52 protein-coding genes, 2 tRNA genes and 1 rRNA gene (1 of these 55 running past the window's edge) are annotated in these 57,671 nt (G+C 39.6%); 34 read left to right on the top strand and 21 right to left on the bottom strand.

Annotation, left to right across the window (positions count from 1 at the left end; translation table 11 throughout):
• From map to rplQ, 8 genes are all read left to right on the top strand, one after another.
• Positions 1-73, top strand: partial view of a type I methionyl aminopeptidase gene (map, locus tag CTY47_RS04230; RefSeq protein ID WP_099463557.1) — the 3' end only. Its footprint begins 713 nt before the window's first position; the window shows 73 of its 786 coding nt (coding positions 714-786); its start codon lies off the left edge, out of view; it ends in the stop codon at positions 71-73.
• Positions 74-89: 16 nt separating this feature from the next.
• A complete protein-coding gene (gene infA / locus CTY47_RS04225; protein ID WP_005634776.1) occupies positions 90-308 on the top strand; it encodes a translation initiation factor IF-1 in 219 nt (72 codons plus the stop codon).
• A gap of 13 nt (positions 309-321) precedes the next feature.
• Positions 322-438: a type B 50S ribosomal protein L36 gene (gene ykgO / locus CTY47_RS04220; RefSeq protein WP_005645768.1), complete on the top strand. Its 117-nt coding sequence runs from the start codon at positions 322-324 to the stop codon at positions 436-438.
• Positions 439-474: 36 nt separating this feature from the next.
• Entirely contained in the window at positions 475-855 is a 381-nt protein-coding gene (rpsM, locus tag CTY47_RS04215; protein WP_099463556.1) for a 30S ribosomal protein S13, read from the top strand.
• A gap of 11 nt (positions 856-866) precedes the next feature.
• Positions 867-1,256 (top strand): 30S ribosomal protein S11, encoded by a 390-nt coding sequence (gene rpsK / locus CTY47_RS04210; protein WP_005634781.1) that lies wholly within the window; start codon positions 867-869, stop codon positions 1,254-1,256.
• A gap of 121 nt (positions 1,257-1,377) precedes the next feature.
• Positions 1,378-1,983 (top strand): 30S ribosomal protein S4, encoded by a 606-nt coding sequence (rpsD, locus tag CTY47_RS04205; RefSeq protein WP_099463555.1) that lies wholly within the window; start codon positions 1,378-1,380, stop codon positions 1,981-1,983.
• A gap of 11 nt (positions 1,984-1,994) precedes the next feature.
• On the top strand, positions 1,995-2,987 hold the full coding sequence (locus tag CTY47_RS04200) for a DNA-directed RNA polymerase subunit alpha (RefSeq protein ID WP_099463554.1): 993 nt from the start codon (positions 1,995-1,997) through the stop codon (positions 2,985-2,987).
• Positions 2,988-2,995: 8 nt separating this feature from the next.
• Positions 2,996-3,484, top strand: a complete 489-nt coding sequence (rplQ, locus tag CTY47_RS04195; protein WP_099463553.1) for a 50S ribosomal protein L17 — start codon at positions 2,996-2,998, stop codon at positions 3,482-3,484.
• A 1,137-nt stretch (positions 3,485-4,621) separates the two neighbouring features.
• Here the strand turns inward: rplQ and CTY47_RS04190 are convergent.
• The 7 genes from CTY47_RS04190 to CTY47_RS04160 form a co-directional block, all read right to left on the bottom strand.
• Positions 4,622-6,205: a tetratricopeptide repeat protein gene (locus tag CTY47_RS04190; RefSeq protein ID WP_099464071.1), complete on the bottom strand. Its 1,584-nt coding sequence runs from the start codon at positions 6,203-6,205 to the stop codon at positions 4,622-4,624.
• Between the two features lie 19 nt (positions 6,206-6,224).
• On the bottom strand, positions 6,225-7,166 hold the full coding sequence (locus CTY47_RS04185; RefSeq protein ID WP_099463552.1) for a PstS family phosphate ABC transporter substrate-binding protein: 942 nt from the start codon (positions 7,164-7,166) through the stop codon (positions 6,225-6,227).
• A gap of 228 nt (positions 7,167-7,394) precedes the next feature.
• Positions 7,395-8,210 carry an energy transducer TonB gene (locus CTY47_RS04180; protein ID WP_199163401.1) on the bottom strand — a complete coding sequence of 272 codons (816 nt, stop codon included), beginning with the start codon at positions 8,208-8,210 and terminating at the stop codon, positions 7,395-7,397.
• Positions 8,211-8,241: 31 nt separating this feature from the next.
• Positions 8,242-8,904, bottom strand: coding sequence for an ExbD/TolR family protein (locus CTY47_RS04175; RefSeq protein ID WP_099463550.1), 663 nt, complete (start codon positions 8,902-8,904; stop codon positions 8,242-8,244).
• 12 nt (positions 8,905-8,916) lie between these two features.
• On the bottom strand, positions 8,917-9,525 hold the full coding sequence (locus tag CTY47_RS04170; RefSeq protein WP_099463549.1) for an ExbD/TolR family protein: 609 nt from the start codon (positions 9,523-9,525) through the stop codon (positions 8,917-8,919).
• 6 nt (positions 9,526-9,531) lie between these two features.
• Positions 9,532-10,341, bottom strand: a complete 810-nt coding sequence (locus CTY47_RS04165) for a MotA/TolQ/ExbB proton channel family protein (RefSeq protein WP_099464070.1) — start codon at positions 10,339-10,341, stop codon at positions 9,532-9,534.
• A gap of 119 nt (positions 10,342-10,460) precedes the next feature.
• The gene (locus CTY47_RS04160; protein WP_099463548.1) at positions 10,461-10,859 is read right to left on the bottom strand and encodes a hypothetical protein; all 399 of its coding nucleotides are present in this window, start codon (positions 10,857-10,859) and stop codon (positions 10,461-10,463) included.
• Between the two features lie 234 nt (positions 10,860-11,093).
• Between CTY47_RS04160 and eno the strand changes: the two genes are divergently transcribed.
• A complete protein-coding gene (eno, locus tag CTY47_RS04155; RefSeq protein ID WP_099463547.1) occupies positions 11,094-12,389 on the top strand; it encodes a phosphopyruvate hydratase in 1,296 nt (431 codons plus the stop codon).
• A gap of 81 nt (positions 12,390-12,470) precedes the next feature.
• Here the strand turns inward: eno and CTY47_RS04150 are convergent, their stop codons facing one another.
• Both CTY47_RS04150 and CTY47_RS04145 read right to left on the bottom strand, forming a co-directional pair.
• Positions 12,471-12,824, bottom strand: a complete 354-nt coding sequence (locus tag CTY47_RS04150) for a DUF4907 domain-containing protein (protein ID WP_233202084.1) — start codon at positions 12,822-12,824, stop codon at positions 12,471-12,473.
• The gene (locus CTY47_RS04145; RefSeq protein WP_099463545.1) at positions 12,805-13,806 is read right to left on the bottom strand and encodes a Kelch repeat-containing protein; all 1,002 of its coding nucleotides are present in this window, start codon (positions 13,804-13,806) and stop codon (positions 12,805-12,807) included. The genes CTY47_RS04150 and CTY47_RS04145 overlap by 20 nt, the downstream gene beginning before the upstream one ends.
• A 240-nt stretch (positions 13,807-14,046) precedes the next feature.
• Here CTY47_RS04145 and CTY47_RS04140 point away from each other — a divergent pair, with 240 nt between their 5' ends.
• Positions 14,047-15,363 (top strand): DUF4270 family protein, encoded by a 1,317-nt coding sequence (locus CTY47_RS04140; RefSeq protein ID WP_099464069.1) that lies wholly within the window; start codon positions 14,047-14,049, stop codon positions 15,361-15,363.
• Entirely contained in the window at positions 15,350-16,558 is a 1,209-nt protein-coding gene (locus CTY47_RS04135; RefSeq protein ID WP_099463544.1) for a PorV/PorQ family protein, read from the top strand. The genes CTY47_RS04140 and CTY47_RS04135 overlap by 14 nt, the downstream gene beginning before the upstream one ends.
• A 103-nt stretch (positions 16,559-16,661) precedes the next feature.
• Here CTY47_RS04135 and CTY47_RS04130 read toward each other — a convergent pair whose 3' ends face one another.
• The 4 genes from CTY47_RS04130 to rplS all read right to left on the bottom strand — a co-directional run bounded on the left by CTY47_RS04130 (position 16,662) and on the right by rplS (position 19,714).
• Positions 16,662-17,102, bottom strand: a complete 441-nt coding sequence (locus CTY47_RS04130; RefSeq protein WP_099463543.1) for a LytR/AlgR family response regulator transcription factor — start codon at positions 17,100-17,102, stop codon at positions 16,662-16,664.
• Between the two features lie 133 nt (positions 17,103-17,235).
• Complete coding sequence (locus CTY47_RS04125; protein WP_099463542.1) at positions 17,236-17,997, bottom strand: LytR/AlgR family response regulator transcription factor; 762 nt, start codon at positions 17,995-17,997, stop codon at positions 17,236-17,238.
• Entirely contained in the window at positions 17,994-19,202 is a 1,209-nt protein-coding gene (locus CTY47_RS04120) for a sensor histidine kinase (RefSeq protein ID WP_099463541.1), read from the bottom strand. Before CTY47_RS04120 ends, CTY47_RS04125 begins: the two co-directional genes overlap by 4 nt.
• Positions 19,203-19,366: 164 nt before the next feature.
• Positions 19,367-19,714 carry a 50S ribosomal protein L19 gene (rplS, locus tag CTY47_RS04115; RefSeq protein ID WP_099464068.1) on the bottom strand — a complete coding sequence of 116 codons (348 nt, stop codon included), beginning with the start codon at positions 19,712-19,714 and terminating at the stop codon, positions 19,367-19,369.
• A gap of 399 nt (positions 19,715-20,113) precedes the next feature.
• Here rplS and CTY47_RS04110 point away from each other — a divergent pair, with 399 nt between their 5' ends.
• Both CTY47_RS04110 and CTY47_RS04105 read left to right on the top strand, forming a co-directional pair.
• Positions 20,114-23,095: a glycoside hydrolase family 3 N-terminal domain-containing protein gene (locus CTY47_RS04110; protein WP_099463540.1), complete on the top strand. Its 2,982-nt coding sequence runs from the start codon at positions 20,114-20,116 to the stop codon at positions 23,093-23,095.
• Positions 23,096-23,190: 95 nt separating this feature from the next.
• Positions 23,191-24,219, top strand: a complete 1,029-nt coding sequence (locus tag CTY47_RS04105) for a threonine-phosphate decarboxylase (protein ID WP_099464067.1) — start codon at positions 23,191-23,193, stop codon at positions 24,217-24,219.
• Positions 24,220-24,286: 67 nt separating this feature from the next.
• On the opposite strand, the gene CTY47_RS17060 is transcribed toward CTY47_RS04105, so the two are convergent.
• Positions 24,287-24,457 carry a hypothetical protein gene (locus tag CTY47_RS17060; RefSeq protein ID WP_199163391.1) on the bottom strand — a complete coding sequence of 57 codons (171 nt, stop codon included), beginning with the start codon at positions 24,455-24,457 and terminating at the stop codon, positions 24,287-24,289.
• A 137-nt stretch (positions 24,458-24,594) separates the two neighbouring features.
• Here CTY47_RS17060 and CTY47_RS04100 point away from each other — a divergent pair, with 137 nt between their 5' ends.
• Positions 24,595-25,332: a lysophospholipid acyltransferase family protein gene (locus CTY47_RS04100; RefSeq protein ID WP_099464066.1), complete on the top strand. Its 738-nt coding sequence runs from the start codon at positions 24,595-24,597 to the stop codon at positions 25,330-25,332.
• A gap of 10 nt (positions 25,333-25,342) precedes the next feature.
• Here CTY47_RS04100 and CTY47_RS04095 read toward each other — a convergent pair whose 3' ends face one another.
• Positions 25,343-26,854, bottom strand: a complete 1,512-nt coding sequence (locus CTY47_RS04095) for a capsule assembly Wzi family protein (protein WP_099464065.1) — start codon at positions 26,852-26,854, stop codon at positions 25,343-25,345.
• Between the two features lie 144 nt (positions 26,855-26,998).
• Here CTY47_RS04095 and CTY47_RS04090 point away from each other — a divergent pair, with 144 nt between their 5' ends.
• Positions 26,999-28,378 carry a protein kinase domain-containing protein gene (locus CTY47_RS04090; protein WP_099463539.1) on the top strand — a complete coding sequence of 460 codons (1,380 nt, stop codon included), beginning with the start codon at positions 26,999-27,001 and terminating at the stop codon, positions 28,376-28,378.
• A 15-nt stretch (positions 28,379-28,393) separates the two neighbouring features.
• Here CTY47_RS04090 and CTY47_RS04085 read toward each other — a convergent pair whose 3' ends face one another.
• A complete protein-coding gene (locus CTY47_RS04085) occupies positions 28,394-29,395 on the bottom strand; it encodes an alpha/beta hydrolase (RefSeq protein WP_099464064.1) in 1,002 nt (333 codons plus the stop codon).
• Between the two features lie 230 nt (positions 29,396-29,625).
• Here CTY47_RS04085 and rpsF point away from each other — a divergent pair, with 230 nt between their 5' ends.
• The 8 genes from rpsF (at position 29,626) to CTY47_RS04045 (ending at position 40,411) form a co-directional block, all read left to right on the top strand.
• Positions 29,626-29,979 (top strand): 30S ribosomal protein S6, encoded by a 354-nt coding sequence (gene rpsF / locus CTY47_RS04080; RefSeq protein ID WP_099463538.1) that lies wholly within the window; start codon positions 29,626-29,628, stop codon positions 29,977-29,979.
• 2 nt (positions 29,980-29,981) lie between these two features.
• Positions 29,982-30,251 (top strand): 30S ribosomal protein S18, encoded by a 270-nt coding sequence (gene rpsR / locus CTY47_RS04075; protein ID WP_005637107.1) that lies wholly within the window; start codon positions 29,982-29,984, stop codon positions 30,249-30,251.
• A gap of 21 nt (positions 30,252-30,272) precedes the next feature.
• Entirely contained in the window at positions 30,273-30,716 is a 444-nt protein-coding gene (rplI, locus tag CTY47_RS04070; protein ID WP_099463537.1) for a 50S ribosomal protein L9, read from the top strand.
• Between the two features lie 180 nt (positions 30,717-30,896).
• The gene (locus CTY47_RS04065; RefSeq protein ID WP_099463536.1) at positions 30,897-32,144 is read left to right on the top strand and encodes an N-acetylmuramoyl-L-alanine amidase family protein; all 1,248 of its coding nucleotides are present in this window, start codon (positions 30,897-30,899) and stop codon (positions 32,142-32,144) included.
• A 45-nt stretch (positions 32,145-32,189) separates the two neighbouring features.
• On the top strand, positions 32,190-33,074 hold the full coding sequence (locus CTY47_RS04060; protein ID WP_099463535.1) for an MlaD family protein: 885 nt from the start codon (positions 32,190-32,192) through the stop codon (positions 33,072-33,074).
• Between the two features lie 369 nt (positions 33,075-33,443).
• Positions 33,444-34,841 carry a chromosomal replication initiator protein DnaA gene (gene dnaA, locus CTY47_RS04055; protein WP_099464063.1) on the top strand — a complete coding sequence of 466 codons (1,398 nt, stop codon included), beginning with the start codon at positions 33,444-33,446 and terminating at the stop codon, positions 34,839-34,841.
• A 255-nt stretch (positions 34,842-35,096) separates the two neighbouring features.
• The gene (locus CTY47_RS04050; protein WP_099463534.1) at positions 35,097-37,637 is read left to right on the top strand and encodes an adenosylcobalamin-dependent ribonucleoside-diphosphate reductase; all 2,541 of its coding nucleotides are present in this window, start codon (positions 35,097-35,099) and stop codon (positions 37,635-37,637) included.
• Positions 37,638-37,723: 86 nt separating this feature from the next.
• Positions 37,724-40,411 (top strand): 4-alpha-glucanotransferase, encoded by a 2,688-nt coding sequence (locus CTY47_RS04045; protein ID WP_099463533.1) that lies wholly within the window; start codon positions 37,724-37,726, stop codon positions 40,409-40,411.
• 83 nt (positions 40,412-40,494) lie between these two features.
• Here CTY47_RS04045 and CTY47_RS04040 read toward each other — a convergent pair whose 3' ends face one another.
• Positions 40,495-40,872, bottom strand: coding sequence for a bactofilin family protein (locus CTY47_RS04040; RefSeq protein ID WP_099464062.1), 378 nt, complete (start codon positions 40,870-40,872; stop codon positions 40,495-40,497).
• Positions 40,873-40,963: 91 nt separating this feature from the next.
• Between CTY47_RS04040 and folB the strand changes: the two genes are divergently transcribed.
• The 4 genes from folB to CTY47_RS04020 all read left to right on the top strand — a co-directional run bounded on the left by folB (position 40,964) and on the right by CTY47_RS04020 (position 44,978).
• Positions 40,964-41,323 (top strand): dihydroneopterin aldolase, encoded by a 360-nt coding sequence (folB, locus tag CTY47_RS04035; RefSeq protein WP_099463532.1) that lies wholly within the window; start codon positions 40,964-40,966, stop codon positions 41,321-41,323.
• 197 nt (positions 41,324-41,520) lie between these two features.
• Complete coding sequence (locus CTY47_RS04030; RefSeq protein ID WP_099463531.1) at positions 41,521-42,957, top strand: monomeric [FeFe] hydrogenase; 1,437 nt, start codon at positions 41,521-41,523, stop codon at positions 42,955-42,957.
• An 8-nt stretch (positions 42,958-42,965) separates the two neighbouring features.
• Positions 42,966-44,216 carry a PNGase F N-terminal domain-containing protein gene (locus CTY47_RS04025; protein WP_199163390.1) on the top strand — a complete coding sequence of 417 codons (1,251 nt, stop codon included), beginning with the start codon at positions 42,966-42,968 and terminating at the stop codon, positions 44,214-44,216.
• Between the two features lie 117 nt (positions 44,217-44,333).
• A complete protein-coding gene (locus CTY47_RS04020; protein WP_099463530.1) occupies positions 44,334-44,978 on the top strand; it encodes a MarC family protein in 645 nt (214 codons plus the stop codon).
• A 10-nt stretch (positions 44,979-44,988) separates the two neighbouring features.
• Here CTY47_RS04020 and CTY47_RS04015 read toward each other — a convergent pair whose 3' ends face one another.
• The 3 genes from CTY47_RS04015 to mtaB are packed head-to-tail and all read right to left on the bottom strand — an operon-like array spanning position 44,989 to position 48,298.
• A complete protein-coding gene (locus tag CTY47_RS04015) occupies positions 44,989-46,038 on the bottom strand; it encodes a glycosyltransferase family 2 protein (protein WP_099463529.1) in 1,050 nt (349 codons plus the stop codon).
• Entirely contained in the window at positions 46,035-46,961 is a 927-nt protein-coding gene (locus CTY47_RS04010; RefSeq protein ID WP_099463528.1) for a lysophospholipid acyltransferase family protein, read from the bottom strand. Before CTY47_RS04010 ends, CTY47_RS04015 begins: the two co-directional genes overlap by 4 nt.
• Positions 46,962-46,981: 20 nt before the next feature.
• The gene (mtaB, locus tag CTY47_RS04005) at positions 46,982-48,298 is read right to left on the bottom strand and encodes a tRNA (N(6)-L-threonylcarbamoyladenosine(37)-C(2))-methylthiotransferase MtaB (RefSeq protein WP_099463527.1); all 1,317 of its coding nucleotides are present in this window, start codon (positions 48,296-48,298) and stop codon (positions 46,982-46,984) included.
• A 191-nt stretch (positions 48,299-48,489) separates the two neighbouring features.
• Between mtaB and CTY47_RS04000 the strand changes: the two genes are divergently transcribed.
• From CTY47_RS04000 to CTY47_RS03990, 3 genes are all read left to right on the top strand, one after another.
• On the top strand, positions 48,490-50,154 hold the full coding sequence (locus CTY47_RS04000) for an AMP-binding protein (protein WP_099463526.1): 1,665 nt from the start codon (positions 48,490-48,492) through the stop codon (positions 50,152-50,154).
• 155 nt (positions 50,155-50,309) lie between these two features.
• Positions 50,310-50,513 carry a hypothetical protein gene (locus CTY47_RS03995; RefSeq protein WP_099463525.1) on the top strand — a complete coding sequence of 68 codons (204 nt, stop codon included), beginning with the start codon at positions 50,310-50,312 and terminating at the stop codon, positions 50,511-50,513.
• An 83-nt stretch (positions 50,514-50,596) separates the two neighbouring features.
• A complete protein-coding gene (locus tag CTY47_RS03990; RefSeq protein WP_099463524.1) occupies positions 50,597-52,702 on the top strand; it encodes an outer membrane beta-barrel family protein in 2,106 nt (701 codons plus the stop codon).
• 18 nt (positions 52,703-52,720) lie between these two features.
• On the opposite strand, the gene CTY47_RS03985 is transcribed toward CTY47_RS03990, so the two are convergent.
• Positions 52,721-54,007, bottom strand: coding sequence for an NAD(P)/FAD-dependent oxidoreductase (locus CTY47_RS03985; RefSeq protein ID WP_099463523.1), 1,287 nt, complete (start codon positions 54,005-54,007; stop codon positions 52,721-52,723).
• A 128-nt stretch (positions 54,008-54,135) separates the two neighbouring features.
• Between CTY47_RS03985 and CTY47_RS03980 the strand changes: the two genes are divergently transcribed.
• From CTY47_RS03980 to CTY47_RS03965, 4 genes are all read left to right on the top strand, one after another.
• On the top strand, positions 54,136-55,044 hold the full coding sequence (locus tag CTY47_RS03980; RefSeq protein ID WP_099463522.1) for a DMT family transporter: 909 nt from the start codon (positions 54,136-54,138) through the stop codon (positions 55,042-55,044).
• Between the two features lie 566 nt (positions 55,045-55,610).
• Positions 55,611-57,138 (top strand): 16S ribosomal RNA (locus CTY47_RS03975).
• A gap of 190 nt (positions 57,139-57,328) precedes the next feature.
• Positions 57,329-57,402, top strand: a tRNA-Ile gene (locus CTY47_RS03970).
• Positions 57,403-57,426: 24 nt separating this feature from the next.
• Positions 57,427-57,503 (top strand) — tRNA-Ala (locus CTY47_RS03965).
• The last annotated feature ends 168 nt before the right edge of the window (positions 57,504-57,671 follow it).

The raw sequence follows: 57,671 nt of genomic DNA, 5'->3' as shown, positions 1-57,671 counted from the left end.
TCGTCCTGATGGACCTCAGATTTTATCCTCATTTGAGTTTTTAGAAGAAGTTTTAGGTAATAACGCAATTTAATTTGAATTGATTTTATATGGCTAAACAGTCAGCAATTGAACAAGATGGAGTTATTGTAGAAGCATTGTCAAATGCAATGTTTCGTGTAGAATTAGAGAACGGACATGAAATTACTGCTCATATCTCGGGGAAGATGCGTATGCATTATATCAAAATTCTTCCTGGAGATAAAGTAAGAGTTGAGATGTCTCCGTATGATCTATCGAAAGGTAGAATTGCTTTTAGATATAAATAAAAAATAATAAGATATGAAAGTAAGAGCATCTTTAAAAAAGCGTACTCCTGAATGTAAAATAGTAAGAAGGAAGGGACGCTTGTACGTAATTAACAAGAAAAATCCTAAGTATAAACAACGTCAAGGATAATTTATTATTTTTGCAAAGTAAATATTAGTAAGTAATATGGCTATAAGAATAGTTGGTGTAGACTTGCCACAAAATAAAAGAGGAGAAATTGCCTTGACTTATATCTATGGTATTGGTCGTAGTGCAGCAAACTCAATTTTGACAAAAGCAGAAATTGATCGTGATATCAAAGTTAAAGACTGGACAGATGATCAGGCTGCAAAAGTACGTGAAATCATTGGCGCTGAATATAAGGTGGAAGGTGATCTTCGTTCTGAAGTTCAATTGAACATTAAGCGTTTAATGGATATAGGTTGCTACAGAGGTGTACGTCATCGTATTGGTTTGCCTTTGAGAGGACAGAGTACAAAGAATAATGCTCGTACTCGTAAGGGTAAGAAGAAAACTGTTGCAAATAAGAAAAAAGCTACTAAATAATAAGAGTTAATATGGCAAAAAAAACAGTCGCAGCAAAGAAGAGAAACGTAAAAGTTGACGCTTACGGTCAAGCTCATATTCATTCTTCTTTTAATAACATTATTGTGTCTCTTGCCAATAGCGAAGGTCAGGTTATCAGCTGGTCTTCTGCAGGTAAGATGGGATTCAGAAGTTCTAAAAAGAATACCCCTTATGCCGCTCAGATGGCAGCACAAGATTGTGCTAAAGTAGCTTATGATCTTGGTTTGAGAAAGGTGAAAGTATTCGTGAAAGGACCGGGTAACGGACGTGAGTCTGCTATCAGAACTATTCATGGTGCAGGTATTGAAGTAACTGAAATTGTTGATGTTACTCCGCTTCCTCACAATGGTTGTCGTCCTCCTAAAAAGAGAAGAGTATAATTAATTAGTTTCTTGAACATTGAATCCGGAATTGTGAATAGATTGCATATTGACCTTATCCTCTCTGTAATCGCGGCTGCACGGTTCCAGATTCACACAGAACATTTAAAACAATAAAAAAATGGCAAGATATACTGGACCAAAAACAAGAATTGCCCGTAAATTTGGTGAGGCTATATTCGGACCGGATAAAGTTCTTTCTAAGAAGAATTATCCTCCGGGACAGCACGGAAATTTGAGAAAAAGAAAAACTTCTGAGTACGGCATTCAGCTTCGTGAGAAACAAAAAGCAAAATACACTTATGGTGTATTGGAAAAACAATTTAGAAACCTGTTTGATAAGGCTTCTCGTTCAAAGGGTATTACCGGTGAAGTGTTACTTCAATTACTGGAAGCTCGTTTGGATAATGTTGTTTATCGTTTGGGTATTGCACCGACAAGAGCTGCTGCACGCCAGTTAGTTTCTCACCGCCACATAACAGTGGATGGTAAGGTTGTAAATATCCCTTCTTATACTCTTAAAGCCGGTCAGGTTATTGGTGTTAGAGAAAAATCTAAATCTATGGAAGTTGTAGTTGATGCTTTATCTGGTTTCAATCACAGCAAATACCCATGGATTGAGTGGGATCAGTCATCTTTAAGCGGAAAATTACTGCATCTGCCTGAAAGAACTGATATTCCTGAAAACATTAAAGAGCAGTTGATCGTAGAATTGTATTCTAAATAATAATTGATTCCATGGCGATATTAGCATTTCAAAAACCCGATAAAGTATTAATGTTGGAAGCGGACAATTTCTTCGGAAAGTTTGAATTTCGTCCGTTGGAACCCGGCTATGGTATTACTATTGGTAATGCCTTGCGCCGCATTCTCCTATCGTCACTTGAAGGTTTTGCTATTACATCCATAAAAATCGACGGTGTTGATCATGAATTTGCGACGATACCGGGTGTAATAGAGGATGTAACTAACATTATCTTGAATCTGAAGCAAGTTCGATTCAAGCATATCGTAGACGATATTGAGAGTGAGAAAGTAAGTATTACTGTTTCGGGTTCGGAAGTGTTCAAAGCTGGTGATATAAGTAAGCAACTGACAGGATTTGAAGTTTTGAATCCGGATTTGGTTATTTGCCACTTAGATCCGAACGCAAGTTTTCAAATTGAACTGACGATCAATAAAGGTCGTGGCTACGTTCCGGCTGATGAAAACAGAGATCCGAATGCCGACATTCATGTTATAGCAATCGACTCTATTTATACACCTATCCGTAACGTTAAGTATTCAATTGAGAACTTCCGTGTTGAGCAAAAGACGGACTACGAAAAATTGGTTCTTGAAATAGCCACAGATGGTTCTATTCATCCGAAAGAAGCATTGAAAGAAGCTGCTAAGATTCTGATTCATCATTTTATGTTGTTCTCAGATGAAAAGATTGCAATTGAGACAGTAGATACTGATGGTAATGAAGAATTCGATGAAGAAGTACTTCATATGCGTCAGTTGTTGAAGAGCAAATTGGCAGATATGGATCTTTCTGTTCGTGCATTGAATTGCTTAAAAGCTGCAGATGTTGAAACATTAGGTGAGTTAGTGAAATTCAATAAGAATGATTTACTGAAGTTCCGTAACTTTGGAAAGAAGTCACTCACTGAACTTGATGAACTGCTTGAGAGCTTGAACCTTTCATTCGGTATGGATATCACAAAATATAAATTAGATAAAGAGTAAGTAAAGCGATGAGACATAATAAAAAAATAAATCATTTAGGTCGTACAAACACTCACCGTGACGCGATGCTTTCGAATATGGCTTCTTCTTTGATTAAGCATAAGAGAATCTTTACGACAACAGCAAAAGCAAAAGCGCTTCGTAAGTTTGTAGAACCACTTATTACCAAGTCTAAGGAGGATACAACTCACTCAAGACGTATGGTATTTAGTACTTTGCAGGATAAATATGCTGTAACGGAATTGTTCAAAGAAATTGCACAGAAGATCGGAGATCGCCCAGGTGGTTACACCAGAATTATCAAGACAGGTAATCGTTTAGGTGATAATGCGGCTATGTGCTTCATTGAATTTGTAGATTATAACGAAAACATGTTGAAGGATTCTGCTGCTAAGAAAGCGCCTAAAACAAGACGTTCTCGTAAAAAGTCAACTGCTGCTGTTGAAACAGAAGTGGCTGCTCCTACAGCTGAAACAGAAGAAAAAGCTGCAGAATAAGAAGATTCATTCTTTTGAAGTAAAATACGAAAAGGGACTGTCTAACAATAAAAGGTTAGATAGTCTCTTTTTTTTGTAAATTAGGCAGATATAACTTGTAAAAATACTACGCTTAGATTATGAGTAAGCACCTTAATTCAAACTCTCACCGGCTCTTTTTAGTTGCTTACTCTTTGTTTACAGGTTGCCTATCTTATTCAATTTAGTTGCTTACCTAAAAAGTACAGAATCAGAGTCTCAAGAAAAGGTCATTTAAGGGTTCACTTTGTCACCTTCTGTCACCATATTCGGGGCTTCCCAAAAATCCGAAAAATTGTCTTCGATCATTCCACACAATCATACAACCTGCTATTATAGATAATATTACATCATACTGCCGCGTTTTTCAAACTCATAAAAACGATCAATACGGATTTCATTTTAACACTTCCGCGACCACTTTTCCCCAATGTCTTCAGCTTAAGTTTAGTTGCCGTCGGTTTTAACCGACGGATAGTAGAGCCTTCTTCTTTCAAGGGCTTCAGCCCAATAAGAATGAGATAATCAAAAAGAGCTTTCCGATAAGAAATTTGGCTAAAGCCAATACAGATAGATATTCCTTTAATCCGTCAGCTGAAGCAGACGGCAATTGAAACCAGGCTAAAGCCATATCGAAGAAAGGTAACCGAAAACAGATGTATTGAAAACAAGCTCGTCAAGAGCAGGCTCTATCGGTCATCCATAGAGGGAGCGTTGCTCCCTTGTTAGCGGCATCAGCGGCCGGGCTGTTAAACGCAGGTAAAAGATGCAGCGACGAAACCAGCGGCTGTCTGATCGAAGCGAGTTCCGCTGGTTCAGCGAAGTCTTTTGCCGGAGTAGTCCAGACCGTATAGCCTTGACCTTTTGGTTACTTTTGGGTCAAGCCAAAAGTAATAAAAAAGTGTTCGCCGGAAGCACTGAAGCGTCACAAGTATGATTTCGGGATAATGGTGTAATGATATGTAAAACAATAATATATAACCAGATTTAGATCATTTTGCAATTTAGGAATAAGCCCCGGAGATGGTGACAGAAGGTGACAAAGTGTGGCTCTATTTAAAGTCCCTATTTGTGGAACGCCGCACTCTATGACCTTTACAAATAAGCAGCGTTAATATTTTATTTTATATTTTTGAGTGCTTCTTGTGCTACTGTGTTGGTAGGATCCAATTCTAGAATTTTGTTCCAGTAAGGTTTAGAATTAGTTGCATCCTTTTGCAAGAAATAGTAATAGCCTAAGTAACGGTAACATTCGATTAACTCATCGGGATATTTTTGTTTATTCTTTTCCAGCTTTAAGAGGCAGGATTCATAATATGGCTTCGCTAGTCCTTGTTCTGTTTCAGGGTCGCGTAAAGAATTAGTACGAGCTTGCCAAAAGTTACCGAGATAACTATCCGGTGCCTTTTGAGTAACTATGTTGAACAAACTATCGGCTTTTTGAATGTAAGCCATTCGGTTAATGCTGTCATTTGTTGCTGCAGTGTAATAATATCTGCCGAGTTGGAAATAATCAGCCACATCAACTGTTGCGTTTGGAGCCATCATATAATCAGTGTATAGTTCTATTGCTTGTGGAGCATTGCCAAGGCTATTATAAATATCAGCAATCTCTTTATAAATTTCTACGTGTGAAGTGCTTTGCTCAATGGCTTTTTGCATGGCTTCTAAAGCCTTATCGTATTGGCCAGATGCTTTTAGCAGTTTGCCATAGTAAAGGTAATCTTGCCAGATAAACTTTCCATTGGGTATGGCAAAAAAAGATTGAGCAAGCTCAAGGCCTTTATCGTAAGCCTTAGTTTCATAACTATTGTAGATGTTGAGACGTTTTGCCAGAAAATTATCAGGATCAGAGACAAGGCTTTTCTCAACAATTTTGCCAGCATCCGCAAATTTGCCACTAAAGAACAGGGCAGAAGCGTAATGAATCAAGTCGTCAACAGAATAGATATTACCTGATATGTATTTTTGATATGCTTCTATCGCTTTTGTGTAAGAACCCTGAGATGCATAGATGTTTCCCAGATTCCGATATGCCAATAGATTGTCCGGCCGTTTCTCAATTAATTTTTGCAGCATGCCGATTGATAAAGCAGGATTGACAAATTGATATACGTCTGCGTATTTCAGATAAGCTTCTATACATTCCGGATCAAAATAAATGGCCTGTTCATACTTACCTGCCGCATCACCAAATTTTTTGTTTGCAAATAAAATATCTCCTTCATATAGATAGATACCGGGTTCTTTTGCATTATATTTCATCACATTTTCTATTGCCTTATCAGCATCCGGTTTCATATTATTGACCAGGTATGAAGAAGCAATTGCCACATAGACAGCCGCATCCTTCTTATTTATCTTCAAAGCTGTGTCAAATGCTTTTTCTGCAGCGTTTTTGTCGGAAGACAGAAGGATTTTCCCTTCACCTACTTTATTGTATGGATATATTTGCGAGCATTCCCAGCCTTTTTGGTAATCGGCCAGAGCCTCTTGCTTTCGTTTCATGTTGTAAGCAATTTCTCCAAGATAATAGTAAGCTTCAGCCTGTTCTTGCGGACTATCGCTTTTAAGGGTTTTCTCAAACATTTGTTTAGCAGTGGATACCCCAGCCTTGTAATACTCGATTGCCTGTTTATTATCGGCATACGCTACGGATGTCAACAGGCAGATAACGATGATACATATATTTTTCTTTTTCATTTTATTTGATATTAAATGTTTATAATTCATCTCTAACATTTACCATTCGTACAGGTTGAGTTGCCGGAAGCAGTCCGGATTTAAGAATGATACGCTGCCCTTTATCACTTGTGAGGAAAGAAGTAAACCCTGAAGCCAATCCATTTCGTGGTTCCGATAAAATGATATAGACAGGTCTTGTCATTGGATAGTCGTTCAATGCCATATATGCCTGATAAGGCTTGAAACTATTGGCGTTTGTTGCCTTCCGGTAACGACTGACAGACATGACTGTAATATCTTCTTTGAAGCTTAATCCGGTGCTGTCTGCAGGATTACCTATCCAATTTACGCCAATGATACCTAATGCTCCCGGATGGTCGGCCACATAGCGAATGACGGTTTTGTTGCTGTTCGCTGCATGTAGTTTTCCGCTTAATTGTTTTCCCTGACAAATAGAATCTATGGCATACCTTACTGTACTTGAATTAGGATTGTCAAAAACGACTTCAATATGCCCGGTTTTATTTCCTGTTCCTATTTCATTCCAATTACTTATTTTCCCGGTAAATATATCCTTCAGAACAGGTAACCCTATCAAAGAGTCCGGGTTCTGACGGTTTACAATTAGTGCTATGGCATCATAGGCAACTGTTATTGTGCGAGGAAAAAGTTTCTTGTTGTTCATATAATTTGTTTCCTGGTCTGTTAGCGGACGAGAGGTGATAGCCATCCATACACTGTCGTTTAACAGGAGATTGATTGCTTCAGTTTCCCCTGAATAATGTGGTATAATTCCAGCTTCTTTATAAAGGCTTTCAAAAACGGCAATTTCTTCGTCTATGATTGGAGAAAAGCATTCGTCTGCCGCAATTTCTACAGTGCCGCTTGTCGGCGTATTCTCTGCTTCATCGTTTCTTTTATTGCTGCACGATACCAGCAATAAAGTACATAACATATAATAGACTATGACCTGTTTCATTGTTTTATGTTTTTGGGGGTTGCCAATCTATTTACGGTACTTTATTAATCTGTAACTTCAGAAAAGGGCATAGCAGAAAAATAAGATACCACACACTATGCGCATGGTAAATGACATCGTGTCGTTAAACAGATTTGTGAATATTAGTAAGAACGACATGCCGAGGTATATCAGTATCATTAATATACCCCAGATTATTCGTCCGTTTAATTTTTGCGTCTTCATATCTTATTCCAGTTTAAATCGTACGGGAACTGTATAATATACGGGAACTGTTTTCCCGTTTTGCTTGCCGGGTACCCAATCGGGCATTGAAGATATTACCCGTAAAGCCTCTTTGTCGCATGAAGGGTCAAGAGGTCTCAGTATAGTTACCTGGCTCACTTTTCCCGTTGCACTTACAACAAAACGAATGACAACTGTTCCTTGAATACCATTTTCGGCAGCTACTACCGGAAAATGCAGGTTTGAACTGATATACTTTAGTAATTCGGTATTACCTCCCGGATATTGCGGCATCTGTTCTACCACAGTATACGGTGTTGATACTTCTTCAATAACTTCTTTATTGTCTTTTAAATCTGCAATATCGATAGCATCTTTACTGTCGGAACCTTGTACATCAGCAACAGAGATAGACAGTTTTGACTGGGTTAGCTCTTGTTGTGTTTTCAGTTCTTCGTTATCATTTACTTCTTTATCGGCCTTAATGACCGGAGGTGTAAATTTGATGGTGCTTTTCAAAACCGGAGGCGGAGGTGTTTCCTGCGGATGAACAATGTTTTCTTCCGGCACTTTTGTTTCCATATTCAGATTGGAAAGTGTTGTAACCTCCACTACCTGTTCTCTGGTTTTCTGTGGAATCACCGATTTTATAATGGCAGGAAGAACCATTAACAGCAAGGCTCCGGCAGCGATGATGAGCAAGGCCCGGATATGCCTGAGGGAGGAGTTTTTTCGCAACTCGTAGGCTCCGAACTCCTTATTCTTCCCTTCAAAGATAAATTCGCACCATTCCGGTGAGTTTAAATTTATATTTTTGATCATAATGAATCGTTTTATGTGTCCATACGTATTATCTCTTTTTGTCAGGGGCAAGTTTTTTGCTTAACTCTCCTCCGCTTTTAAGATTGTTTACCAGGAATTTATCTCCTTCCGTAATGTCTACAATTGCGTATTTCCCAATGTTACAGATTTGCATTTCGTCTAGCGCATCTACCAGGTTTTTGTATGACGCATCATCTGTTGCTTTTATCAATACAACAGGAGAATCTTTGGAACCTTTGATCTCGGCAGCTTGTTTTTTAAATTCATCTTCTGTAACTTCTTTATTCAGCTTCTTTACTTTGAGCTCTTTTATTTTTCGGATAATGTCTGCATTACGTTCCAGTAATAGATCGCGCAATCCAACGGGCGAATAATCTGTTTTCTGTAATGATTCCGCATGCTTGTAATCCGGTTCGCCGAAATAGTAATAAACCAGATCATCTTCTCCCAGAATCAATGTAATAGCTTTAGAGGCCTTAACCTTGGTTTGTTCGGCTTCCGTTACTTTATCTTTGGATGGCATGCTGATCTCCATCGTCTGCGGTTTGCTTAGCGATGTACAAAGCATAAAAAAGGTGATGAGCAACATATTCATGTCCACCATCGGAGTGAAGTCTACGCGGACATTAATCTTTTTCTGTTTCCCTTTTTTATTTTCGTTTTTTCCTTTATCTGTATTTACTTCTGCCATAACCTGAATGAATTAAGCATTGTCGGGTATCTGTTTGAGGGTCGTTATCAGATTATAACGGTTCTCGCGCAGGTCTTGCAATGTGTTCATAATATTTTTAATTTTAGGATATGGGGTATTCTGGTCGGCTTTAATAGCAATAACCAGGTCGGGATTGACTTCGCGGGCGTGCCGTACCCATTGTTTAAACTGGTTATTGATACTATCTGTAGGAATGCCGTAGTCTTTTAATACCCTGTCTTGATCGTCAGGAGCCAGATTCAGGAATTGTTGCATTGTTTCCACAGGAACGCCGAAAGACGGCAGCAAACTGAAACTGTACATCTCTTTATCTGTGAACCTGATTCCGTAATCTTCTCCCAGTAATTTCAACACGTTGGCTTTATCTTCTTGCTTATCCAGGCTCATGAATACTTTACCGTCCGGATCTACCAGGATAGAGAGGATATTTGTTTCCGGTATTTTAATTTCAGATACAGATCCCGGTGTCGAGACCATTACCGGTTCCTTCTTGATAAAAGTAGACGTAAGCATAAAAAAGGTAAGCAGCAGAACAGTGACATCGCTCATCGCCGTCATGTCGATAAACGTGCTTTTTCGTTTTATTTGTAGCTTAGCCATAGTACGTTAATGTTTGGCGGCGAATGTTTGTACGATAGAAAAACCTATTTCATCTATAGCATAAGTGATATTGTCGATTTTGCTGGTGAAGTAGTTGTATGAGATGATAGCCAATGCACCAGTAGCTATACCAAGTGCCGTATTGACCAGAGCTTCGGAAATACCGGTGGATAATGCTACTGAGTCAGGTGCTCCTGCGTTTGCTAATGCGGCAAAAGACCGTATCATTCCCAGAACTGTTCCGAGTAGTCCGAATAGCGTACCTAAAGTAGAAATCGTTGCAATTACCGGTAAATTCTGCTCCATGGAGGGTAGTTCCAATGCTGTACTTTCTTCTATCTCCTTTTGTATAATTACCATTTTTTGCTCTTTGGTTTGTTCCGGATTTTTCTCTACGTCTGCATAACGAAGTAGGGCTGCATTTACAACATTGGCTATAGAACCTTTTTGAGCATTACACAGTAGGCGTGCTTCTTCGATATTGCCTGCTTCCAATTGCTTTTTTATAGTCTGGACGAAACCAAACAGGTTACCTTTCCCTTTGGATTTACTTATAGCAAAGAGTCGTTCGACACTTAACGTAAGGACAGTAAGGAATAAGGTAATAACTATAGGAACAACAAATCCGCCTTTATAGATTGTTCCGAAATAGTTGCCCGGCAATGGATGGTTGGCCGGGTTATTGTCCATGAAGTTAGCCGGATTACCTAATACAAATTTATAAAAGCAGATGGCTATGATTAAACAGGATAATATGACGATACTTGCCGAAACTCCGTTGGCGGTTTTTTTTATTAATTTATTATTTGTATCCATGATGATGTTTATTTGATTGATTATTAAATAGATGAAAGCGTTATGTGTGCCAAAGGCATACATAGTCCTATCCCTTCTCTCCGTGATGTACGGTAAGGGTTCATTCTATTTATTTTCAATCAAATAAGGAGTTTTCGTAAAGCGTACACCAAATAACCTGCACGATAACGAAGCGAATGGTAGTTTAAAAGATGGGAAGCGGTTACATTTTCGGAAATATGTTGAAGTGTATTGCTTTCTTTTAACAGGCATAGCTCAAGTAATCTGCTTGCCATCTTGACAAAACGCTCATTACCGTCATTTGAATTCTGGCTGTTACGTAGGGTAATGAGAATACTGGTATTTGTTGTAGATATTGATGTATAATCAACAGGGGTTAGGGAATAAATGTCATTGGAAGTGTTTATTGCGCATTGCATTTCTTCCGAAGATATATCGGATACCTTGTTCTGCAATATTCCTCCACTTAACAGGTACAGACAAAGCAGGCTTACTATGGCGAGTAATTTCTTCATCATGGTACGCAATTTTATTTATTAAACAATTCCATCTGTTAAATTGTTTTGGTAAATGTAGTAAATAGAATGATTCGGTGGCTCAATCTTTTTATTTTTAATATCTTCTAACAGATCAATAAACGTATATCTATTAAAAGATAAAGAAACTCGATGAGGATTTGCCAACAATCTGCACCTTCCTTTTGTTATATTTATACAGGACATGAAAAATAGAACTATTAATAATTAGTAAATATGGAAATTGTAAAAGTAGTAGGTAGAGAGATTTTGGATTCCCGTGGTAACCCAACTGTAGAGGTAGATGTACATTTGGCTTCCGGCGCTTTTGGCCGTGCGGCTGTTCCTTCCGGCGCTTCTACGGGTGAAAACGAGGCGATTGAATTGCGTGATGGTGATAAAAAACGTTATGGTGGCAAAGGTGTATTGCGTGCCGTAGAGAACGTAAACAAAGTGATTGCTCCTGCTATTCTCGGCATGAGCGCTTTAAACCAAAGAGAAATAGATAAGAAATTGTTAGAGCTTGATGGCACGAAAACCAAATCCAATTTGGGTGCTAATGCAATGCTTGGTGTTTCGCTTGCTGTAGCTAAAGCTGCTGCAAATTATCTGGATTTACCGCTTTATCGATATATAGGGGGTACAAATGCTTATGTGATGCCTGTTCCGATGATGAATATCATTAATGGAGGTTCACATTCTGATGCTCCTATCGCTTTCCAGGAATTTATGATACGCCCGGTAGGTGCAAGCAGTTTCCGCGAAGGCTTGCGTATGGGGGCTGAAGTCTTTCACGCTCTGAAGAAAGTGCTGCATGATCGTGGATTAAGTACTGCCGTAGGTGATGAAGGTGGTTTTGCTCCCGCATTGGAAGGAACGGAAGACGCCTTAAATTCTATTATGGCTGCTATCAAAGCTGCAGGTTATGAACCGGGCAAGGATGTCACTATTGCAATGGACTGTGCATCGTCTGAATTTTATCATGACGGTGTTTACGACTATACTAAATTTGAAGGAACTAAAGGTGCAAAGCGTACCGCTCAGCAGCAGGTTACTTACCTTGCTGAATTAGTGAGCAAATACCCGATTGATTCTATTGAAGATGGTATGGATGAAAATGACTGGAACGGTTGGCAGATGCTTACTTCTACACTGGGCTCAAGATGCCAGTTGGTAGGAGACGATCTGTTTGTTACGAATGTGGAATTCCTGAAGAAAGGTATTGAAAATGGTTGTGCTAATTCCATCTTGATTAAAGTAAACCAGATTGGTACTCTGACTGAAACGCTGGATGCTATCGAGATGGCTCACCGTAATGGTTATACATCTGTTACATCTCATCGTTCAGGTGAAACGGAAGATGCTACAATTGCTGATATTTCAGTAGCTACCAATGCCGGACAGATTAAGACCGGTTCTTTAAGCCGTTCTGACCGTATGGCTAAGTATAATCAGTTGCTTCGCATTGAAGAAGAATTGGGCAGCCTTGCCACCTATGGATATAAAACATATAAGAAGTGCAAGAACTGCTGATTTTGTAATTACGATAACTATTGTTAAAGAAAAGGCCGGCTATCACTAGTCGGCCTTTTTCATGAGTGTGTTTTACCTATATTAATGTTTATGAGAGAGCGCTTTTATATCTCCTTTTGTAATTGAAAAGTCCCGGTTGGCATTAAGCCTTTCTAAAACAATCGAACCGATTGCGTGTGCGCTGGCCTGATCGGGAAAAGGCATCAATGTATCAATTGCAGGGATGGTGGGTTGGTATATCAACATCTTCCGGTTCATCATAATCCGGTAACCCCATCCATCCCTCAATTGAAAAGTTTGCAACTCCAGTTGCCGTTTGTCCGGAGACCCCATTTCTCCGGAACGGAAATAATAAAGAGTGAACAGTATCGGCAAAAGCAACATACAGGCTGTAAGCAGCCGTGTTTTCCTACTTCTAATAATCTTCATCATCATATTCATAAGGGTGAAGTTCCCAAATATCATCAAATTGAAGAGTGCTGCTTTTGCCCGATACTATGAATCCCCGTTCACCTGACGAGAAAGAAGCTGTTGCTGTCCGGGGTGTTCCTTTAAACTTGGCAACGTTTTCCCACAAGTCGGTCTGAGGATTATATTTCCACGTGTCGCTACGTAAACTTCCGCTTTCTCCACAGCTTATATAGGCAGAGCCATCTATTACGAAAGAAACTCCGTTGGTGCGTACAATGTTATAGTCGTCATCATAATCATCATCCGAGGTGTCGGCAATGTCGCGTAACTGCGACCATGTACCGCTGGATGGATTGAACTTCCAGAAATCTTTTACATAGTCTCCATTATTTTGCCCACAGCAAACATAGGCTTCATCATTAATAACGAAGCAGGTTGCGCCGGTACGCTTGCTTCCTCCGATACTGATTATCTGCTCCCAACTGTTAGACAAGGGATTGAAGCTGTAGAAGTCTTTCAGGTAGTTGCCGTCAAAGCCGCTACCAATATATCCTTTACCGCCTAAACCAAAACTTATGGCTCCACGGCGGGCCGATCCGGGAAAAGGAGCTTTCTGTTCCCACGTATTGTTTGTAGAATCATATTCCCAGAAGTCGTTGTAGTAGCTTTCGTTGTCGAAACCGGTTCCCAGGTAACCTTTGTTGCCAATATTAAAAGCTGTGGCGAGGTAGCGGGCAGTTCCGGGAAAGCTGGCTTTTTGTGTCCAACTATCTGTTTCCATATCGTAGGCCCATAAGTCGGAGAGACATTTCTTTCCCGTCCACCCGCAAACCAGATAGCCTTTATTACCTATAGTAAAAGACGAGGCATCGCTGCGTGCTAATCCGTCAAAGTCGGAGACACGATACCATTTACCTATTAAATCATCATCATCGTCGCTTGAGCAAGCCGTAAAAATGGCTGGCAGCATAATGAGTAAGAGTGTGAATAATCTTTTGTGTGTCATTCTATAAACATGTTACGATTTCTTTTACAGACGCAAATGAACGAGGCTTTTGCGGGTTATACAACTAAAATCGACCAATAGCCATATCCGTTCGGTGAACGGGCAAGGAAAGGAGATAAACCATTTGACAGAATAATAGAGCATGTTCGTCGATTATTCTTGTTTGGGAGATGCATTAACATGTCCTTTGCAGAAAAATCAGGTACAATAATCCGAAGGCAAATTAATAAGTATAATTCTATGTATAGACAATCGCTGTTTTTTATCCCTTTGCTCTTTCTGCTGGGAGTCTCGTCATGCTATGATGATGCAAATACATTTGGGAGCGGATTGGTAGAATCTTCTTTCAGGAATGTGGTAATAGATACTTGCACGGTAAATATAACTTCCGTGTTGATCGACTCTTTGGAGACTTCCGGCAAAGAGGTTGCGTTGATAGGACAGTATACGCATCCGTTTTGGGGAACTGTCTCTTCTTCTTCTTTTATTGCATACAAGCATCCAAGCTATGAGACGGATATAGCAGAGTCTGTAGTCTTGGATTCTTTGATGCTGTCTTTGTCATACAATGGCCACTTTATAGGCGATACCGCACTGGTACAACGATTCAGTATTCATAAGCTGACAGAGAAAATCGTACTGAACGATAACGATTACCTGTATAATAACTCCTCGGTGCAGTATGATACCGATCCGCTGGCTGTCGTTGCTTTCAAGCCAAAGCCGGGCAGTGGCGACCGGTTGGAAGTGCGTCTTTCGGATGCTATCGGACAAGACTTGCTCACCCGGCTGCATAATCGGGACGATTTGGTATCGGACGACCGTTTTGAAGATTATTTCAAGGGGATCGTTATTATTCCTGAGAAAACGGAAAGCCAATCTCTCCTTTCGTTCAATGTCTCCGATTCTTCGGCTTTACTGAACCTGCATTATCATGTTATAGGAGAGGTAGGAACGGAAAGGACGCTGTCTATACAACCTAATACAGACACTCAGTTTAACCATATAGACCATGACCGTACAGGAACTTTGCTGGAGGGTTATCCGTCTAAGCAAGTAGAGATATCTTCGTCGTTACTCGATGATAAGGGATTCCTTTTCTGTGGACTGGGTTGGTACACACGTCTGGAATTCCCTTTTCTGAATAACATTATGCAGCATGGCGAGCAGGTGCATATAGATCAGGCTTTGCTGAAGATCTATCCAGATCCGTCAACCTATTCCGACTTTAATCCGCTGCCGGACAGTATCTATCTTTATATTGCGGACGAGAATAATGTGGTGACCGATGCAGTAAAAGACTATCTTGGCTCTGAGGTGCAAAGCGGTGTGCTGGAACGGAATGATGCGGATAAGGGGAATACGTATTACTATTTCGATGTAAGCGATTTTATGCAGGAAGAACTGGGTACAATAGGCATGTATAAACACAATCTGCAATTTGTATTCAGTTCCGACGATTATACTGGCACTTTCCGAAATCTTACTTTCAGCGACCAGAATGGCCGTTCTCCTATTGTATTACAACTAACCTATAAGATTTATGAAAGCTATTAAGCGAAGCACTGCATTTGTTTTCCTGATGATGGCAACTTCGGCCGTTGCCCAGAATGTAATGACTTCATCGCCATATTCTATGTTTGGAGTGGGCGAGATTGCCTCCGGATTGTACGGACAGAATGTGGGTATGGGAAATGTAGCGTATGGCATGCGTGGTTCTTTTCTTATTAACAGTGATAATCCGGCGGGTTTGACCGCTCTGGATAGTTGTTCCTTGATGGCCGAAGCATCTGTATTCCTGAAAAGTGAATCTTATAAATCGGGCGGCAATTCTAACCATGCCGTATCGGGCAATATGTCGGCCTTCTCGCTGGGTGGACGGATTATGCCGCGATGGTATATGGCTGCAGGAGTTACTCCATATAGTTTTGTGGGGTATTATTTCCAGAGTTCGCAACCGCTGGAAGGTTCTGCCAATACGTATTACCAGAGTACTTTTGAGGGTGATGGAGGGCTTTCTAAAGCGCATCTTACGCAGGCTTTTATGCTGACGCGGAATTTGTCGGTTGGCGTAAACCTGAACTATTTATTCGGCAATATTACGCAGACGGAAAAACAGAGTACGATGTCGATAGACCAAACCTCGTTTGCACAGGCTTTCCTGGCCGATTTCGGACTTCAGTATCATCGTTCCATAGGGAAGGAAAGTGCCCTGACGCTGGGTGCTGTTTACGGGTACCGTCAGCGAATCAGTATGAGTAACTCTATTACCATTACAAATGGCGAAGCTGTAACCGAACAGAAGCAGAAGAAGCAAAAACAATATCTTCCTCAGTTTATCGGTTTGGGCGGCGCATGGCAATATAAAAAGATGACGTATGCGCTCGATTATACGTTTCGGGAATATAGTTCTCTGGTGTCGGACGATAATTTGGTGAAATTTAAGGATACACACGAATTGCGTGCCGGAGTCTGTTATTCTCCGAATGGCTTTCTGTCCGAAAGCGTATGGAGGCGTTTCTCTTATAAAGCCGGAATAAATCTTTCTACTCCGTATATGCGGATTCGCGGAAAATCGGGAAATGCTTACCGTGTAAGTGCCGGTTTGGGAATGCCGGTACTGGGCGGACAGGTAAATGCAGCGGTCTTCTATGAACGGTCTTTGTGGAAGGGTAATGTGCTGGATAGAAGGATTATAGGTGCTACGGTGACCTACACATTAGGCGAGCGTTTGTATAAAGTGAAGCTCTGAAAGAAAGACTGTTTTTCGTGATAGTGTATCACCCTATAAGGTGACAGACTCCCACGGCATAAGGTGACAGACTCTCACGGCATAAGGTGACAGACTTCCACCATTAGCAGGTTAGCAGAGCCAGCCTGTTCATCAGTTCCGGCAGGTAAGAATCGCTGATCGGGATCAGCTCTTGTCCGATACGGATCCGTTTCCGTTCGATATAGTTTATTTGGGCAAGGGCAATGATATAGGAACGGTGTACGCGGCAGAAACTTTGCGTGTCGAGATATTCTTCAAAACGTTTCAGGCTGACTTGCGAGAGCAGAGGCTTGCCTGTTGTGCGGTGAACCTTGACGTAGTCGCCATATCCTTCCAGAAAAAGAATCTCGTCACGGTGCAGACGAATGATCCGGCTGCCTTCGCGCACAAAGATTGGTTGCTCGGTTTGCTCTTTGTTCAGTACTTCGTGTACATCGGCCAGAGCTTTGTCCAACTTCTCGAAATAGCCCATCAGGGTGTTTAATGTGGAGGCATCTCCATCAAAGGTTATACATTTCAACATAGCGTTTCTTCCTTTCTTGTTTTATCACCGGCAAATTAACCTGAAACTTCGGTGAACAAAGGTTAAGGCCGGATAAGTGGTATAACTTTGGCGGTGAAACGCCCGCCCTGGAGGGGTGAAAAGACTTCCGCTTCTATCCTTCTTCCAGAAGAATCCATTTCTTAAATACCGGCGTTTTGGTTTTGCTGATGATAATACGTTCCGGTACGGGAAGGGTCAGGTTGACAGACAAACGGCTGCCAAACCATAGATCGATGTCTTTTATTGCTTTACGCGAGATGATGAACTGGCGGTTGGCCCGGAAGAATATCTTTTCGTCCAGTTGTTCATTCAAGGTATCCAGGGTGCGGTCTACAGGATGAGTCTTTCCGTCGGAAGTATAAGCCGTTACTTTTTCATTGGAAGTGTAGAAATAAAGAATGTCTTCCACCGGTAACGGATAGAATTTATCGGCCAGCATAATGAGAAGGCTTTTTACCGTATGGCGGTTCTGGATTGTACTGTTTGTGTTTTGTATGTGGGCTTTCCGCTCTTCGGGATCAAAAAGGCGGAGTTTGTTCAATGCACGCTCCAAAGATGTTTGCGTAACGGGTTTCAGTAGATAGTCGATACTGCTTACCTGGAAGGCTTGCAGTGCATATTCGTCGTATGCCGTAGTAAATACAACCGGCGAACCTATTTCCACCTGCTCGAATATCTTAAAAGCTGATCCGTCCGCCAGGTGTATGTCCATGAAGATGATGTCCGGATGAGGGTGCGACTTGAACCAACTGACGCTTTCTTCGATACTTTCGAGCTCTGCTATAACGCTAATATCGATCACGTTGTTGTGTTCCAGTATGGCTTTCAGACTGCTTACGGCAGCCGTTTCGTCTTCTATGATAATTGCATTCATGATCGTACGGGTGAGTTAAGTAAAGGAAGTGATACTTTGAAATATTCTTTCCGGTTCGAGATTTGGATGTCTTTGCCTGTCAGCATGCGATAACGCCCCCACAGGTTTTTAAGCCCGATGCCGCTGCCCGAGCTTTCTTCGGCTTTGGGTTGTATCTTGTTGGAGATAACTAATAAATTATCAGACGTTGTGTATATATCTATCTGCAACGGATATTGCTTGCTTATTACGTTGTGCTTTACAGCATTCTCTATTAAAGGCAGAATGCTCAGTATAGGCAGATACCATAGTAGAAGAGGCGTATCGGTCTGGAAAGAGAAAAAGAGCTTCCCTTCGTACCGCACACTAAGCAGATAAGTATAAGCCTTGACAAATTGGAGTTCTTCCGCCAGGGTAACCAGCCCTTTCTTGTTGCTTTGCAGAATATAACGGAATACATTCGATAATTCACCAAGATAGGTTAGGGTCTTCTCTTTCTCTTCGCTTTGGATGAGGGAATTTAACCCATTCAGGGAATTGAAAAAGAAGTGCGGGTTGATTTGTCCCATTAAGGCATTATAGGTATTCTGTAGCTTTTCGGTTTTAAGTTTCTCATATTCCAGCATCATCTCTTGCCGGCTGTTTAGTAGCCGGAATAGCAATGCTGTCAGCATAATGGTAAGCAATACAAACAGGTGTTCTGTCACCAACGGGTGTGGAAATGGTTTTATAGGAGTTATGTCCGGTGCCTCTGTTTTGAACTCATAGTGGGTGCCTAATATGTCATCTATGCTGAAAGAATGTATGGTAGTTTGTGTGGCTTGTACGGTAGTTGCATTGAAGAAGGCGCTTTTTTTATCCAGTATGTCTACCATTATGAAATCGTTGATGATAGGGTATAGATTGAATATAACGAAAGCCGTGACGAAACTAACAGCTATTACCAGCAGTATTGTCTTATATTCGGTCTTTTTGAACAGTTTGTCACCTAACTGGTATAACTGATCGTTTACAATGAATAACAGGAAGGCGTAGCTGAAAAACCAGATCAGGGAGAAGTATAAAAAATAATTATCCTGTGGAGGTATGGGGAATATGTTAGGCATATTTGCCAATTCATTCTCTTTGTTGTAGCTACGCATTAACATCGAGAAATTTACAAATAGCGAGATCAAAACAGAAACAGTAAATCCGATAAGCAGATCATTCTTTTTGGATTGTTGCATGGCAGTCTCTTTGTTTACGGGAAACAAAGATAAATAATCTGTTTGCTTGCAGGAAGGAGAATCGATGAAATGGCAAAAAGTGTCGGTGAATCGCCTGTTATATAACAAAAAGGCCGTTCGATTTTATTCGGACGGCCTTTTGTATGCAATAGAACCGGAGGGTATTAAACTCTCTTTTCTTTGATTCTTGCTTTCTTACCGGTAAGAGCACGCAGATAATACAATTTAGCGCGACGAACTTTACCAACTTTGTTAACGGTGATGTTTTCGATGAACGGTGATTCGATCGGGAAGATTCTTTCTACACCTACATTTTCTGACATCTTACGAACAGTGAAACGTTTTTTGTCTCCGTGTCCTGAGATACGGATTACAACGCCTCTGTACTGCTGAATACGTTCTTTGTTACCTTCTTTGATACGGTAAGCTACTGTAATAGTGTCGCCACTTTTGAATGAAGGAAGCTCCTTCTTGGTAGCAAACGCTTCTTCTGCAATTTTAATTAAATCCATTGTTTTATAGCTTTTTAATTGTAATTTATGAATGAAACGCAATATAACGGGCTACTATGTCCCGACAGAGATTACGCAAAGCGGATGCAAAGTAACGAAAGATTTATTTGATACGCAATAAATTATTGATGTTTTTTAGAAAAGACATCCGGATAGGGCTATCACTATACGTTTTAAAATCATCGGGATGTTTTTGAAAAATGATCCCGATGGTTTTAGAAAAACATCCCGATGATTTTTTTATGGCATTTGAACCGGTTTGGCTGCTTACCTTTTCAGGTTTGATAGCCTACCCTGTTCTGTTTAGTTGCTGACCCAAATACCGCTAAATGTAGGATGCGTAATCGAAAAGTCGAATTTATTTTGTATGTTTGAAGGGTTAATGTGTATCGAAGAGTGATGAGGAAAGTTATATATACAGCCTGTTTGTGTTGGTTTGCAATAAGTTGTTTTGCGCAGGCAGAGCCTGATTTGATGGCGAAAGTTGATAAAGTGAAAATGAACCAATGGGTGGATTCTGTTTTTGATGCAATGAGTTATGAAGAGCGCATCGGGCAGTTGTTCATGGTTGTGGTGGATCCCAAGTCTGATGCGAGGAATATACAGAAGATGATGCGCTACATAAATGAAATACATATTGGCGGTATTTTATTTCAAAAAGGTAATCCGGTTACACAGGCGGAAGTTTGCAATCGTGCACAAAAAGCGTCTCGCGTACCTTTGTTTATCTCTTTGGATGGAGAATGGGGCTTGTCTATGCGCCTGAACGGTACTACCCGTTTCCCGAAAAATATGATGCTGGGAGCAATAGAAGACAATAATCTGATTACAGAGTATGGGAAGGAAGTTGCCCGTCAATGTAAAGAACTGGGTATTCAGATTAACTTTGCACCCGATGTGGATGTAAATAGTAATGTGGAAAACCCGGTAATAGGGCTCCGTTCTTTCGGCGAAGATCCAAATGCGGTAGCAGACAAGGGCATTGCTTATGCTAAAGGACTGGAGGGAATGGGAGTGATTTCTGTTTCGAAACATTTTCCCGGGCACGGAGATACGTCGGATGATTCACATAAAACATTACCTTCTGTTTTTCATTCGCAAGCCCGCTTGGACAGTGTGGAACTGTTGCCTTTTAAAAGATATGTCGATAATGGATTTGCGGGCGTAATGACCGGGCATTTATATGTACCTTCGCTTGATAATACTCCGAATCTGCCGGCGTCGTTATCATATAAGATAATAACGGGGTTACTGAAGGATAAGTGGGGATTTAAGGGATTGTGCTTTACCGACGCATTAGCTATGAAAGGCGCTACGACTAAAAAGACCGATAATCCTTCCGTAAAAGCGCTTCTGGCTGGTAATGACGTCTTGCTGGCACCGGCAACTCCTATAAATGATTTTTCGGCTGTAAAAGAAGCTATAGACGAAGGTATTCTGTCTCTTGAAGAAGTAGAAGCCAAATGTCTTAAGATATTACGGTATAAATATATTACGGGATTGAATCGATATAGTCCGGTAAAAGTACAGGGGCTATCCAAACGGCTTAATTCTCCGCATGCTGCCTGGCTGGCGGCTAAACTTAATGCCGAGGCAATTACGGTATTGAAAAATGAATCGGACGTTCTTCCTCTGAAACAGCTGGGAAAGAAGAAGATTGCTGCTTTGGCTATTGGCGGAGACGTTGGAAATGAGTTCCAAGCGATGTTGAACCGTTATGATACTGTGGCTTGTTTTAGCATCGGACGCAATTCTACGGCTGCATATATACAAAACGTATATAACCGGCTTGCCGGTTATGATATAATTATCTGTAGTGTACATACGGTTCGTATTCCGGAAAGCCTTGCTTTAAAGCAATTAGCTGCAAAGAAAGAACTGATCTATGCGTTCTTTACGCTTCCTTATTTTTGTAAAGATTATAAAAACTCTGCGACGAAGGCCAAAGCGTTGGTAATAGGATATGAAAATACACCTTTGGCACAGGAATATGCCGCCCAAGTTATATTTGGAGGTATAGGAGCTAAAGGTAAGCTGCCGGTTTCCATTCCGGGTTTGTATTATTCGGGGACAGGTATATTTACGGAAAAGACACGTCTTGGCTACCATGAACCGGAAGAAGTGGGAGCGGATGCCGGTCGTTTGGATGAGATAGACCTGATAGTATCGGAAGGATTGTCGAAAAAGGCTTTTCCCGGTTGTCAGGTATTGGTTGCTAAGGATGGTATGGTGATTTATGATAAATCGTTTGGCCGTTATGAGTTTAGCGGGACCCAGGATGTGGTTGATAACTCGGTTTATGATTTGGCTTCTGCATCGAAGGCCGCCGGTACATTGTTGGCCGTGATGAAAGCTTATGATGAAAAAAAGTTTACATTAAATAGCAAGATAGGCGATTTTGTCCCGGAGTTGAAAGGTTCCAATAAACAGAATTTGCCGGTTAAAGATTTACTTTATCACCAATCGGGACTAACTCCTTCCATCAATTTTTATCTTGACGCAATCGATAGGAATAGCTATAAAGGAAGTCTGTACAGTAACACAAAGAATACAAGCCATCCTGTACGGTTTGATTCCAATACGTATGTACGCAATGACTTTAGATATTATCCGGATTTGGTTTCGGATAAGAAAAAGCCGGGATTTACAACCGAAGTTGCCCGTAATTTCTATATCAGCGATTCGTTTAAAGACTCTATAATTCAGGATATAAAGAGTTCCCGTTTAGGAACGCGTGGCAAATATGTCTATAGTTGTATTAACTTTATTTTGCTGAAGATGATGGTTGAAAACCAGATGAAGAAACCGATGGATCGTTTGCTTCATGATGATTTTTATGCAGGGTTAGGAGCATGGCATACAACTTATAATCCGTTAAGGGTGATGGATACGTTGCAAATAGTTCCAACGGAAAACGATCTGTTTGTGCGCCGGCAGTTACTGAGAGGTTATGTACATGATGAGGCGGCGGCATTTCAAGGTGGTGTTTCCGGTAATGCAGGCTTGTTTTCTAATGCGAACGACCTGGCCAAAGTGATGCAACTATTTTTGAACCAGGGTGTATACGGAGGCGAACGGTATTTGTCGGAAGAGACATGCCGTTTGTTTACGCAAAGCAAAAGCCCTACATGCCGCAGAGGATTAGGATTTGATAAACCGGTGGTTGGTAATGTGAAAGCATCTCCCTGCTCTCCTCAAACGCCGGTTTCGGTATATGGACATACCGGATTTACAGGAACTTGTTTTTGGGTGGATCCTGATAATCAGATGATTTATATATTTCTGAGTAATAGGGTGAATCCTTCGCGGGCAAATAATAAATTGAGTTCATTAGATATTCGCACAAGAATACAGGACGCTATATATAAAGCGATAAAGTAAAGTGTCTGTTTGTTTAACGTAGAGTAAACACGAAATAATTAGTATATTTGCGAATCTTTAAATGAATGATTAATTACTATAAAAACTACTGGAGTATGCTATTCGGACACGGTGATGATTTCTACAATTCTCAGAGTGAAATAAAGATAAATTTTAGTTCAAATGTATGGCACGGAGCTAATTTGGACAAACTGAAAGTAAACCTGATTGAGCAATTCGATAAGTTGACACGCTATCCGGAACCGGATGCAGCCCAACTGAAGCGTCTTCTGGCCCGCCGATATGAAATAAAAGAAAATAACTTGGTAGTAACGAATGGTTCCATTACTGCATTTTATTTGCTGGCTCAGGCATGGAAAGGGGCTAAGTCGATGATCGCGGTTCCTTCTTTTGCTGAATATGAAGATGCCTGCCGTTTGCATGGGCATGAGGTAAGTTTCTTTTCTACTTCTGATGACTTGGCCGAATTATCGTTGGAAGGACAGGATTTCTGTTGGATATGTAATCCGAATAATCCGGATGGCAGACTGATTCACCGTACTGAATTATTGTCTCTGATTGCTGCAAACCGTCAGACTAAGTTTATTGTGGATCAGGCTTATGTTGCGTTTACAACGGAAGACATGTTGAAGCCGACGGATGTCTATAATCATGAAAATCTGATTATTGTTCAGTCTATATCCAAAGCTTATAATATACCGGGATTGCGTATTGGCTATCTGATTGCATCTCCTGCTATTATTGAAGAGGTTAATAAGTATATTATCCCCTGGTCGGTTAATGCGGTGGCTATAGAGGCCAGCAAGTATATCCTGATACATCCGGCTCAGTTTACTTTGCCTATTCGTAAATGGCAGCGTGAAACGGCCGAATTCATTTATCAGCTCAGTAAATTGGATGGCCTGGAAGTCATACCTACTGCTACGACTTTCTTTTTGGTACGCTTGAAGAAAGGTACGGCAGCCGATCTGAAACAGTATTTGCTGAGTAAATATGGAATATTAATCCGGGATGCTTCAAACTTCCGCGGGCTGGATGAAACTTACATTCGTCTGTCTACGCAGAAATCCGACGAAAACCAGGAACTTGTAAATGCCATGAAAGAATGGCTGGAACAACAATAAATAAAAAAGGACGATCCTATATAAGGATCGTCCTTTTTTATTTTTAATCTCTCGGAGTTTGTGTGTCTTAATCAACTCTTTTGTTGATAACGATATGACCGACGTAGCCCAGAATAATAACTCCAAGGCCTGTAAGAAGAATACTGTTTGAAATACCTCCGGTTAATGCAGGTACAGCCAGAATGATCACACCGATTAGGAGTACGATAACCCCAAGATTTTTAATTAACTCGTTCATGGTTATAGATGTTTTATAATTATTTTCTTTTCTACCGCAAATAAAGTAATAATAACCCGATTGCAAAAATATTTTGGAATAAAAATAACAATTCCTTTCAATTTAGCTTTTATATTTGTAGAATAATAAGTATGCGTATGGTACGGATTCTTTACATGATTTATTTATGGTTGTTTTTTGTACCTGTATTTTTGGTACTGACAATACTTACAGCTTTGACGGTAATTATAGGGTGCCTGCTCGGAGGCGAGAAAATCTTTGCTTATTATCCCGGCATGATTTGGTCCAGGCTTACCTGTTATCTGGCTCTTTGTCCGGTAAAAGTGAGAGGGCGTGAAAATATTAACCACAAACAATCTTATGTGTTTGTTTCTAATCACCAGGGGGCTTTTGATATATTCTTGATTTATGGTTTTCTGGGAGTTCCTGTCAAATGGGTAATGAAAGCCGGTATAGCTAAAATTCCGTTTGTGGGCGCAGCTTGCCGTGCTGCAGGTTTTATTTTTGTAGATAACTCTACACCTAAAGCGGCTGCACGTAGTGTTTTAGAAGCTGAACGATGTTTAAAGAACGGGGCTTCTGTAGTTGTCTTTCCAGAAGGTTCCCGTACTTATACCGGAAAGATGATACGTTTTAAAAAAGGTGCTTACCAAATGGCGGCCGATCAGCATTTGCCTATTGTCCCTATTACATTGAATGGGCCGTTTGACGTGTTGCCGATCGGATCAATTAATGTTTGTCGGCACCGGATGGAGATGGTTATTCATCCGGCACTATTTACTGATGGGATGGATATTTCCCATAAAGGATTACAGGAAATGGCTGATAAGACGCAAGCTATTATAGCTTCTTCTCTTTGGGATAAATATAAATAAAGCATGGATTTTATTTCCATGCTTTTATTATTCCTCTTTTGGCTACACGTAGGCTGAAACCGGCATTTTTGCCGACCATTGTTCCTGTATCGGCTGCAACAGATCCGGTAAATGTCCATCCGTTCAGACGGGGATGGGTGTAAGTTATGTCGATAAGGCTGGATGTCCCTTCTTTCTTGTTGCGGAAAGGATGATAGGATGTTCCCCAACCATTCATCCATGTAAAAAGAACCCGGTAAGATATTTGTGGAGAAATATCACCTTCTGCCCCTATGTGCCAGTCTTTGATGCGATTATTTGTAAACCCCAGTTTCCCGTTCTGATTATATTCGGGTGAAATGATTAATGGAGAACCTAATCCTCTGTTGAAGTAGGAGAGTCCGGTCTTATATTCCAAGTTGTTGTAATAGTCGTCATTACCACCTCCTATTCCCGGATGTTTGTCGTGATCGAAATCAATAAAGTGCATTGGACCTGTTTGATTACGGGTCAGAACATATTCGGTAACAACTTTGCGTAGCCAGGGAAGTTTAGGGAGATCTACTTGTATGCCATATAATCCGTCTGTGCCGTTATTGAATATCATGCCGGATTTGTCGTTGAAATAATGCTGGTGATAGGCATGTACGGCCCAATCCTTTTTGGTGAAGCTAAGCTTGAAGTTGTAAGAACCGTAATGGCTGCCCAGTACATTTATCTGATCCGAAACAGTGGCGTTATCCCCACCTTTACTGCCACATACAACACGGATAAAATCTTTGAAAGAATGAGGTTGGGCGCCTATTTTAGGATCGGTGGATGTTCCGCCCCATTGTGCATAATCCTGTACGCCGATTGTTCCAGATAGGGGAAAATCATTCCGGGTATCTTTTATTTGTACATAAAATGATTTATGATGCCATAATACATTCTTGATGTATACTTGCTTTTTTGTTGTGCCTGTTTCTTGCTGTTTATTTGTGAAATTTGCTAGATAATCCGTGTCAAAGGAACGGCCAGCGGCAAAATCTCCTTTTACCTGCATCCATCCTTTTGTTCCCGGAACAACGGTGAATTGAGGCATGCTTAATTTTATTTCCGGTATAGGGCGCGCATTGGAAGAATGTACCAAATCACCGGAACTTAAATTTTTGTCCCATAAAGATGAATAATCCTCTTTACTTCCAATGCTTAATAACAGGCTTTTGTATCCTATTTCGGCGAAAGCTTGCTGTATGAATATGTTATGATAACGCGGAGCGGTTGCCACTACCTCCAGTCCGGCGCCCCAGCGAAATCCTTTACCGAATCGTTGGTTGTGATAAACACCTGCATTTAGAAAGCCATTGTTCGCATCCAGAGGTACTATTCCATATCGGTTGCTAAGCATCCAGAAAGGCGTGTTGTCTCCACTGCCAACAGATCCGAAGGCTTCGGCTTTATATGTAGTAGCATCTTCTGTATTGTTCTCGCTTTGGGCGAAAGTGGCGGTTGTTAATCTGGAAAAAGCAAAACCTATGAATATCAATCGCATTAATTTCATTGTCTTCATTTTATTGTTTTGCAAAGATACGTATTTATCTATTTTCGCTGTCATGCGTTTTAAAAAAGAGTATTAACCTTTATAAAAATACAAAATATTAGTTGTATCTTTGTCTTAAAGGCTTGATTTAAAATAGAGTATAGTATGCTTGATAAGTACACTTTTGAGGAATTTGTGAAAGTTGAAAGGTATAGATTATCATTGGGTTTGGGCGATTGTGTATTAGAGCCGATGCCTCTTGGACGTGGTGAGAACGGCATTGTTTATAAAGCCCGGATTAATGATACGGTGGTTGCTTTAAAGTTTTTTATTGGCGATGATGAGGCAAATCGGAAAGCTTATCTGAATGATTTTAGAAAAGAATATATCAATATATCATTATTAGAAACGCGCCGGAATATTGTTCAGTACATTGATTTTGACTTACTGCCTGTAAATAGTGAAGAAATTCCGGTATTGGTGATGAAATTGTATAAATGTTCTTTGAAAGAATACCGTTCGTCGTTGTCTCCTGAAATATTTGTGAAATTGTTTCATTTCCTGACTGATACGGTTCAGTTTTTGCATAGTATGGGAGTGGAGCACCGGAATATAAAACCTCAGAATATATTAATAGATAACCATAATGAGTTTGTGCTGACAGATATCGCTTTTGGCGATAGCAGAACACAAACCAACAATGATATTTACACTATCGGGTCTGTTTTGAAATGGTATGCTTTGGGAGAAGTGAACGTGGACGCATCGGTTAGCAGTGTTTTTCCCGGATTGAAAATGTATGACGAGGTAGTCAGACGTTGTTTGTCGTCCGATTTAAAAGACTGTTTTCATACTGTGGATGAAATCCTGGCTTATGTGGAAATCCAGAAAGAGCGAAATCCGAAAGAGTTGATGCAGGAATTTAGTTTGATTTGCAGAAAAAACTTTCCGAAGGAACTGCCTGAATTTGTACATTGCACGGATCATAAAAAAATAAGTAAACTGATGTCGGATTTCATATCGAAGATGGATTTCTTCGGGAATCACATTGTTTATTTTACCGATGTGGAACGTAATGTGTTTTCTCCGCATGTGGGAAAGAATGGCTTCTATAAATTTGATAACTCCACAGAGTTTAAGGTGCTGGATATTTGGATCCATTGCGATGACACGATGCAGAATGATTATATTTTAGTACATCATTCCAATACATTGCCGGAAAAAGTGAACGGCAAAGATTCTTATAAATGGGCTGTTTATGATAAAAAAATGTTGATTTCATGGCCGGAAGCCATGAATGGTTATGCTGAGATAGAGGGCGATATTATACCTCTGGATAAGACTAAGATAGAATTGTTTAACCGTGCACCGCGTGAAGGATATATTTTCATAGCATTGAACCAGTTGCACAGTTTGACATTCCCAGCTAATATCGGAACTTTGAGAGATTACTTTTTCCGGTTTAGTTTTAGTTATGTTAATCGTCTTATCCTTGAAGACATGAATAATCTGGCGCGTCAGCATTTGGCTGCAGTGAGAGGGTAACAGGAAAAGATTATTTTATAATCCTTTTATCCAGTTGAATACAATATGGTAAACATGATCTCTGTATGGCTTTTCCGAAAGAATTAAATCGTGAATGCCGTTTTGGATCGTGTCGCGTGTGACATAGTTCCCGAGTTTACTTCCATATTGTTGTATGTCGTGTACATTCAATACTATATCGGATGTCATATATTCGTTATGCCATTCTTTGCTTTCCGGAAAAGATTTATTGGAAGACATTACCAGAATTGGGCAATCCAGTTTCAGCCCTTTTTGTACTGTTTGTTGTGCTTCTTGGATCGCGTGGATCCATCCGGCCTTTTTAGGATGTCCGAAAATCATCTTCCAATTTGTGTCATATTCCCATTCTCCTTTATACTGCTTCAATAAACTATATGAATAATTAGGATCGCCGTATCCCTGCACTGTCAGATTTGGAAAAAACTTTCCGATAAATGAAACAGCAGGGATGACAATCTTCTCCATAAACCAACCAAAATTCCAGTCCAAAAAAGGACTGTTCAGTATTAACCCGTCTACTGCCAAGTTCCCTTTTTTGCTATTTAGATAATAAGGGGTGATAAGCCCTCCTGTGGAATGCGCCATTAACAAAATCCGATTGTTTCCTTCGGCGCGGATGGTTGCTAATGCTGTGTCGATATCAGCAAAATATTCTTTCAGGCTTTTGCAGAAAAAAGGATTCTGGTTGGGGAGGATAGAGCGCCCGTACTTTCTAAGATCCATTGCATAGAAATTATAACCATGTGCATTTACGCTGTCTCCCAGTTGTTTCTGAAAAAAGTAGTCGTTGTAACCGTGTATATATAATACGGCTTGCTTTACGTCGGATAGTTGCGGCTTTTTTACTAATGTGCATACAACTTTTCCTTCGTAATCGTCCGGCATTTGGAAAGTACGGCGCAAGTAATCGTCTCCCAATACGTCAGGAACGTATTGAGCATGTATGTTTATAATGAATAAGGTAAACAAAAGAGTAAAGAATAAACGTTGCTTCATCTTATTTATATTTTGATTAACGGATGATCTTATCTTTATGAAAAACAAAAGTGGTTGATAAATGTTGGTTGCAAAAGTAGATCATTTTCTTTAAGCAGCTGTTTTCTTCTTGTATGAATTAATGGATCATTCTGTGCCTGAAAAAATATAATTGTCGAAATGTTTGCGGTTTAAGATATTATCGTTACCTTTGCCCCGCAAAATTTTATTAATCATATAACGTAAATTTTATGAACAATTACGAAACCGTTTTCATTTTGACTCCCGTTTTGTCTGATGCACAGATGAAGGAAGCGGTAGAGAAATTCACATCTCTTCTGAAAGCAGAAGGCGCTGAAATTGTGAATGAAGAAAATTGGGGCTTGCGCAAGTTGGCTTATCCTATTGACAAGAAGACAACAGGCTTCTACCAGTTGGTTGAATTCAAAGCAAATCCGGAAACAATCGCAACTTTGGAAGTAAACTTCCGTCGTGACGAACGTATTATCCGTTTCTTGACTTTCCGTCAGGATAAATATGCAGCAGAATATGCAGCTAAGAGAAGAAATTTGAAATCATCTAAAGAAACAGTAAAGGAGAATTAATCATGGCAGCAACTCAATCAGAAATCAGATATTTGACTCCGCCTTCAGTAGACGTTAAAAAGAAAAAGTATTGCCGTTTCAAAAAGAACGGTATTAAGTATATCGATTACAAAGATCCAGAATTCTTGAAGAAATTCCTGAATGAACAAGGAAAGATTCTTCCACGCCGTATCACAGGTACTTCGTTGAAGTTTCAGCGTCGTGTGGCTCAGGCTGTAAAGCGTGCTCGTCATTTGGCTTTGCTTCCTTACGTAACCGATTTAATGAAATAATAAAAAAAGAGGAGACAGAATATGCAAGTTATTTTGAAAGAAGATGTAATCAATTTAGGTTACAAAGACGATATCGTAACAGTAAAAGACGGTTACGGACGTAACTTTCTAATCCCCCAGGGTAAGGCAGTGATTGCTTCTGAATCTGCCAGGAAAGTATTGGCTGAAAATATGAGACAGCGCGCTCATAAATTAGCTAAAATTAAAGACGATGCTCTGGCTTTGGCAGCTAAGTTGGAGGGTGTATCTTTGACTATCGGTGCTAAGACCAGTTCAACAGGTACTATCTTTGGTTCTGTAACAAATATTCAGGTTGCAGAAGCTTTGGCAAAGGCTGGTTACGATGTAGATCGTAAAATTATCTATATCAAGGAAGCCGTTAAGGAAGTTGGACAATACAAAGCTATTGCTAAACTTCACAAGGAAGTTTCTGTAGAAATTCCTTTCGAAGTAGTTTCTGAATAATATAAGAATATCTTATATAAGGAAGAGGACAGTTTTAAAAGGCTGTCCTTTTTTTTATGTGTATAGCAGGGAAAATAACCACTTTATGGTTAAAACGGACTAACTTAATTATCGTAAAAGGCTCCTGTTAATCGGTAAAAAATATTACATTTGTCACCAATTTGTAAGAGCTTTTTTGGTGTGGATAGGAAATATCTTCTATATATAAATTTACTGATCGTTTTGTTTTGTTTTTTGCCTTCATTGCAAGCAAAAGAGAAAACATTTACTCTTGTTATAGACGCCGGTCATGGAGGAAAAGATCCGGGTGCGAGAGGGGCTGTTATAAATGAAAAGGAAATCAATCTGGCAGTAGCCCTTAAGTTGGGACAGCTGGTTGAGGATAATAATGATGATGTTCGTGTTGTTTATACAAGAAAGACCGATCGTTTCATTGAACTGGATGAGCGTGCTAACATAGCCAATCGAAATAAAGCCGATTTGTTTATTTCTATTCATACGAATTCTGTTAAAAAGGGCAGTTCTGCAGCCGGAACCGAAACTTATACTTTGGGATTAGCCCGGAGTGATGAAAATCTTGAAGTTGCAATGCGCGAAAATTCGGCTATTCTTTTGGAAGATAATTATCTGCAAAAGTATGAAGGTTTTGATCCCAATTCTTCTGAGTCATATATTATTTTTGAGTTTATGCAAAATAAACATATGGAGCAGAGCATTAGTTTGGCATCGGAAATACAAAAAGCCTTTGTGACTGCCAAGCGTACAAATAGAGGAGTCAGGCAAGCAGGCTTTCTGGTACTTCGCAAGACGAGTATGCCTAGTGTGCTCATTGAATTAGGGTATATATCTAATCGGGAAGAAGAACGCTTTTTGAAGTCAGCTGATGGACAGAATAAATTGGCGATGGCAATTTATATTGCATTTAATCAGTATAAACGTGATTATGATAAAAGAAGAGGAGCGTTAGCCGGAAGAAGTGTGGCGATGTCAACAACGGGTTCTTCTTCTGAACCGCAAGCTGTTATTGAATCACAAACAAATCAGTTGCCTCCGCCGGGGAGTGAAGAGGATATTCGTCGTAAACACAGGCAGGAATCTCAGTCTCAAAAAACTTCTCAGTCAAATAAATCAACAAAACAGGCACAGGCTGCATCTGTATCTTCAACAGGCCGTGTGAACTCTGATACCTCCGGGAAGGTTATATATAAAATTCAAATCTTCACCTCAGATAAAAAGTTACCCGGAAATTCAAAACAGTTTAAAGGGTATAAAAATGTGGATTTTTATAAAGAGAAGGGTATATATAAATATACTTATGGGGAGACGACAGACTTTAATGCAATACGGAAGATGCGCAGAAATGTGGCTAAAGATTTTAAGGATGCTTTCATTGTTGCATTTAAAGATGGCATAAAGGTAGATTATTGATAATGTAGTAAAGAAACAAGATTATATATTTTATAAATTAAAAAAATGAAAAGTGTATTCACTAAAGAGGCTAAAATCGGATTGGTAACAATAGTAAGTCTGGCATTGCTGTATTTCGGGATTAATTATCTGAAAGGGATAAATTTATTTCAACCGGTTAATCATTATTTTGTGACATTCAATAATGTAAAAGATGTTACAATTTCGAGCCCGGTCTTTGTGGATGGATTTAAAGTTGGTTTGGTTAGAGACATCATATATGATTATAATACTACCGGAAAGATAACCGTAGAAATTAATCTGGAAGAAAATATGAAAATTAATAAAGGTAGTTATATCGTAATAACCAAGAGCTTTTTGGGTGGTGCGGAGTTGCAGATTCATCTGAATACATATGTTGATGATTATCTGAAACCGGGATCAACGATAGAAGGACGCATGGGAGAAGATATGATGCAAGCGGTACAGGAAAATATTCTTCCCCAGATAGAACAAATTCTTCCAAAGGTGGATTCTATTTTAGCCGGTTTACAGACGCTTGTTAATCATCCGGCTCTTTCGCAATCATTTGATCATATTGAGAGAACAACGGGAAATTTGGAGGTCTCTACGCGTAAATTGAATTCGTTATTGGACAAAGACGTTCCTGTCATTGTTGGTAATTTGAAAACAATGACCGACAATTTCTCTCAGGTAAGTGCAAATTTGAAAGAACTGGACTTGGCAACTACTGTTAATTCTATTAATGCGACATTGAATAACTTGAAACTGACTACGGAGAAACTGAATTCGAGTGATAATACTATGGGACTATTGCTTAATGATAAAGCTTTGTACGAAAATTTAAATGGCGCGACGGAGAATGCTTCTAAGCTGTTATTGGATTTGCGTCAGAACCCGAAACGCTATGTTCATTTCTCAGTATTTTAAGAAGTATTGAAAATCTTATATATTGAAGAATTATTTAGAATCATTCTAATTAATAAGAGACAATAAATTTACTTCTTAAAATTGGCTGTAAGGCCTTCAAATAAACACATATAATTGTTTTTGAAGGTCTTTTTTTATCGAAATCGGAGGTGTTCTGATTATTCGGTAAACATGCTAGAATAAAGGCTTTTTGAAAAGGGTGTGGTTTTAATGGTCTAATTGTCAGATAGATATTACTAACTACCTGAGATTAAATGTAATATTAAACAATCAAAATAAGCAAGTAAATTAATACTTTTTTTTTCAGAATTAATTTCTAAACTTTGTAGTCATAAAGAATAAAAGTTATAGTTGGGAGATAAAATAAAAATGCAGACTGATTATCAAACATTGTGGAATAAATGCCTCACAGTTATTAGAGATATTGTGCCTGAGGCCGCTTTTAACACATGGTTTATGCCTATTGTTCCTTTATCGTATGAGGATAACAAGTTTACTATTCAGGTTCCTAGTCAGTTCTTCTATGAATATTTGGAAGAAAAATATGTGAATGTTCTGAAAGTAACGTTGTATCGTGTTTTTGGACAAGGAACAATTCTTAACTACCGTATTATGGTGGATAAGACGACTGGAGGTACGGTTGATTATCCTGCCGAAAACGGATCGATTGCCGTAAAAAAGATAACTCCCAAAGATGCAAATAAGGCTCCGAATCCATTTATTCAGGCTGCACCTCAGGATTTGGATTCACAATTAAATCCTAAATATAGCTTTGATAATTATTTTGAAGGAACCAGTAATCGTTTGGTGCGTGCTGCAGGTGAAGCTATTGCCCAGAATCCTGGTAAAACCACTTATAATCCATTGTTTATTTTTGGTCCTTCCGGTGTAGGCAAAACCCATTTATGTCATGCTATAGGAGCCCGTATACGTGAATTGCATCCAGAAAAGAAAGTGCTTTATGTATCTTCACATCTTTTCCGTGTCCAGTTTACAGATGCTATTCGTAAAAACACGACAAATGACTTTTTGAATTTCTATCAAAATATAGATGTCCTTTTGTTGGATGATATACAGGAATTGATAGGAATGGATAAAACGCAAAATACATTCTTCCATATATTTAACCATTTACACCAATTGGGTAAGCAATTAATCCTGACTTCGGATAAAGCTCCTGTTGATTTGCAGGGTATGGAAGAGCGTTTGATTACGCGTTTGAAATGGGGATTGACTGCAGAACTGTTCCGCCCGGATCTTGATTTACGCAAGAAGATATTGAAGAATAAAATTAATCACGACGGTATTGTTATTCCTGATGAAGTATTTAATTTCATCGCAAATAATGTTACGGAAAATGTTCGTGATCTTGAGGGAATTCTTGTTTCATTAATGGCGAATGCTGTTATTAATAATAAAGAAATAGATTTGTCGTTGACGAAGCGAGTGGTAAGTCAGGCGGTTCGTTTGGAAAAGAAACAAATGTCCGTACAATCTATTCAGGAAATTGTTTGTAAATATTTTAATCTGGATCAGTCAACAATCCAAACTAATTCCAGAAAACGTGAAATTGTACAGGCCAGACAAATTACAATGTATCTGGCTAAGAAATATACCGATTGCTCTTTTTCTCATATTGGTAAAATAGTGGGTAAAAAAGACCATGCGACTGTATTGCATGCTTGCAAAACAATTAAAGACCAAATAGAGACAAATAAGTCTTTTTGTTCGTCGGTGGAGGAGATTGAGGTGCTCTTGAAGAATTAATAAGAATTTTATATATGGTGGAAAGGATACTTCCGAAAGGAAGTGTCCTTTTTTTTCTTTTGGGAAAACATGGAATATTTTGAGTTTTCTTTTTGGGAAAACTTTTGGATGCATATAAAAATATAACATGTTGATTTTATGTGTATATTTTTGTGGTTTTGGAAAACTTTTCAACATATTTGTTTTTTAATATATAATAATTTGGATAGTAGCTAAAGTATTTATAAACTTGCAATCTTTAATAATTAAAACACCGTGGATCAGAAAATTTATACATTTGATGAAGCATTTAAAGCTTCGCTAGCCTATTTTACCGGTGATGAGTTGGCCGCTAAAGTATGGGTGAACAAGTATGCCTTAAAGGATGCTTTTGGTAATATTTATGAGCAGTCTCCGGTAGACATGCATCATCGTTTGGCACGGGAAATTGCCCGTGTGGAAAAAAAATATCCGAATCCATTGTCTGAAAAGGAACTATTCGATCTTTTTGACCATTTTCGTTATATTGTTCCGCAAGGGAGCCCGATGACAGGAATTGGAAATGACTATCAAATAGCTTCTCTCTCTAATTGTTTCGTGATTGGACTGGATGGTCAGGCGGATTCTTATGGGGCAATTATCCGCATTGATGAAGAGCAAGTACAGTTAATGAAACGCCGTGGAGGTGTAGGGCATGATTTATCTCATGTTCGCCCAAAAGGTTCTCCTGTGAAAAACTCGGCTTTAACATCTACCGGCCTTGTTCCGTTTATGGAACGATATTCCAATTCTACGCGTGAAGTTGCCCAGGATGGACGTCGTGGCGCATTGATGCTGAGTGTTTCAATTAAGCATCCGGACTCGGAATCTTTCATAGATGCAAAAATGGTAGAGGGGAAGGTGACAGGTGCAAATGTTTCTGTAAAAATCGATGATGATTTTATGAATGCTGTCGTAAACGGTTCTGTTTACAAACAGCAATACCCGGTCGATTCTCCAAACCCTGTTACAGTTAAGGAGATAGATGCTTCTGCTTTATGGCAGAAAATTATACATAATGCATGGAAATCTGCAGAACCGGGTGTTTTGTTTTGGGATACTATTTTAAAAGAATCTGTTCCGGATTCGTATGCTGATCTCGGGTTCCGCACTGTTTCAACCAATCCTTGTGGTGAAATACCTTTGTGTCCTTATGACAGCTGCCGATTGCTGGCTATTAATTTGTACTCATATGTTGTGAATCCGTTTACTAAAGATGCTTATTTTGATTATGATTTGTTTAATAAGCATGTAGGATTGGCACAACGGATTATGGATGATATTATCGATTTGGAATCGGAAAAGATCGAAAAAATATTAGAAAAGATAGATTCTGATCCGGAATTATTGGAGGTAAAACAATCGGAACGCCATCTGTGGGAAAAGATCCAAAGAAAAACTTTGATGGGACGTCGTACAGGTGTCGGTATTACAGCAGAAGGAGATATGATAGCTGCTCTTGGATTGCGTTATGGAACTGAAGAAGCTACCGAATGTGCTGAGAATATCCAGAAAATGTTGGCATTGGCTGCTTACCGTTCTTCTGTAATGCTCGCAAAAGAACGTGGCGCATTTGAAATATATGATGCAAAACGTGAAGAAAAGAATCCGTTTATCAATCGTTTGCGCGAAGCTGATCCCTCACTGTATGAGGATATGGTTAAATACGGCCGTAGAAATATAGCATGTTTAACGATTGCTCCAACCGGAACAACTAGTTTAATGACACAAACAACTTCTGGTATAGAACCTGTATTCTTACCGGTATATAAACGTCGCCGTAAAGTGAATCCGAACGATACAGACGCACGCGTCGATTTTGTTGATGAAACGGGTGATGCTTTTGAAGAGTATATTGTATTCCATCATAAATTTGTTACTTGGATGCAGGCAAATGGTTATTCCGTAACGAAAAAATATACACAGGAGGAAGTGGATGAGCTGGTGGCTAAATCTCCTTATTACAAGGCTACTTCCAATGATGTGGATTGGTTGCAGAAAGTTCGTATGCAGGGACGTATTCAGAAATGGGTAGATCATTCTATTAGTGTAACGATTAACCTGCCGGCTGATGTGTCTGAAGATCTTGTTAATAGTTTGTACGTCGAGGCTTGGAAGTGTGGCTGTAAAGGATGTACGGTTTATAGAGACGGTTCCCGTTCTGGTGTTTTGTTGGCGACGGACAGTAAAAAGAAGAAGGATGATTGTAATTGTATGCAACCTCCGGTTATTGTGTCTACCCGTCCCCGGGAGTTGGAAGCAGATGTCGTGAAATTCCAGAATAATAGAGAAAAATGGATCGCATTTGTGGGGTTGCTGAATGGACGTCCTTATGAAATCTTTACCGGTCTTGCTGATGATGATGAAGGTATTATGTTGCCTAAAAATGTATCGAAAGGTACCATTATAAAAAGCTATGATGAAGACGGTGATAAACATTATGACTTCCAGTTCAAAAATAAACGTGGATATAAAATGACAATTGAAGGGTTGGATGGTAAGTTTGATCCTGAATATTGGAACTATGCAAAACTGATTTCCGGCGTATTGCGTTATGGTATGCCTATAGACCAGGTTATTAAATTGGTACAAGGGATGGAACTTAACAATGAATCTATTAATACCTGGAAAAATGGTGTTGAGCGTGCATTGAAGAAGTATCTTCCGAATGGAACTGAAGCAAAGGGGCAGACATGTCCTAATTGTGGATTAGAAACATTGATCTATCAGGAAGGCTGTTTGATTTGTACCAATTGCGGTGCATCCAAATGCGGATAAGCGGCATGTTTAAATATATTGGAAATGCGGAGAGGTAATCTCCGCATTTTTTATATCTTCGTGTCCAAACTAAATTTAGATTTACCATGAAAATTACCTTTAATATTAACTTCCATACCGTTTGGGGACAGAAGTTATGTGTGGTAGGCTCAATTCCGGAGTTAGGCTCTTGGGAGCCGGCATTGGCTAAAGAAATGAATTATACGGGGGAAGGAAACTGGCAGCTTGAACTGGAGCTTTCTTCAGACCTGCAAATGATAGAATACCGATATATCTTAAGTGTAAACGACCGGCAAATATTTGAAGAATGGGAGAAAAACCATCAACTTATTTTTGACGGTTATACAGATAAATATACGCTTTATGATTATTGGCAGGTTCGTCCGGATGATCTGGCATTTTACTCTTCGGCTTTCACAAAAAGCTTGTTTGCCCATCCTTGTGATAAATACGAGAGAACCGTTAGAAGTGGACGGAAGTTGGTAATTAAAATTTCTGCACCTAGGGTTGAGAAGAACCAGAGTATTGCGATTACCGGGAATCAGGCGTGTTTGGGTAATTGGCATCCTGATAAAGCGTTGATCCTTGGTTGTGATACTTTTCCCGAATGGCATATTGATTTGGATGCAAATGAAATAAGTTATCCATTGGAATATAAGTTTTTGGTTTGGGATAATGATAAGCACCAGCCTTTATACTGGGAAACAGATGAAAATAGACAATTAAACCTTCTGGAACAAGAGAAAGGAGAAACTGTAACTGTTTCAGGATTATATTTTCGTGACAATCAGGAATTCTGGCGTTGTGCAGGCTCTGTTATTCCTGTATTTTCTTTACGCTCGGACAGTAGTTTCGGGGTTGGAGATTTAGGGGATTTGCATAAGTTGGTGGAATGGGTGAAGAAGACGCATCAGCGTATTATTCAGGTATTACCAATGAATGACACAACCATGTCGCATACGTGGGCAGATTCTTATCCATATAGTGCGATTTCCATATATGCTTTACATCCTATGTATATCAGTTTACCTTGGTTGGGAAAATTGAATGATACGGCAAAAGCCGCTTTTTTTGCAGATAAACAGAAAGAATTGAATGCGAAAGACTCTGTGGACTATGAGAATGTCGTAAAGTATAAAGTGGAGTTTTGCCGTGCTTATTTTGAACAGGAACGGGAGAATATTCTTAAAAGTATTGAGTTTAAAGAATTTGTATTTCGGAATGAATCGTGGCTGATGCCTTATGCCGCCTATTGCTATTTTCGTGATTTATATAATACATCCGATTTTACAAAATGGGGGACAAATGCAACTTATAACGAATCGGTTATAAAGCACTTATGTGCTAAAAACAGTGACGCGTATTCCGAAATATCGTTTACTTATTTCTTACAGTATATATTGGATGCTCAATTTAAAGCTGTATCCGATTATGCCCGGAAGAATGGTATTGTGTTGAAGGGGGATTTGCCTATAGGTGTGAATCGTACGAGCGTAGAGGCTTGGACGGAGCCTAAGTATTTTAACATGAATGGCCAGGCTGGTGCACCTCCTGACGATTTTTCCGCTAATGGCCAAAACTGGTCCTTCCCAACGTATAATTGGGATATAATGGAAAAAGATAATTTCTCTTGGTGGAAGAAGCGCTTTCATAAGTTGAGCGATTATTTTGGCTGTTTCCGCATAGATCATATATTAGGTTTTTTCCGAATTTGGGAAATTCCTCTAAGCTATGTGCAAGGATTGTGTGGACATTTTAATCCGGCTTTGCCTTTTACTAAAATAGAAATAGAACAGTTCGGACTTCATTTTAATGAAGCTCGTTTTACTACACCGCATATCAATGAAGAGTTTTTGCCGGAATTATTCGGACAGTTGGCGGAAGAGATGAAAAGCACATACTTAGCTCAGTCATCATCTCATCATTTTGTATTGAAACCTTTCTGTAATACTCAGAGAAAAATAGAGCAATTATTTGACGGAAAGAATGACGAAGTGTCATTGTGTATAAAAAACGGTTTGTTTGCTATAGCTAATGAAGTGTTGTTTCTAGAAGATCCTCGTGAGAAAGGTAAATTTCATCCCCGCATATCTGCTGGCCAATCTTATATTTACAAAGAGTTGAGTGTAGAAGACCGGTATGCTTTCGACCAACTCTATTGGAACTTCTATTATCATCGCCATAATGATTTTTGGAAAGCCCAGGCATTTAAACGTCTTACCCCACTAGTGAATAGTACTGAAATGCTCGTTTGTGGTGAGGATCTGGGAATGATTCCTGAATCTGTTCCCGACGTGATGAATAAATTGCAAATATTAAGTCTGGAGATAGAACGTATGCCGAAGTCTCCACAAAGAGAATTTACGGATATGTATAATCTTCCGTATCACTCGGTATGCACTACTTCAACTCATGATATGTCGCCGCTTCGTAGTTGGTGGAAAGAAGATCGGAAAAAGACACAGCGCTATTATAATAATGTATTGTTGCGCGAAGGGAATGCTCCTGAAGAACTGACTTCTGAGTTAGCGTCTCAAATTGTGGCAAACCATTTAGGGACGCGTTCTATGTTGGCTATTATCCCGTTGCAAGATTGGTTTGCGATGGATGACGCAGTCAAACGTCTGGATTATGAAGCTGAGCGGATAAATATACCAGCAAATCCATTCCATTATTGGCGTTATCGTATGCATATTTCTTTAGAAAAACTTATGCAGGCGGACGGACTAAATCAGAAAATAATTTCTTTGATAAAAAACTCCGGTAGGAAATGATAAGTTTTCGAAGGTCGGATTTTTGAGGATAATAACAATAAAAGGATATGCTATTCTAATTTTAGCATATCCTTTTATTGTTATTACTTCTTTGATATATTTTCTTTGTTTTCTCCGGACATGGAACAAGCTCCGTTGAATCTGGCATTTGGTTCAATTTCTAATACCTGAGCATAAATGTCTCCTTTTATAATGGCAGACCCTTTTAGTATCAATTTGGCATTAACTTTTATTGAGCCTTCTACTTCACCAAGTATTTCCGCATTGACGGAATTAATATTTCCGGTTACGCTTCCTTTTGGACCTACCACTATTTTTCCACTACAATTAACATCTCCTTCCACTTTCCCGTCAAGCCGGAAGTCTGTTTCTGTTATAATATTGCCTTTTACGGTCGTTCCTGCAGCCAGAGTGTTGTGTAAGCCGCTACCGGAACTTTCCTCTTTTTGTTTAATTCCCATCATATGTACTTTATTGCTTCACGCAAATATAAACTATTTTTTTTGCAGATAGGCTCTATTTTATATACATTTACATATAAATTGATATAATATGGTATCTCAAATAGAGCTGAAAGATATGAAATTTTATGCCTATCATGGTGTTTCCCCCCAGGAAACAAAGGTAGGTAATACATTCGTTGTGAACCTGATTTTGACGGCTCCTTTGGAGAAAGCTGTTATAAGCGACGATTTGCATGATACAATTAATTATGCAGAGATATTTGGAGCTGTTAAGCAGGAAATGGATATTCCTTCAAAGTTATTAGAGCATGTGGCGGGGCGTATAATGAATGCCTTGAAAGTAAAATTTCCTCAATTGCAGGAAATTAAATTAAAATTGTCGAAATTAAATCCTCCGTTCGGCGGAAACTTGCATAGTGCATCTATCATTCTGAAAGAAACTTTCTGATTGCATAATCTACTTTACTTTTCCTATATAATGTTACGTGTCGGGTTCTGAATGGACTCATAATTATGATTTTCCGGGTTCATAGTAATGATTTCGAAAAGTCATAACTATAAGTTCGTTTTTTGTTCGGCAGAATTTAGGTAAGTCTGGGCAGTTAACATTATCTTTGCATTTCAAAAGCACAAATGATATAGATTATGGCATTTACCAACAATGTAATGATTGTTCGCCACGGGTTATTGGCGAAGTTAGTGAAGCTCTGGAAAGAAAACCGTCTATTGGACGAAATAGATCGTTTACCTATTGAATTATCTCCCCGTAAGTCAAAGATTATGGGGCGTTGCTGTGTACATAAAGAGCGGGCGGTTTGGAAATACAAGACGCTTCCTCTCCTTGGTTTTGACATGAAGGATGAAGTGGACGAACTGACTCCTCTTTCCGAGTATGCGAAGCGGGCTTTACTACGTTCGGAGAACCTGAAAGAAAATATCATGTGTGTGGTAGACGAAGCATGCTCATCCTGTGTCTCTGTTAATTACGAGATAACGAATCTTTGCCGTGGATGTGTGGCCCGTAGTTGTTATATGAATTGCCCTAAAGATGCAATTCGTTTTAAGAAAAACGGGCAGGCCGAGATTGATCATGATACTTGTATAAGTTGTGGCAAATGTCATCAAAGTTGTCCTTATCATGCCATTGTTTACATTCCTATTCCATGCGAAGAAGTTTGTCCGGTGAAGGCCATAAACAAAGACGAATATGGAGTGGAGCATATAGATGAAACCAAGTGTGTCTATTGTGGGAAATGTGTGAATGCGTGCCCGTTTGGTGCTATATTTGAGATATCCCAGGTATTCGATATATTACAACGCTTGCGGAACAAAGAAGAAATGATTGCTATAGTAGCACCTTCTATTCTTGCTCAGTTTAGTGCTCCTATAGAAAACGTATATGGTGCAATTAAGGCATTAGGTTTTGCCGAAGTTGTAGAAGTTGCGCAAGGGGCCATGGAGACAACCAGCCATGAGGCGGAAGAGTTGGTTGAGAAGTTAAAAGAAGGGCAACCTTTTATGACCACCAGTTGTTGTCCTTCATACGTCCAGTTGGCTGAAAAACATATCCCCGATTTGAAGAAATATATTTCTTCTACAGGTTCGCCTATGTATTATACGGCGCGTCTTGTGAAAAAGAAATATCCGAACGCAAAGATTGTTTTTATCGGTCCTTGTGTAGCTAAACGCAAAGAGGTCAAGATGGACGCGTGTGTGGATTTTATAATGACCTTCGAAGAAGTCGGTTCTGTACTGACGGGGCTGGATATTAAGATAGAGGAGGCTAAGCCTTTTTCCGTTTTATACAATTCAGTTCGCGAAGCACATGGGTTTGCCCAGAGTGGCGGAGTTATTAATGCAGTCAAAGTATATTTGCAAGGCGGAAATGTAAACGCCGTACAAGTTTCGGATCTGAATAAGAAAAACGTCGCTCTTTTGCGTGCTTATGCTAAAACGGGTAAAGCTCCGGCACAATTTATAGAGGTAATGGCTTGTGAAGGAGGTTGTGTAACGGGACCTTGTACGCATGCCGATAAAAGTATAGGCCAAAAGCAATTAATAAAAGAGCTTACTAAATTCTAAACATAATAATGATAATTAAGAAAATTGCCTTTGCTATTTCTTTAACGGGGCTTCTGTTGTTGGCATCATCATGCGGACGAAAAGAATTGCCTGCCATGGGAAATTATACAGTCAGGATATTCAACGATACTCCTGTTTGTTTTGATCCGAACAAGTATCCGGGTGCTTATAACGCTCCGGGTGCGGATAGTGTTTACCATCTGGTTAACGGACGTATTATTTTGAGAAAAATTTCATTGCCCGACTATAAGCGGAATGTTGATATTACTCTCCGTGTTACGGTTGCTTCTAATGGTGATCGCTGGGATAAGTCCGGTTCATGTTTTGTGTTGCCCAATGCTTCAGGTATAAACTTATTGAACATAGCCAGGGGAGAAAAGCATTTCCCTGAAGTAGATAGCACAAAGCTTGAAAATATGATTGGTATTGTTCGGGGTAATGATTATTTGCCGACTGTAGAATTAATGCGTTTTATGACACCCTTTGGTGTGGGACATTTCAGTAGCCCGGACGATAGTCTGACAAAGCACCGGAAGCCTGTCTATATAGATCATTGGGCAGATAGTGTGAGTTGGGAACAAAACATTACTGATCTTTATCCCTTATTGCAGGGGGGAGCTTATGTTGGTATATTTATTGATAGCTGGACTCCGGAGGGATATGTTGCCAGCATGACGATAGAGGTACATGAGTCTGCTGTTGCCGAAGATGTTTTACCGCGCAAACATGTAGAACCTCTTATGAATACGGTATATTATATGGGGCAGGCTTACCTTGATATTTTTGCCCGTAAAGATGTTTCCACAGAGTTTGAAATCCCATCCAATGCCAGAAATGTGCGTTTGAAATATATTGTTACCGGTCATGGAGGACATTCGGGCGGTGACGAGTTTGTACAGAAACAGAATATTGTCTCTGTAAACGGGAAACCGGTGCTTGACTTTATTCCCTGGCGTACGGACTGTGCTTCTTTTAGGCGTTTTAATCCGGCAACAGGTGTTTGGTTAAAAAAACGTTTGGCTTCTTATATTACAGATAAAGGATATGCAGAGAAAGAGGTGGAAGAGCCGGTCGGTTCGTCTGATTTTTCCCGTTCAAATTGGTGTCCGGGTTCGGATGTGATGCCCGAAGAGGTTGAGTTGGTAAATATTCAACCCGGAAAGCATACGTTTACAGTAAGCATACCGGATGCACAACCTGTCGAGAATAACAAACTAAACCATTGGTTGGTATCTGCTTATCTTGTTTGGGACGAATAATCCGATTATATAATTAATGACGCAATATATCTACCGATAAATATGTATGTTTGTAAAGCGTTTGTATATTGCGTCATTGATGCTTTGTTTATTAACATTATTGAAATGTAATTTATTATGGAAACTTTGTTGCCTTTTGCTTTATTGTGCTTTACTTCCTTTTTTACATTGACGAATCCATTGGGCACTATGCCTGTTTTTCTGACAATGACGCATGGCATGAATAATCAGGAACGCCAGGACATTGTGAGAAGGGCAACTATCGTTTCTTTTATTACTTTGCTGGTATTTACTTTTTCCGGCCAGTTTCTTTTTAAGTTCTTCGGTATCTCTACAAATGGTTTTCGTATAGCCGGAGGGTTTATTATTTTTAAAATCGGCTATGATATGCTGCAGGCACGTTATTCCAATGCCAAGTTGAAGGAAGAGGAAGTCAGGACGTATGCAAATGATATTTCCATTACTCCTTTGGCTATTCCGATGCTTTGTGGCCCGGGAGCTATAGCAAACGGAATTATGCTGATGGATGATGCCAATACATATATGTTGAAGGGTATATTAATAGGCGTTATAGCTCTGGTGTACTTTATAACTTTTCTTATTCTTAGAGCTTCTACCCGTTTAGTGAAGATGATAGGGGAAACAGGCAATAACGTGATGATGCGTCTTATGGGACTTATACTGATGGTTATTGCAGTAGAATGTTTCGTTAGTGGTATTCGTCCTATCCTTGTAGATATAATGAAAGAGTCGTTTGCTTAAAAGTGCTTTTTTAACGCTGATATAGCTTTAAGTCACTATAGGCCTTTTTACCTTTTAGGTAGAATTGCACGATCAGGCTTTTACGCATCAGTTCCGGAATTTCCTTCAATGTCGTTTTAGCCAGGTTCTCATTGCGAACTGGCAAGTAGGATGCTTTTAACTGATAAAATTCTTTTCGTGCTTTGTATACTGCATGTGCATTTTTCGGATGTCCGCTTAACAGGAACTTGGTTGCTGCAATGTAATCTAACCAGAAACGAATACGCATAACGTGCCTTAATTTATTTTCCGGCAGATTTTTATATAACATCAGTAGGTTGTTACGGAAATTGAGAAATGTTTTTCTGGGACTTTCTACACTGAGAGTAGCTCCTCCTACATGGTATACAACAGATTGGGGATTACATACAAGACGATAGCCACGGCAACGGAGTCTCCAGCACATATCGACCTCTTCTTGATGAGCAAAGAATTTTGCATCCAGCCCGCCTTCCTCCTTGTATATGCTGGTTCTTATAAATAAGCATGCTCCGGTAGCCCAAAGTATATCGGCCGGTGTATCATATTGCCCGGAATCCTCTTCTACCAAGTGTAGCATGCGTCCTCTGCAAAATGGATAACCGTATATATCGAGATAGCCTCCGGCTGCACCGGCATATTCAAAATATTCTTTATTAAGTTGGGCTTTGATCTTTGGCTGCACACAAGCTATATTCTTGTCGGAATCGAGGGTGGAAACAGGTGCATCCAGCCAATTTGGGGTTACTTCTACATCACTGTTCAGTAGCACGGCATATTCGCTGTCAATATATCTGAGAGCCTGGTTGTAACCTTCTGCAAATCCGTGATTTGTAGTAAATGGGATAACTCTGACTGATGGAAACCGGTCTGCCAGCATCTCTAACGAATTATCGGTGGATCCATTGTCGGCAACTACGATTTCTGCTATTTCCGGTGGAGTATGGGTGATAACGGATGGCAGGAATTTTTCCATTAACTTTGCTCCATTCCAATTCAGTATTACGACAGAAACTTTTTTAACGTGCGGATTATTTTTCATTGTTCTGTTGCTTGTTTGCCATTCTCGTTTATTTGTTGTTCTGTATGTCGTTTGTATTTCCAACGTTTATGTGTCCATAACCAATAAGCCGGATTTCTTAAGATTGATTTTTCCATTAGGCGGGCATATTCTTCGGTAATCCAGAATTCGGGAGTCTTTTTGGGTATTTTTGTCAGAAGTGTGAAATTTACTGTGTAGTAGCCTCGTTTTACCTGTTCCACATCTAAGAACACAACAGGAAGATTCAATTTTTGCGCAATTCGTTCGGGACCGGTTAGCATAGGAGTATCCTGGTTCAGGAAGTTTGTCCAATAATGAAGATTTGCTTCGCTAGGAGTTTGGTCTGCAATGAAAATGACCAGACTGCGGGTCATATCTTGTTTCAATTTAATAATGTCGCGTACGGCATCTCTCTTTTTTATGCCGAAAGAACCGAAACGCGTACGTAATTTAATAAATAACCGGTCTACCGCAACATTATTCAACGGGCGGTATATTTGATAAAGAGACACACTGTCGAAGCGGGAGGTTGATCCTGAAAACCATTCCCAGTTTCCGTAATGTCCCATAAGCATAATGACACATGTGAATCCTTCTTTCATTAACTGGTCGATTAGTTCCGGATTTTTAATATATGCGCGACGTTGTAATTCTTCCAGAGGAATATCTGCAAGTTTGATAGTTTCCACGATGTAATCTGCGAAATGGTGGTAGAATTTCTTTTCCAGTTGAAGGAGTTCTTCTTCAGATTTCTCAGGAAAAGAGGCTTTCATGTTTCCTCGTACGATTTTGAGCCTGTATTTTATAACTTTATAGATAAAGAAATACAGGATATCTGATAATAGATAAAGCAAGCACATCGGAAAAATGGCCAATAGCTTTACCAGTATGTATATAATAGTGTATAGTAGTTTAGTTAACATAACTATTTGTTGTTTGTTGCTTATATTAACCGGCAAGTCAGAGCTGTCTTTTCTTTATTCCAATTGTCCAGTATGACTTGGTTTGTTTTGTTTACTAGAGATATGTTGTATGGTATCTCTATTTTAATGTAGTTTTCTGTAAATCCGTGCATCATACCTCCTTTTCGGGTATGTTCGAATAAAACATTAGCTTCTTTTCCTATATGTTTTTCATAAAAGGAGTGGAGTTTATTCTCTGATATATCCAGAAGCTTTTGGCTACGCGCATGCTTGGTTTTCGGATCTACTACATAGTCTATTTTGAGAGCTTGTGTACCTGGTCGTTCCGAGTAGCTGAATACATGCAACTGAGATATATCCAGACTTTCTATGAACATACGGGCTTCTTCAAAATACTCGTCAGTTTCTCCTCTGGTTCCAACAATTACGTCTACACCAATGAATGCATGCGGCATAATTTCTTTTATCTTTTCTATTTTATGACGGAAAAGCGCCGTGTCGTATCGCCGCCGCATTAACTGTAAAACATTATCGCTGCCACTTTGCAAAGGTATATGAAAATGTGGGGCGAAACGTTTACTGGAAGCTACAAATTCGATAGCCTCGTCTGTGATCAGATTAGGCTCGATTGAAGAAATCCGGTATCTGGCAATACCGTCTATATCATCTAATGCTTTAATTAGGTCGATAAATGTTTCTCCTGTACTTTTTCCGAAATCTCCGATGTTTACACCGGTAAGTACAATTTCCTTTCCTCCTTTTTGCGCAACTTCTTTAGCTTGTGCAACCATGCTTTCAATAGTTCCGTTACGGCTTCGTCCCCGTGCAAACGGTATTGTGCAGTAAGAACAATAGTAGTCGCATCCGTCCTGAACTTTTAGAAAATGACGGGTACGGTCATCGGCAGAGCATGATGGAGAAAATACTCGTATGTCTTTGGATTGGGAAGCGATAATGGCTCCTTCTTCTTTTTTCTTCAGGTTATCTAAATATTGGAGGATGTCCAGTTTTTGTTCTGCACCCAGAACAAGGTCTACTCCTTCAATATGTGCTACCTCTTCCGGCTTTAGCTGGGCATAACATCCTGTTACGACAATGAAAGCTCCGGGATGTTGTTTACTGATCTTACGGATAGCCTGACGGCATTTTTTATCTGCCAATTCGGTTACGGAGCAAGTATTAACAACACAAATGTCAGCTTTCTCTCCTGAGCGTACTTTTCGTACTCCTTGTTCAGCCAGCATTTTGCCGATCGTGGAGGTTTCTGCAAAATTAAGTTTACATCCTAAAGTGTAATAAGCTGCTATTTTATTTTCGAAAACACTTTTGTCTATCATTCTTGTGGAATTATTCGGCAAATATAATGAAAATATTAGGAAAACAGACGCTTTGCATGCTATCGTTCTATCGGGATGATGACCGGTTTTTGTCATTTTCTTGTGTTTCATAGTCTATCGGATATTTTCTTTTTCATTTGTGTATTTCTTTGATTGTCTTTATTTTTGCACAAAATTCACGAGTGTGTGCTATGATAAAAGAAAATTTCATCAAGATTTACGAAGAGAGTTTTAGAGAGAACTGGGCGTTGCCGGCATTAACCGATTATGGTAAAGGAACTAGTTTTACGTTTGGTGATGTGGCTACGGAAATAGCTAAAATACATCTTCTGTTTGAAAATTGCCAGGTACGCCGTGGTGATAAAATTGCTTTGATAGGTAAAGACAGTGCACGCTGGTGTATAGTCTATATGGCAGCTGTTACGTATGGAGCTATTATTGTTCCTATTTTGCAGGACTTCAATCCGAATGACGTACATCATATAATAAATCATTCCGAATCAATATTTCTGTTTGTAAGTGACCGTATTTGGGACACATTGGAAGAGGAAAAAATAGAAGAGATTCGGGGAGTATTTTCATTATCAGATTTCCGTTGTTTGCATCAGCGTGACGGGGAATCTATTCAGAAGTTACTGAAATGTATAGATGAAAAAATGGCTGAAAAATATCCGGAAGGTTTTAAAAAGGAAGATATTAAATATGCCGAACTGGATAATGATAAGGTAGTGTTGCTGAATTATACTTCCGGTACAACCGGCTTTAGCAAGGGGGTCATGCTAACAGGAAACAATCTGGCCGGAAATGTAACTTATGCTAAAACGTTGGATTTATTGTTCCGCGGCGATCGCGAATTATGTTTTCTTCCACTGGCACACGCTTATAGTTGTGCCTTTAACTTTTTGGTACCGATGGCGGTAGGTGCGCATGTTTATCTATTAGGAAAAGTTCCCTCACCTAAAATTTTACTGAAAGCTTTCGAAGAGGTAAAGCCGAACTTAATTTTGACAGTCCCGCTCATATTGGAAAAGATTTATAAAAAGATGATTCTTCCGCAATTGAGTAAAACAACAATGAAGGTTGCTTTGAGTATTCCTTTGTTGGATGGAAGGATTTATGCTCAGATTCGTAAACATTTGGTGGATGCCATGGGAGGACGTTTCCGGGAAGTTATTGTTGGCGGGGCAGCCATGAATCAGGAAGTAACGGAATTTTTATATAAAATCAAATTTCCGTTTACGATTGGCTATGGGATGACCGAATGCGCTCCGCTTATCAGCTATGATCATAATAACGAGTATGTGCCGGGTTCATGTGGGCAGGTACTGAAGGGAATTATGGAAGTGCGTATTGACTCAGATGATCCCTATAATAAGGTAGGAGAGATACAGGTGCGTGGTGAAAATGTGATGAAAGGATATTATAAAAACGAGGAAGCAACAGATCAGATATTTACCGAAGACGGCTGGTTGAAAACCGGAGACTTGGGAACAATCGACCATGATAACCGTATATATATACGTGGGCGTTGCAAAACGATGATTCTAGGTTCCAGTGGTCAGAATATATATCCGGAAGAGATAGAGTCTAAATTGAATAACCTTCCGTTTGTAATGGAAAGTATTGTGATCGAGAAAAACGGAAAATTGGTGGGCTTGGTTTATCCTGATTATGATACGGTTGACAGTACTGGTATTTCACATGAAGACCTGCCTGTTATTATGGAACAAAACAGGATAGAGTTAAACAAGCTGCTAGCCCCTTATGAAGCGGTATCCGAGCTACAGCTTTATCCTATGGAATTTGAAAAAACTCCGAAGAAAAGTATTAAAAGATATCTGTATAGTAACTATTAATAAATTAGCTAATATTGATTATCAATAGTTTATAAGTGTGGCTGAAAATATTTTGAAAAAAAGTGACTTATGTTGTACAACATGTATGATTAATACATACATTTGCATCGTTTTACAACAAAGAGATATTATAGACCGTTTAAATTAAAGACAAAATGAAAAAGTTAGTTGCATTTGCTGCTGTTATTGCAGCTGTATCATTCACATCTTGTGGTAACAAATCTGCAGAAACTACAGAAGAAACTGTAGCAGAAACTGAAACAGTTGAAGCTGCTCCTGTTGTAGAAGAATCAGTTGAAGCTGAAGAAGTTGCTCCTGCAGATTCTACTGCTGCTGTTGAAGCTGCTCCTGCTGAATAATTTCAGTATCAGTTTAAGAAAGGACAGTCTGTATGTTTTGCATACAGACTTTTTTTGTTTATATACCTATCGGAATAAAGAATATGAAAAAAGAATTACTACTTCCGGCTATGATCTTATTAGGCCAACAATTGTTTTCCCAGACACTCATAGATACAACATTGTTTATACAAAACATTGACGTACAAGGCAAACGTTTTGCCGGTATTAGTGGTGGAGAAATAAAAAAGTTGCAGGTTGAGGATAATTTGACTAGCATGACGGGCACTACTGCTGAAGCATTTCGACAAATACCCTCATTAATAACGGATATGGAAGGAGGAGTAACCTTTCGTGGGGCGGATAAACCGGGAATGTTAATAGATGGTATACCTTATGGATTGTTGGAAGAATATAGCGGTGATGCCTTAATTCAATTACCGGCTCTGTTTTTTAACAAGATATCGCTGGGTCAGTTTCCTCCTGTAAATTTGGTACCTGATGGTGATGCGGGAGTCCTGAATTTGTCATCTGCCATGTTTGGAAAGAACGATTCTCCCTTGATTGTGACATTAGGCGCAGGTTGGAATGAAAGATATAATGCCGGAGCCATATTAAATCTCCATCCGGCCAAATTTCATATAACGGCGAAATATAATTACCGCAAGGAGTATCGCGAACGTACATTTAGTAAATCTACAGCAACTTTAAAGAATCGTACGGAAATGAATAACAATGCAGTTGCACGTCCGGATGTTCATTTAGCTGATTTAAAAGTTGGTTATGATCTTTCATCCAAAGACCAAATCACTATTCACGGTTTATATTATTTAATGGATTATAGCCGTTACGGACGTATCAATAATCGCGTATTCAATCCACAGGGAGAGCAATTGAAATATGTAATACGTAATCGTTATAATGATCAAAAACAGGAAGCTTATGCTGCCGAGGCTTACTGGAACCACCGCTTTTCTAATAACAGTAATCTTTATACTGTATTCAATTATAATAACTTTATATATAATGAAGATAATGATTTCAAGAATGAAAACCCCGAAAGCGGGAAAATAGTAGCCGAAGATAATCAGTTTTTTAACAGGAAGAAGCATAACTATTACTGGAGTGCCGGATATAGCCTTCCGTTTTCTGAAAACTGGATATTCAACGTTGGATATATAGGCCGGTCTAAAGTGGAAAATTATGATACGGATGCAAATAAAAAAATTAATGGTAATTGGGTTTCAAACGATCAGAAAATATATAATTACCGGTTTCACCGTTCCTTAAATCTGCTATATGCCTCTCTGGAGAGAAAGTGGAATGATTTTGAAGCTGAGGTTGGATTGCATGTCGAAGTAAATAAACAAACTATGGAAGAGTTTAGCCCGTTTTGGGTAAATTCCTCAAATTCTGTGAATGTAGGTCTGAAAACGGACAATACTTATTTTCATTTATATCCGCGCGCTCGTTTTTCTTATCAGATGGGAAAGAACAATCAATTGATTTTTAGTTATCAGCAACGTGTGATTCGTCCTGATGGTTCGGATTTAAGTTCATTCCTGGATAATAGTGATGTGACACATATATCACAAGGAAATCCTGATTTGAAGGATGAGTTTATTCATACACTGGAGCTGGGTTATCAGTTGACTGTGTTAAATTTTCGTCTGTCTCCGGCTCTTTATTATCGAAACAGGACGAACCGTATAATGGAGGCTGCCTCTCAGGTAAACGACGAGACTATCTGGATGAAAGATAATGTCGGTAACAGCCAGACTGTTGGGTTTGATATTTCGATGAATTGGAGTCCGTTTAAAAATGTATCTGTAGGCCTGTCCGGTGATGTTTATCGCGATGAAATAGATGGTCGGATGATAGGGTATGACAATGTAAAGAAGTCTCTTACTTGTTGGGATATAAAAGGGAATGTAAATGTAAATATTACGCGGAATACGGAATTTCAGGTTGATGGCTTTTTTATATCAGACCAGCTTACTCCGCAAGGTAAAATTAAAAGCCATTATAGTGTAAATGCAGGATTGTCGCATTATTTTATACATCGTAAATTACGTGCAAACTTAAGTATCAATAATATTTTTGATACGTTGGAAGAGATTACGGTTATTGATACAGAAAATCTGCAGATGACGCAAAAGCGTAACCGCGATGCCCGGGTTGCATGGCTTACCTTGACTTATAATTTATAGATTTACTGATAGTTTATGCTATTCATCCTGTTTTCGTTTGCCTATAAACAGGATGAAGCGCATAGACCGGTCGTATGTGAAATAATTCCATATCCAATCAATTAGTATCACCAGTTTGTTTTTAATTCCGAGGATTGAGCGGAGGTGTACAAACATCCATACCAGCCAGGCCGTGAATCCTTGCAGTTTTATTTTATTCAAGTCGGCAACAGCTTTGTTTCTTCCTATTGTTGCCAGTGTTCCTAAATTCTTGTAATGAAATTGTACCGGTTCCTTCCCGGCTTCCATCCGTTGGATATTGGTTGCCAGTAAAGCTCCTTGCTGAATAGCCACTTGGGCCACCTGGGGGTGTCCGTTCGGATATTGTTCTTCTGTCTGGTAACAGATATCTCCGATTGCAAACACATTAGGGATACCTTTTACCTGATTAAATTCATTTACTATAATACGTCCTCCTCTGCTCAGCAGGTTTTCGTTTATATTTTGAAAATGTACGGCTTTTACTCCGCTGACCCAAAGAAGAGTTTTGGTTGCAATTGTTTCTCCGTCATCCAATATAACCTTGCCCTCCTTGTAGTCGACAACTTTTTTGTTTAATAGTATATTGACGCCCATGTCTTCCAAAAAACGTTTGGAGTTGGAAGATGCTTTAGTTGACATTACTCCCAGTAACTTGGGAGAAGCTTCTATGAGATAGATATTCATATTGAATTTTCCCAGATCGGGATAGTCTTTAGGCAATACGAAACGTTTCATTTCAGATAAAGCACCGGCTACTTCCACCCCTGTTGCTCCCCCTCCCACAATAACTACGTTCAGAAAGGCTTGTTTTTCTTCTGGATCCGTGCAAATAGCAGCTTTTTCGAGATGAAGTAAAAGGGTATCCCGTAGAAGCAAAGCTTCCTCTATTGTCTTCATAGGGAGAGAATTTGCCTGAATTGCTTTGTTGCCGAAAAAGTTGGTTGTAGTTCCTGCTGCCAATATTAAGTAGTCGTATGTGAGTTCTCCTATAGAGGTTATAATCAGATTTTTTTCCGCAATAACACTATTTACTTCAGCCAGGCGGAAATAGAAATTTTTTCTGTTATAAAAGATTTTCCGGAAAGGAAAAGAGATCGAGTTGTATTCTAATCCGGATGACGCTACCTGATATAATAGAGGAGGAAATTGGTGATAGTTGTTTTTATCGATAAGTACAATCTGGAAATTCGTATTTTTTAATTTATTTGCTAGTTGCAATCCGCCAAATCCTCCGCCAATAATTACAATACGTTTTTTATCTGTTTGAGGGATGTTGAAACTCATATTCTGGATATTTTATTTATAAAACAATAACCGGGGAAAATAAGTTTCTTTTTTCTGTTTTAATTTCCGGGCTTATCTCCTGTCCGGGAATGTTTAAGTTATATCTTTGCGACGAAAAATGAATTATTATGGGAGAGGTCAGAGGAATGTGGTTCTATCATTTGATAGCTATTGTTACGGTAATTGTTTGGGGAACCACTTTCGTTTCTACTAAAATATTGCTTTCTTATGGATTATCACCAATGGAAATATTGTTATATCGTTTTGCATTGGCCTATGTGGCTATGTGGTTTGTTGCTCCGCGTAAAATTTTGGCAAGAAACTATAAGGATGAATTGTTGTTTGTGATGGCTGGATTGTGTGGCGGTTCTTTATATTTCGTATCAGAAAATACGGCATTGGGGATTACGTTGGCCTCGAATGTATCATTAATATTATGTACAGCTCCCATTCTTACGGCATTGCTTACTTTTCTTTTTACGAAAGGAGAGAAGCTGGATCGTAAATTGATATGGGGATCACTGATCGCCTTTGTGGGGGTAGCCTTGGTGGTCTTTAATGGAAGTTTTATTCTGAAAATCAATCCTGTAGGAGATGTTCTGACTTTGATTGCTGCACTGATGTGGGCTTTCTATGGCTTGATCCTGAAGAGAATGGGTTCCCGGTATCCTGTGTTGTTTGTTACGCGCAAAGTTTTCTTTTATGGAATTATCACCCTGCTTCCGATGTTTTTGTTTAAACCTATTCAGACGGATTGGCACGTTTTAGTGCAACCAGTGATTTGTTTGAATTTGTTGTTTTTAGGCCTGGTAGCATCTATGCTTTGTTATATTATGTGGAATACGGCAGTTAAGCAATTAGGGGTAGTTCGTACGACGAATTATATTTATATAGTACCTTTGGTTACATTGATAACATCTGCTATTGTGATAGACGAGATAATTACGATAGTCGGTTTATTTGGGTCTGTATTTATTTTAAGTGGGGTTTATGTCGCAGAAAGAGGGTTGAAATGCTGTCGGTTGTTACGGAGTTAATGCAATAGGCTGTTTATTCCAATCATCCCGATGAAATAATAAAATCATCCCGATCTTTTTTTTAAATCATCGGGATGATTTATTTTCTGATTTTTTGAATGTATTAAGCTTATTAGGTAATCCCGTACATTATATATATAAATAAATCGTATAGATTTAGTGATAACGAATCCTATAATTTTTTTTCATGATGTAACTTCCGTTTGTTATGATAATTAGGTTGTGCGCTTTGTTCAGTTTAGGAAAATAGTTGTCATAAAGTTTGGAATATATGTTTAAGAGCATTACTTTTGCATCCGCATTCGAGAGAGAATGAATGGAGAATAGATATAGAACAATATTTTTATCAAAAAAGTTCCGAAAACATTTGGAGCTAATAAATAAAAAGTTTTATCTTTGCATCCACGTTCGCTAAAAAGCGGGTGTATAACGAGTTCTTTGAAAGATTTACATACAACAAGTAGTACAAGTATTATACAGACATTGATGTTTGTTTAAAGAATAATAATACCGTCAATTACTTAATAGATTTAGAGATTCTGAGCAAAGGTATAAAAAACAAATTAACAACGAAGAGTTTGATCCTGGCTCAGGATGAACGCTAGCGACAGGCTTAACACATGCAAGTCGAGGGGTAGCAGGGGATAGCAATATCCCGCTGACGACCGGCGCACGGGTGAGTAACGCGTATGCAACTTACCTATCAGAGTGGGATAACCCGGCGAAAGTCGGACTAATACCGCATAAAACAGGGGTCCCGCATGGGAATATTTGTTAAAGATTTATTGCTGATAGATAGGCATGCGTTCCATTAGATAGTTGGTGAGGTAACGGCTCACCAAGTCGGCGATGGATAGGGGTTCTGAGAGGAAGGTCCCCCACATTGGTACTGAGACACGGACCAAACTCCTACGGGAGGCAGCAGTGAGGAATATTGGTCAATGGGCGAGAGCCTGAACCAGCCAAGTCGCGTGAAGGATGAAGGTTCTATGGATTGTAAACTTCTTTTAGAGGGGAATAAAGTGCGGGACGTGTCCTGTTTTGTATGTACCCTCTGAATAAGCATCGGCTAACTCCGTGCCAGCAGCCGCGGTAATACGGAGGATGCGAGCGTTATCCGGATTTATTGGGTTTAAAGGGTGCGTAGGTGGATGTTTAAGTCAGCGGTGAAAGTTTGTGGCTCAACCATAAAATTGCCGTTGAAACTGGGCGTCTTGAGTATGTTTGAGGTAGGCGGAATGCGTGGTGTAGCGGTGAAATGCATAGATATCACGCAGAACTCCAATTGCGAAGGCAGCTTACTAAACCATAACTGACACTGAAGCACGAAAGCGTGGGTATCAAACAGGATTAGATACCCTGGTAGTCCACGCAGTAAACGATGATTACTAGGAGTTTGCGATATATTGTAAGCTCTACAGCGAAAGCGTTAAGTAATCCACCTGGGGAGTACGCCGGCAACGGTGAAACTCAAAGGAATTGACGGGGGCCCGCACAAGCGGAGGAACATGTGGTTTAATTCGATGATACGCGAGGAACCTTACCCGGGTTTGAACGTAAGAAGACCGACCAGGAAACTGGTTTTCTAGTAATAGCTTTTTACGAGGTGCTGCATGGTTGTCGTCAGCTCGTGCCGTGAGGTGTCGGCTTAAGTGCCATAACGAGCGCAACCCTTATCACTAGTTACTAACAGGTCAAGCTGAGGACTCTAGTGAGACTGCCAGCGTAAGCTGTGAGGAAGGTGGGGATGACGTCAAATCAGCACGGCCCTTACATCCGGGGCGACACACGTGTTACAATGGCATGGACAAAGAGCTGCTACACAGCGATGTGATGCAAATCTCCAAACCATGTCTCAGTTCGGATCGGAGTCTGCAACTCGACTCCGTGAAGCTGGATTCGCTAGTAATCGCGCATCAGCCATGGCGCGGTGAATACGTTCCCGGGCCTTGTACACACCGCCCGTCAAGCCATGGGAGCCGGGGGTACCTGAAGTCCGTAACCGTTGAGGATCGGCCTAGGGTAAAACTGGTGACTGGGGCTAAGTCGTAACAAGGTAGCCGTACCGGAAGGTGCGGCTGGAACACCTCCTTTCTGGAGCGACGGATCTCTGAAGAAGTAAAGACTCAGGTATTAAGTTCTTTACTTGTACTACGGTTGCTATGTATTAAAATATATGATCTTACTCACAAGAGGGTATAAGTATGGATATAGTGTCCATGTTTGTCCTTTAGGTAGAGAAAGAGAGAAAAATGATGCTGAGAGTAATCGAGGCAAAGTTGACAGTCCTATAGCTCAGTTGGTTAGAGCGCTACACTGATAATGTAGAGGTCGGCAGTTCAACTCTGCCTGGGACTACAAAAAAAATCTCAAGAAAAAAAGGGGGGATTAGCTCAGCTGGCTAGAGCATCTGCCTTGCACGCAGAGGGTCAACGGTTCGAATCCGTTATTCTCCACCAAAAAGTTCGACACACCGCAAGAGTATAGTTGATTAAACTGTCAACTGTCCCTTGTCACCTGTCAACTGAAAAAAGATCTTTGACATGATGGACAAAAGAATAAAGTAAAGTAGAGCAAAGCTGAAGATATATCAGCCCGACGCGGTACTAATTATAGTACAGTGTCAA

The organism is Parabacteroides provencensis (assembly GCF_900232875.1).
GTDB lineage: Bacteria > Bacteroidota > Bacteroidia > Bacteroidales > Tannerellaceae > Parabacteroides > Parabacteroides chinchillae.
Note: the sequence above shows the minus strand (reverse complement) of the source record. Positions and strands in the feature narration are given on the sequence as shown.

What these genes read in the sequence shown, in the direction of transcription:
- CTY47_RS04010 (WP_099463528.1), bottom strand. Translation starts at nt 46,961, where the DNA reads ATGTTAACTAAACTACTATACACTATTATATACATACTGGTAAAGCTA.
- rplI (WP_099463537.1), top strand. Translation starts at nt 30,273, where the DNA reads ATGCAAGTTATTTTGAAAGAAGATGTAATCAATTTAGGTTACAAAGAC.
- CTY47_RS04060 (WP_099463535.1), top strand. Translation starts at nt 32,190, where the DNA reads ATGAAAAGTGTATTCACTAAAGAGGCTAAAATCGGATTGGTAACAATA.
- CTY47_RS04085 (WP_099464064.1), bottom strand. Translation starts at nt 29,395, where the DNA reads ATGAAGCAACGTTTATTCTTTACTCTTTTGTTTACCTTATTCATTATA.
- CTY47_RS04120 (WP_099463541.1), bottom strand. Translation starts at nt 19,202, where the DNA reads ATGCAACAATCCAAAAAGAATGATCTGCTTATCGGATTTACTGTTTCT.
- CTY47_RS04045 (WP_099463533.1), top strand. Translation starts at nt 37,724, where the DNA reads ATGAAAATTACCTTTAATATTAACTTCCATACCGTTTGGGGACAGAAG.
- CTY47_RS04200 (WP_099463554.1), top strand. Translation starts at nt 1,995, where the DNA reads ATGGCGATATTAGCATTTCAAAAACCCGATAAAGTATTAATGTTGGAA.
- CTY47_RS04130 (WP_099463543.1), bottom strand. Translation starts at nt 17,102, where the DNA reads ATGTTGAAATGTATAACCTTTGATGGAGATGCCTCCACATTAAACACC.
- CTY47_RS03985 (WP_099463523.1), bottom strand. Translation starts at nt 54,007, where the DNA reads ATGAGTTTCAACATCCCTCAAACAGATAAAAAACGTATTGTAATTATT.
- CTY47_RS04185 (WP_099463552.1), bottom strand. Translation starts at nt 7,166, where the DNA reads ATGAAACAGGTCATAGTCTATTATATGTTATGTACTTTATTGCTGGTA.
- eno (WP_099463547.1), top strand. Translation starts at nt 11,094, where the DNA reads ATGGAAATTGTAAAAGTAGTAGGTAGAGAGATTTTGGATTCCCGTGGT.
- rplQ (WP_099463553.1), top strand. Translation starts at nt 2,996, where the DNA reads ATGAGACATAATAAAAAAATAAATCATTTAGGTCGTACAAACACTCAC.
- CTY47_RS17060 (WP_199163391.1), bottom strand. Translation starts at nt 24,457, where the DNA reads ATGAACGAGTTAATTAAAAATCTTGGGGTTATCGTACTCCTAATCGGT.
- CTY47_RS04015 (WP_099463529.1), bottom strand. Translation starts at nt 46,038, where the DNA reads ATGAAAAATAATCCGCACGTTAAAAAAGTTTCTGTCGTAATACTGAAT.
- rplS (WP_099464068.1), bottom strand. Translation starts at nt 19,714, where the DNA reads ATGGATTTAATTAAAATTGCAGAAGAAGCGTTTGCTACCAAGAAGGAG.
- CTY47_RS04105 (WP_099464067.1), top strand. Translation starts at nt 23,191, where the DNA reads ATGCTATTCGGACACGGTGATGATTTCTACAATTCTCAGAGTGAAATA.
- CTY47_RS03995 (WP_099463525.1), top strand. Translation starts at nt 50,310, where the DNA reads ATGAAAAAGTTAGTTGCATTTGCTGCTGTTATTGCAGCTGTATCATTC.
- CTY47_RS04165 (WP_099464070.1), bottom strand. Translation starts at nt 10,341, where the DNA reads ATGGATACAAATAATAAATTAATAAAAAAAACCGCCAACGGAGTTTCG.
- CTY47_RS04110 (WP_099463540.1), top strand. Translation starts at nt 20,114, where the DNA reads ATGAGGAAAGTTATATATACAGCCTGTTTGTGTTGGTTTGCAATAAGT.
- CTY47_RS04100 (WP_099464066.1), top strand. Translation starts at nt 24,595, where the DNA reads ATGGTACGGATTCTTTACATGATTTATTTATGGTTGTTTTTTGTACCT.
- folB (WP_099463532.1), top strand. Translation starts at nt 40,964, where the DNA reads ATGGTATCTCAAATAGAGCTGAAAGATATGAAATTTTATGCCTATCAT.
- CTY47_RS04095 (WP_099464065.1), bottom strand. Translation starts at nt 26,854, where the DNA reads ATGAAATTAATGCGATTGATATTCATAGGTTTTGCTTTTTCCAGATTA.
- CTY47_RS04140 (WP_099464069.1), top strand. Translation starts at nt 14,047, where the DNA reads ATGTATAGACAATCGCTGTTTTTTATCCCTTTGCTCTTTCTGCTGGGA.
- rpsR (WP_005637107.1), top strand. Translation starts at nt 29,982, where the DNA reads ATGGCAGCAACTCAATCAGAAATCAGATATTTGACTCCGCCTTCAGTA.
- CTY47_RS04150 (WP_233202084.1), bottom strand. Translation starts at nt 12,824, where the DNA reads ATGATGATGAAGATTATTAGAAGTAGGAAAACACGGCTGCTTACAGCC.
- ykgO (WP_005645768.1), top strand. Translation starts at nt 322, where the DNA reads ATGAAAGTAAGAGCATCTTTAAAAAAGCGTACTCCTGAATGTAAAATA.
- CTY47_RS04025 (WP_199163390.1), top strand. Translation starts at nt 42,966, where the DNA reads ATGATAATTAAGAAAATTGCCTTTGCTATTTCTTTAACGGGGCTTCTG.
- CTY47_RS04090 (WP_099463539.1), top strand. Translation starts at nt 26,999, where the DNA reads ATGCTTGATAAGTACACTTTTGAGGAATTTGTGAAAGTTGAAAGGTAT.
- CTY47_RS04160 (WP_099463548.1), bottom strand. Translation starts at nt 10,859, where the DNA reads ATGATGAAGAAATTACTCGCCATAGTAAGCCTGCTTTGTCTGTACCTG.
- CTY47_RS04125 (WP_099463542.1), bottom strand. Translation starts at nt 17,997, where the DNA reads ATGAATGCAATTATCATAGAAGACGAAACGGCTGCCGTAAGCAGTCTG.
- CTY47_RS04170 (WP_099463549.1), bottom strand. Translation starts at nt 9,525, where the DNA reads ATGGCTAAGCTACAAATAAAACGAAAAAGCACGTTTATCGACATGACG.
- CTY47_RS04040 (WP_099464062.1), bottom strand. Translation starts at nt 40,872, where the DNA reads ATGGGAATTAAACAAAAAGAGGAAAGTTCCGGTAGCGGCTTACACAAC.
- CTY47_RS03990 (WP_099463524.1), top strand. Translation starts at nt 50,597, where the DNA reads ATGAAAAAAGAATTACTACTTCCGGCTATGATCTTATTAGGCCAACAA.
- CTY47_RS03980 (WP_099463522.1), top strand. Translation starts at nt 54,136, where the DNA reads ATGGGAGAGGTCAGAGGAATGTGGTTCTATCATTTGATAGCTATTGTT.
- CTY47_RS04000 (WP_099463526.1), top strand. Translation starts at nt 48,490, where the DNA reads ATGATAAAAGAAAATTTCATCAAGATTTACGAAGAGAGTTTTAGAGAG.
- rpsF (WP_099463538.1), top strand. Translation starts at nt 29,626, where the DNA reads ATGAACAATTACGAAACCGTTTTCATTTTGACTCCCGTTTTGTCTGAT.
- rpsD (WP_099463555.1), top strand. Translation starts at nt 1,378, where the DNA reads ATGGCAAGATATACTGGACCAAAAACAAGAATTGCCCGTAAATTTGGT.
- CTY47_RS04190 (WP_099464071.1), bottom strand. Translation starts at nt 6,205, where the DNA reads ATGAAAAAGAAAAATATATGTATCATCGTTATCTGCCTGTTGACATCC.
- infA (WP_005634776.1), top strand. Translation starts at nt 90, where the DNA reads ATGGCTAAACAGTCAGCAATTGAACAAGATGGAGTTATTGTAGAAGCA.
- dnaA (WP_099464063.1), top strand. Translation starts at nt 33,444, where the DNA reads ATGCAGACTGATTATCAAACATTGTGGAATAAATGCCTCACAGTTATT.
- rpsM (WP_099463556.1), top strand. Translation starts at nt 475, where the DNA reads ATGGCTATAAGAATAGTTGGTGTAGACTTGCCACAAAATAAAAGAGGA.
- mtaB (WP_099463527.1), bottom strand. Translation starts at nt 48,298, where the DNA reads ATGATAGACAAAAGTGTTTTCGAAAATAAAATAGCAGCTTATTACACT.
- CTY47_RS04135 (WP_099463544.1), top strand. Translation starts at nt 15,350, where the DNA reads ATGAAAGCTATTAAGCGAAGCACTGCATTTGTTTTCCTGATGATGGCA.
- CTY47_RS04020 (WP_099463530.1), top strand. Translation starts at nt 44,334, where the DNA reads ATGGAAACTTTGTTGCCTTTTGCTTTATTGTGCTTTACTTCCTTTTTT.
- CTY47_RS04030 (WP_099463531.1), top strand. Translation starts at nt 41,521, where the DNA reads ATGGCATTTACCAACAATGTAATGATTGTTCGCCACGGGTTATTGGCG.
- rpsK (WP_005634781.1), top strand. Translation starts at nt 867, where the DNA reads ATGGCAAAAAAAACAGTCGCAGCAAAGAAGAGAAACGTAAAAGTTGAC.
- CTY47_RS04145 (WP_099463545.1), bottom strand. Translation starts at nt 13,806, where the DNA reads ATGACACACAAAAGATTATTCACACTCTTACTCATTATGCTGCCAGCC.
- CTY47_RS04175 (WP_099463550.1), bottom strand. Translation starts at nt 8,904, where the DNA reads ATGGCAGAAGTAAATACAGATAAAGGAAAAAACGAAAATAAAAAAGGG.